Origin of the sequence: Sphaerisporangium sp. NPDC005289, from assembly GCF_040607455.1 — a bacterium.
Taxonomy (GTDB): domain Bacteria; phylum Actinomycetota; class Actinomycetes; order Streptosporangiales; family Streptosporangiaceae; genus Sphaerisporangium; species Sphaerisporangium rhizosphaerae.
The window spans coordinates 1-57,671 of the sequence record NZ_JBEXGS010000030.1; the positions used below are offsets into that span (position 1 = coordinate 1).

The following is a 57,671-nucleotide window of genomic DNA, read 5'->3' on the forward strand; positions in this document are numbered from 1 at the left end:
CAGCGGCCCGGCCAGCACGAGCAGCACCCCGGCCACCGCCTGCACCGGGCCCTGCGCCACCAGCGCCACCCCGGACGCCACCAGGAGCGGCGGCACCAGGACCGCCACGCCGCCGATCAGCGGGTCGCCGAGCAGCCAGGCGAGATCACGCCAGGTGGCGGGGTCTTTGAACATCCACTCGAAGGTGCGGTTGAAGTTCGGGACCAGGGACGTGCGGTACAGGCTGCGGCCCTCGCGGTACCAGCCGTCGCGCTGCGGCACGGGCGGCGGCGGAGCGGCGCGGTAAGGCGGGACGATCTGCACCTCGGCCCAGGCCAGCGCGAGCCGTCGCGCCTGGACGGCGCGGCGGCGGACCAGGCGGATGGTGGCCGGGAACAGGAACACCAGGCCGAGGCCGAAGCACAGCAGGAAGACGAGCAGCGCCACCGCGGCGAGCGCCGCGTTCACCACGGCCAGGGCGAGCAGCACCAAAGCCCGCCCGAAGCCGACCACCGTCCTGAGAACCATGCCGTCAAGTCTGCGGCATCGGGCACTTAGCTCGCAGTGGCCGTGGCGCCCGTTCGAAGGTGTACCTAGGTACACCTCCGTCCGGGCCGCAGCCGCATTCCGCCGCGACGCCGCGCTTCCTACCGTCGGCGGCATGGAAATCATCGAGATCGCCGGCCTGCGCAAGGTGTACGGCGAGCAGGTGGCGGTCGACGAGGTGTCGTTCACCGTGCACGAGGGCGAGCTGTTCGGCGTCGTCGGCCGCAACGGCGCCGGCAAGACCACGACCGTCGAGTGCGTGTGCGGCCTTCGCGTCCCCGACGGCGGCGCCATCACCGTCACCGGCCTGGACCCGCGCCGCGACCGCGCCGTGCTCCGCCAGAGGGTCGGCGTGCAGCTGCAAGACTGCTCGCTCCCCGACAGGCTGCGGGTCGGGGAGGCCCTCGAGCTGTACGCCTCCTTCTACGATCGCCCTGCCGACTGGCGGGCGCTGCTGGAGGAGGTCGGGCTCGGTCCCAAACGCGACACTCCGTTCGCCAAGCTGTCCGGCGGGCAGCGCCAGCGTCTGTCGATCGCCCTCGCGCTCGTCGGCGACCCTCGCGTGGCCGTCCTGGACGAGCTGACCACCGGCCTCGACCCCATGGCCCGCCGTGAGACCTGGGAGCTCATCGAGAAGGTCAAACGACGCGGCGTCACGATCGTCCTGGTCACCCACTTCATGGAGGAGGCCGAGCGGCTCTGCGACCGCGTCGCGGTGATCGACAGGGGGCGCGTGGCCGCGGTGGACACGCCCGCGGGCCTGATCGCCAGGGTGGACGGCGGCCAGCGCGTCCGGTTCCGCAGCGCTCCTGACGCCGACCAGGTGCTCAGGGCGCTCCCTGAGGTCGCGAGCCTGATCCGTGAAGGCGACTCGGTCACGGTGACCGGGTCCGAGGGTTTGCTGCTCGCCGTGACCAAGGCCCTCGCGGCCTGCCAGGTCGTTCCCGCGGGCCTCCAGATGGACCAGGCCACGCTGGAGGACGCCTTCCTTGCCCTGACAGGCCGCCCGGCCGCCGACGCCTCTTAGGAGCCCCCATGACGACGACCCGCTCGCACCCTCCCCACGTGGCTCCGCCCAGGCCCGGTGCGCTGCGCAAGGTGCTGTTCACCGAGACCAGGCTCTATCTGCGCGACCCTCTGACGGCCTTCTTCACGCTCGTGCTCCCACTGGGCCTGCTGCTGATCCTCGGCAGCGCCATTCCGGGCTTTCGGGAACCCGACCCCTCGCTGGGCGGTCAGCGGGTGGTGGACACCCAGCTGCCCGCGATGATGATCATGCTGGCGGTGGCGACCTCGGCCTTCAGCGTCATCCCCACCGTGCTGGCCACCTATCGCGAGCGCGGCGTGCTGCGCCGGTTGTCCATCACGCCCGCCTCGCCGGCGACCCTGCTGGGCGCCCAACTGGTGCTGAACCTGGCCGTGGCGCTGCTGGCCGCGTTCCTCACCATCCTCTTCGGGCACCTCGTGCTGGACACGCACGTGCCTGCCGCCTTGCCGTGGTTCGTGCTGTCCTTCGTCCTTGGAGTGTGCGCTCTTTTCGCGATCGGCCTGTCGGTCGCCGCCGTGGTGCCCAACGGCCGTGCCGCCGGCGGCGTCGGCGCGGTGGTGATGTTCCCCTTGCTGTTCCTCGGCGGCATGTGGCTTCCTCGCGAGCTGATGCCCGAGACCCTGGTGCGGTTCAGCGACTTCACCCCGACGGGAGCGTTCGGCCAGGTGTTACGCGACGCCTGGGCCGGTGCCGCCCCACAGCCTCTCCACCTCGCCGTCCTCGCCGCCTGGACACTGGCCGCCGGAGCGTTCGCGGTGCGGTTCTTCCGCTGGGAGTGACAGAACACGCTGTGCGCCAGGGACGGTTCGTCGGGGAAACCGTCCGTGGGGACAGACGGGGTGGTCTCAGGGTTGTTTTAGACCAATCGTTCTTGATAGGGTCCCATGCCGTGGCACGCACGAAGGAATTCGATCCCGAGAAGGCGCTCCAGGCGGCGCTCGAGCTGTTCTGGGAGCGCGGTTACGAGGCGACGTCGATGGCCGATCTGGTCGAGACGCTCGGCATCGCCCGCGCCAGCCTCTACTCCACCTTCGGCGGCAAGCACGACCTGTACGTGCTCGCCCTGCGCCGCTACATCGAGACCCGCAACCCGCCGCTCGTCGAGATCCTGTCCCAGCCGGGCCCGGCTCTGCCGGCGGTGCGCGCGCTGGTCGAGTCCTACGCCGCCGACGCCCTCGATGACGGGCGGCGCCGGGGATGCATGGTGGTCAACGCGGCGGCCGAGATGCTCCCGGGCGACCCGGAGGTCACCCGCATCCTGGACGCCAACTGGACCGCCATGGAGACCGCGCTGGCGTCGGCGCTGACCCGGGCGCGGGCCCAGGGCGAACTGCCCGCCGGTCGCGACCCGAGGGCGCTGGCCCGCTTCCTGCTGGTCTTCCTGCAAGGGCTGAGGGTGGTCGGCAAGGGCTTCCCCGACCCGGCACGGGTGCGCGACGCCGCGGCCCAGGCCCTGTCGGTGCTCGGCTGACCACCTCCCGGCCGGCGTCGGCGTGACCACCGGCTCCGCAGTGGGCGGTCACTCAAAACGTCAGCTATTTCAAGAACGAACGATCTAATAAGCGTCGCGACACATGCGGCATCACCATCAGGGGGAGCGATGAGATTCCACGGCCGGACGGTTCTGGTCACCGGTGGCGGCTCGGGCATCGGCCGGGCGGTCGCACGCGGCTTCGCTCGCGAGGGCGCGACGGTGTTCGTGGCCGGCCGCCGCGAGGGGCCGCTCCAGGAGACGGTCCGGCTCATCGAGGCCGAGGGGGGCCGGGCGGCCGCCCTGACCGCCGACGTGACCAGCTCGCCGGAGGTCGCCCGGCTCGTCGCCGAAATCGTGCGAAGGCAGGGGCGACTGGACGTCGCGGTCAACAACGCGGGCGTCTTGGCCCTGGGGCAGGTCGCCGACATCGACGAGGACGACTGGGCGCGCACCATGGCCGGCAACGCCACCGGCGTCTTCCTGTCGATGAAGCACGAGATCGCCGCCATGCGCCGACAGGGCGCCGGCGTGATCGTCAACGTGTCGTCCCAGGTGGGCGCGCACAAGCGGGTCCCCGGCCTGGGCGCCTACGCCGCGTCCAAGGCGGCGGTGACCGCGCTGACCCGCACGGCGGCCCTGGAGTGCATCCGCGAGGGCATCCGAATCAACGCGGTCAGCCCGGGGCCGCACGACACCCCCATGTCCATGCGCCCGGGCGAGAGCGAGGCCGACCGCGCCGACCGCATGAAAGAGCAGCTTCCCATCGGCCGGGTCGGCACGCTGGAGGAGATCACCTCGGCCGTGCTCTGGCTCGCCTCGGACGACGCCGCCTTCACCGTCGGCCACGATCTCGTCGTGGACGGCGGCTCCACCGCCTGAGCCACTCCCTCGCGCGTTGGTTACGTGGCAGGTAATCGCGGGGGCGCGGGGGGACGCATAGGGTCGGGCCATGACGACGACGGCGCTCTCCCGGCGGCCGGTCGGCGAGCTGCTCCGCCAGTGGCGTGAGCACCGCCGGCTCAGCCAGCTCGACCTGGCCATCCAGGCGGACATCTCCACCCGGCACCTGAGCTTCCTGGAGACCGGGCGTTCCAACCCCAGCCGCGAGATGGTGCTGCTCCTGGCCGAGCATCTCGACCTGTCGCTGCGCGAGCGCAACCGCCTGCTGCTGGCGGCCGGGTTCGCGCCGGTCTTCACCGAGACCACGCTGGACGCTCCGGGCATGCGGGCGGTGCGCCGGGCGATCAAGCAGGTCCTCGCCGGGCACGAACCCTACCCCGCCGTCGTGGTGGACGGCCGCTGGAACCTCGTGGACGGCAACACCAGCCTCGGGGTGCTCACGAGCCTGGTGTCGCCCACGCTGCTCGCCGCCCCGGCCAACGTGCTGCGGGCCAGCCTGCACCCGGACGGTCTGGCTCCGCACATCGTCAACCTCGGCGAGTGGCGCGCCCACCTGCTCGGCCGGCTACGCCGCCAGATCGCCCTCACCGCCGACCCGCAGCTCGAAACACTGGATCAAGAACTGCGCGCCTACCCGTGCGACCAGCCGGAACCCGAGGTGGAGCTGCCCGGCCCCGGCGAGATCGTCGTGCCGCTGAAGCTGCGCCACGAGGAAGGCGAACTGACCTTCTTCAGTACGATCGCCACCTTTGGCACGCCTCTGGACATCACGGTCGCCGAGCTGGCGATCGAGTCCTTCTACCCCGCCGACGAGTTCACCGCCGACGCCCTCCGGAAAATCGCCTCCCAACCTGGTGGCTCCTCGTCGTGACGGCCGGTCCGGCCCCGTCCCGGTCAGCGGCGCTCACCGGGGCCAGGCCCGATCGCCGCTTCACCTACCGCCCCGGCGACTCCTCGTCCTGACGGCCGGTCCCGCTCGGTCCCGGTCAGCGGCGCTCGCCGGGGCCAGGCCCGATCTCCGCTCTGCCGGCCGCATCACCTACCGCCCCGACGATTCCTCGTCATGACGGCCGGTCCGGCCCCGTCCCGGTCAGCGGCGCTCGCCGGGGCCAGGCCCGATCTCCGCTCTGCCGGCCGCATCACCTACCGCCCCGACGACTCCCCGTCGTGACGGCCGGTCCGGGTCCACCGGCATTCGCCGGGGCAAGCCCGTCGCGGGGGCTGCCCGTGGTGGCGGTCGGACCGCCCGCGTCAGAAATGCCGGCCGGGCCCGCCGCCGTTCGCGGAGGAGGGGACAGGGCGGGCGGCTGCCGCCTACGGAGGCGTGGGCGGGGATGGGTTGAGACCCTACAAGGGGAGGGTCAGTGAGGCGCCATGTCGACGAAGCGGCTGTAGTGGCCCTGGAAGGCGACGGTCACGGTGGCGGTGGGGCCGTTGCGGTGCTTGGCCACGATCAGGTCGGCCTCGCCGGCACGCGGCGACTCGCGCTCGTAGGCGTCCTCGCGATGGAGCAGGATCACCACGTCGGCATCCTGCTCGATCGAGCCGGACTCGCGCAGGTCGGACACCTGGGGACGCTTGTCGGTGCGCTGTTCGGGGCCGCGGTTGAGCTGGGAGATCGCGATCACCGGCACCTCCAGCTCTTTGGCCAGCAGCTTGAGGGCACGGGAGATCTCGGAGACCTCCTGCTGGCGGCTTTCGGTCTTCTTCGGCGAGCTCATCAGCTGGAGATAGTCGACGATGACGAAGCGCAGGTCGTGGCGCTGCTTGAGACGACGGCACTTGGCGCGGATCTCCATCATCGACATGTTGGGCGAGTCGTCGATGAACAGCGGCGCCTCGGCGACCTCGCTCATGCGGCGCGCGAGGCGCGTCCAGTCTTCGTCGTTCATGGTGCCCGAACGCATGGTGTGCAGCGCCACCCGCGCCTCGGCCGACAACAGGCGCATGGTGATCTCATTGCGCGACATTTCCAGCGAGAACACCACAGTGGCCATATGGTGCTTGATCGCAGCGGATCGTGCGAAATCCAGACCAAGCGTCGACTTGCCGATGGCCGGGCGGGCGGCGACGACGATCATCTGGCCGGGGTGGAGGCCGTTCATCAGGGCGTCGAGGTCTTGGAAGCCGGTGGGCACGCCGACCATCTGGCCGCTGCGGCTGCCGATGGCCTCGATCTCGTCCAGCGCGCCGGGCATGATCTCGGACAGGGGGCGGTAGTCCTCGCTGGTGCGGCGCTCGGTGACCGCGTAGATCTCGGCCTGGGCGCGGTCGACCAGCTCGTCGACCTCCTCGTTCTGCCCGCCGTAGCCGTAGGAGACGATGCGGGTGCCCGCCTCGATGAGCCGCCGCAGGATGGCCTGCTCGCGCACGATCTTGGCGTAGTAGCCGGCGTTGGCGGCCGTGGGGACGATGGCGGTGAGCGTGTGCAGGTAGGTGCCGCCGCCCACCCGGGCCATCTCGCCCCGGCGGGACAGCTCGTTGAAGATCGTCACCGCGTCGGCCGGCTCGCCGCGTCCGTACAGGTCGAGGATGGCGTCGTAGATGACCTGGTGCGCCGGACGGTAGAAGTCGTCGGAACGCAGGACCTCCACCACGTCGGCGATGGCGTCCTTGGACAGCAGCATGCCGCCCAGCACGGACTGCTCGGCCTCGATGTTGCTGGGAGGCGTACGCTCGAATGGTGCGTCGAAGGCCTGCACGACTTCACTGCTCAACTGGCGGCCCTCCCTGACTCCCCCGTGCCACCCCCGAAGTAGCCGGGGTGACAGTTTCGCCGGTTCTCGGGCGAGCGGCAACGCGTCCTGTCGACAACGTTGTGGATAACGTGTGCAGTTCTGGCCTGGAGATGTGGGCACGCTGGGGACAAGTCTGTGGATAACCATGGGGGATAACCACAGACCCCCGACTGAGCAGGGGAAACGGTATCCACGGGCTGTGGAGAAAAGAAAGTCCGCGCGACAGGCCGATGAGCGGCGGGACCGGTGCCGAGCATGCTGAGGTAAGGGGCAATATAGACAAGTGACTCTTACCCCCCGGGTCGGCAGCCGGGAGATCCTCAGGCTCGCCGTTCCGGCCTTCGGCGCGCTCGTGGCCGAGCCGCTGTTCATCCTGGTCGACTACGCCATCGTCGGCCGTCTCGGCACGGCCTCGCTCGGCGCCCTCGGCATCGCCGGAGCCGCGCTCACCACCCTGGTGAACATCTGCGTCTTCCTGGCGTACGGCACGACGGCGGCGGTGGCCCGGCAGGTCGGCGCGGGCAACCTCGTCCGGGCGGTCAAGCAGGGCATCGACGGGCTGTGGCTGGCCACGGCGATCGGGCTGGCGCTGATCGTGGTCTGCTGGCCGCTGTCCCCGTGGATCGTCCAGTGGTTCGGCGCGGCCGCCGAGGTGTCGGGGCCCGCGGTCGCCTACCTGCGCATCAGCCTGTTCGGTGTCCCCGCCATGCTCGTCGTCCTGGCCGGCACTGGCATCCTGCGCGGCCTGCAGGACACCGTGACCCCACTGGCCGTCTCGGTCGGGTCCTTCGCGCTGAACGCCGTGCTCAACGCCGTGTTCGTGCTGGGGTTCCACTGGGGCATCGCGGGCTCGGCGTGGGGCACCGTCACGGCCCAGGGACTCGGCGCCCTGGTCTACCTGGTCGTCGTCGCCCGCGCGGCCCGCAGGCACCGGGTCTCCCTCCGCCCTGACCTGGCCGGGGTACGGGCCTCCGGTACGGCCGGCATCGCCCTGATCATCCGGACGGTGTGCCTGAGGGTCGTGCTGATCGCCGCCACCGCCGTGGCCACCCGCATGGGCGTCGCCCAGCTCGCCGCCCACGCGATCGCCACGCAGATCTGGTCGCTGCTCGCCTACGCCCTCGACGCGATCGCCATCGCCGGCCAGGCCATCACCGGCCGCACCCTCGGCGCGGGGCGCAGCGACCACACGCGGGCGGCCACCCGCACCATGGTGGTCTGGGGCGTCGGCTGCGGGGTGGTCCTGGGGGCCGCCACCCTCGCGCTGCGACCGGTCATCCCGCACCTGTTCGGCGCCGACGCCGCCGTGAGCGCCGAGCTGGTCGCGGTCCTGTGGCCGGTGGCGCTGCTCCAGCCCGTGGCCGGCGTGGTGTTCGTGCTCGACGGCGTGCTCATCGGCGCCGGGGACCGCCGCTATCTGGCCTGGGCCTCGGCGATCACGACGGCCGTCTACCTGCCCGCGGCGTACGCCGTCGTCCACCTGGGCGGCGGCCTGGTGGCGTTGTGGGCGGCGCTGGGCGTGTGGATGGCGGCCCGTCTGGTGACCCTGGGCTCGCGCGCGTACGGGCGCGCCTGGCTGGTCACCGGCGGTTGAGCACCCTGCTCAGGAACTCGCGGGTACGCGGCTCGCGGGGGTCGGTGAAGATCTGCTCCGGAGTCCCCTGCTCCAGCAGCACACCACCGTCCAGGAAGCAGACCTTGTCGGCGATGTCCCGGGCCAGCCCCATCTCGTGGGTGGCCAGGACCATCGTCATCCCCGTGTCCTTCAGCTCGCGGATGATCTCCAGCACCTCGCCGACCAGCGCGGGGTCCAGGGCCGAGGTCACCTCGTCCAGCAGCAGCAGGCGCGGCCGGGTGGCGAGCGCGCGGATGATGGCCACCCGCTGCTGCTGGCCGCCGGACAACCGGTCGGGGTAGGCCTCCGCCTTGTCCGCCAGGCCGAACCTGGCCAGCAGCTCGCGTGCCCGCTCCTCGGCCTCGGCCCTGCCGACGCCGTGCGCCTTGCGCGGCGCCAGCGTGATGTTGGAAAGGACGGTCATGGAGGGGAACAGGTTGTAGGCCTGGAACACCATGCCGATGCGCTTGCGCACGTCGTCGGGGTCGGCCCGCACGTCGGTGATCTCCGCCCCGTCCAGGTGGATGGCGCCGTCGTCGACGGTCTCCAGCAGGTTCACGCAGCGCAGCAGGGTCGACTTGCCCGAGCCGGAGGCTCCGATGAGGCAGACCACCTCGTGGGAGTCCACCGACAGGTCGATGCCGCGCAGCACGCTGTGGCGGTGGTAGAACTTCCACACGCCCTCGATCTGCAGCAGGCTCCGCCCCTGCTCGACCGGCACGGTCACACTCCCCTCCTTCTCTGCGAACGGGCCGCCAGGTAGTCGGTGAAGCGGGCCATCGGGATGGTCAGCACGATGAACAGCAGCGCCGCGGCCAGGTAAGGGGTGTAGTTGAAGGTCTCCGCGGTGTGGATCTGCGCCTGGCGCAGCGCCTCCAGCGGGCCGATGGTGGCCACCAGGGCGGTGTCCTTCTGCAGCGAGACGAAGTCGTTGAGCAGCGGCGGCACGACGCGCCGCACGGCTTGGGGCAGCACGACGAAGCGCATGGCCTGGCCGTGGGTCAGGCCCAGCGACCGCGCGGCGGCGCGCTGGCTCGGGTGCACCGAGTCGATGCCCGACCGGAACACCTCGGCGACGTACCCTCCGTACGACAGCACCAGCGCGATGATCCCGAGCGTCGCCAGGTCGGTGGGCATGCCCTGCAGGCGCAGCGCGGGCAGGCCGAACCCGACCAGGTAGATGACCAGGATCGTCGGCACGCCGCGGAAGACGTCGGTGTACAGCACGGCGAGCGCGCGCAGCGGGTAGAACACCGGAGCGTGCAGGTTGCGCACCAGCGCGACGAGCAGGCCGACGAGCAGGATCAGCGGCTCGGCGATCAGGAAGATCTTGATGTTGAGCAGGAAGCCCCACAGGACGTCGGGCAGGGCGCCGGAGAACTCGCCGAGGTCGAAGAAGGTCTCCTTGACCCGCGGCCAGCCGGGCGAGGTGGTGACCAGCCAGATCGCCAGGACGATGAACACCACGGTGGACGCCGTGGCGATCGAGCCGGACCGCAGGTCCGAGCGGCGGCGCAGTCGCTCGCGTTCGCGCTGCCGTTCGCTCCTGCGCCACGAGCCGTCCTCGCCCGGCCCGCCATCCGAGCCCGGCCCCTCCCGCGAAGCGCGGTCCCGGCCAAGCCCGTGCGTGAAGCCGCGGGCCTGACCCGATCCGTCCATGGAGACGCGGGCCTGACCCGATCCGTCCATGGAGACGCGGGCCTGACCCGATCCGTCCATGGAGACGCGGGCCTGACCCGGCCCGTCCGTAGAGACGGGGGCCTGAGCTCGCCCGTCCATGGGGACGGGGGGCTCACCTGGCGTGTCGCCGGGGACGCGGGGGTCGGCCGGGCTCCCTTCCGGGGCCCGGTCGCTCACTTCAGCTCCGGCGCGCCGGCCGCCGAGCCGAGCCACCGAGTCTCGATCTTCGCCAGCTCGCCGGAGGACCTCAGCTCGCCGATGGCCTGGTCGACGCAGCTCACGAGCGGGTTGCCCTTCTGGAAGACCAGACCGAACTCCTCGGGGGTGCCCGAGCCCGCGCCGAACTGGCCGACGATCTTGGAATGCTCCACCTGTGCCGCCGTGACGTAGAAGGCGGTCGGCAGGTCGACCACCAGGGCGTCCACCTGCTTGTTCTTCAGCGCGGTGATCGCGTCGATCTGCTCGTTGTAGACGTTGGGCTCCGCGCTCGGCTGGATGACGTCCTTCACGGCCTGCAGGGAAGTGGTGCCGATCTGCACGCCGATCTTGGCGTCCTTCAGGGCGGCCAGGGAGGTCGCCGAGGCGAACTTCGAGCCCTCCAGGGCGACCGCCGCCTGCTTGACCGTGTAGTACCCGCTGCTGAAGTCGACGGCCTTCGCGCGGGCCGGAGTGATGGACACCTGGTTGACGTCGAAGTCGAACTGCTTGTCGCCGGGCGCGAACGCCGAGTTGAACGGGATGCTCGCCCAGGACACCTCACTGTCGGCGAAGCCGAGCTTGGCGGCCACGGCGTAGGCGACGGCGCTCTCGAAGCCCTGGCCGTTGGCGGGCTTGTCGTCCTTGAACCACGGCTCGTAGGCGGGCTTGTCGGTCGCGATCGTCAGGGTGCCGGACTTGAGCAGCTTGAGCTGGTCCTTGGCGCAGGAGGCCGACGCCTGCGGAGTGCCGTTCGCGCCGGCGGAGGGGGTCGTCGTGTCGGAGGCCGGAGCGCACGCCACCGCCACCAGCGCGAGGGCGCCGAGCGCCGGCAGCATCGAGGGACGGAGCATACGTGCCTCCAGAAGGCGTCTCACCGAGGGAATTCGTCGCCCAGGATAGCGGGAAGCACGCATTCGTACATATAGCGCCATCTAACAGCAAACAGGGATAACCTGCGGCTTCGCTCCGTAGAGATGACGAAGGCCCCTTTCCCGGAAGGAAAGGGGCCTTCACCGGACCTCGGGCCACGGCGCGACCACCCCGCGAAGGCGGGACGGCGAGCCACGACCGGGACCTCAGGCGCCGGAGACCGTCACAACCCGGAGACCGCCGGCGACCGGAGGCCGTCTGTGCACGGAACCGTCAGGAACCGACGACCTCGACGTCGAGGTTGGCCGACACCTCGGGGTGCAGCCGGACCGAGACGCGGTGGGAGCCGACGCTCTTGATCGCGTTGGTGATCTCGATGCGACGACGGTCGAGGAGCGGACCGCCCGCGGCCTTGACGGCGTCGGCGATGTCACCGGTGGTGACCGAGCCGAACAGGCGGCCGGAGTCGCCGGCGCGCGTCTTCAGCGTGACCCGAAGGGCGCCGAGCCGGCCGGCGACCTCCTTGGCGGTGCCGAGGTCGCGGATCTCGCGGGCGTCGCGCGCCTTCTTGATCGAATCGATCTGCTTCTCGCCGCCGCGCGTCCACCGCATGGCGAACCCGCGGGGGATCAGATAGTTGCGGCCGTAGCCGTCCTTGACCTCGACGATGTCGCCGGGAGCGCCGAGGCCGGAGACCTCATTGGTGAGAATGAGCTTCATATCTCGCAAGCCTCCTGTCAGCGCGCGGTGCTCGTGTACGGCAGCAGCGCCATCTCACGGGCATTCTTGATCGCGGTCGCCACGTCACGCTGGTGCTGGGTGCAGTTGCCCGTCACCCGGCGGGCACGGATCTTGCCGCGGTCGGAGATGAACTTCCGCAGCAGCGCCGTGTCCTTGTAGTCGACGTAAGAGATCTTGTCATGGCAGAACAGGCAAACCTTTTTCTTCGGCTTGCGCAGTGCCGGCTTCGCCATCTTGGTGCTCCTCCTAAGAGAGCCCCGCATGACGCGGGAATGGTCGATCGGTTACTGGAATGGATGAGTGGATCAGAAGGGAGGCTCGTCGCTCAGGTCGCCGCCACCGCCACCGCCGCCGTAGCCGCCCTGGTTGTAGCCGCCACCGCCGCCGCCACCGTAGCCACCGCCGCCGCCTCCGCCGAACCCGCCACCGGCGGGCGCCGGAGTGGCCGAGGCCCACGGGTCGTCGGCGCCGCCGCCGAACCCGCCGCCTCCGCCGCCGCCGCCCTGGCGGGCGGTCTTGTTGACCTTGGTGGTGGCGTTGCGCAAGGACGGGCCGACCTCGTCGACCTCGACCTCGTAGACCGTGCGCTTCTCGCCTTCCTTGGTCTCGTACGAGCGCTGCTTCAGCCGCCCCTGCACGATGACCCGCATCCCACGCTGGAGGCTCTCGGCGACGTTCTCCGCCGCCTGACGCCACACGTTGCAGGTCAGGAAGAGGCTTTCGCCGTCCTTCCACTCGTTGGTCTGGCGGTCCATGAACCGCGGAGTGGACGCGATGCGGAACCGGGCCACGGCCTGCCCCGAAGGGGTGAAACGCAGCTCGGGGTCGTCGACAAGATTGCCGACGATGGTGATCGTTGTGTCGCCTGCTGCCATCGGTCGCTTTCGCCTTCCTGCGTGAGTCTGCGCAGCCTGTCGGGCCTCAGAGTACGGCTCCGGCCCGACAAAAGCCGGGCTTCGGCGGACTCGGAGCCGCTCAGTGCATGTCGGGGCGCAGCACCTTGGTGCGCAGAATGCCTTCGTTCAGGTTGAGCTGGCGGTCGAGCTCCTTGACGGTGGCCGGAGCCGCCGTCAGGTCGATGACGGCGTAGATGCCCTCGGACTTCTTGATGATGTCGTAGGCCAGCCGGCGACGACCCCACACGTCGACCTTCTCCACCGTGCCGCCGTCGTTGCGGACGACCGTGAGGAACTGGTCGAGCGAGGGAGTCACCGTGCGCTCATCGAGGGACGGGTCCAGAATGACCATCACTTCGTAATGACGCATGCGGACTTCCAACCTCCTCTGGACTATCGCGGTCACGACACCATGCCGTGACAGGAGGACGCTGACGTCGTCGCCCCCGCCTTCGGTGGCGGGGCGACCGCGTGCTTCGAGATCGGGTACGCCGAACGGCACGCATAACGAACGCAGCCCACGAAGTCTACCAGGGCGCCGCGACTGACCTGCCGCGATTGCCCGCCGCCACAAGGGGAACGTGGGAGAAGAGGAAGGGGGTGGTCATCATGCGATCTGCCACCGGCTCCGGCAGAGAGCACTTCCACCTGTCGCTGAACACCGACGGCAGGAAGCACACCCTGGAGAACGCCCTGACGCTGGTGGCGCTGGCCTGCGGTGGCGTCGCCTTCATCAGCGGCCTGGTGGTGAGCGCGCACATCGTCGCCTCGTGGGCGGGGGTCGTCGGGTTCGTCGTCGGGATGTACTCGCAATATGTGTCGGCCACGACCGCCGAGCGGTCGGTGAACATCGTCGCCATCGTCATGTCGTTCGTCGGCGTCGCGATGGGCGTCTATCACGGAGGGTTCGTCTGACCGGCCCGGACGGCCGGTCCGTCCGACCCGCGAAGGCCGTCACGCCCGTCCGGTGCGGCACGATGGGGCGCCCCCCGAGGCGCCCCCGCCGTTCACTTCCCGCCGGCGTGGAGATCGGCGCGCCATGTCGCCGCATCTCCCCGCGTCCGTGGAGGTCGCCGCGTCACTGTCCGCCGATGTGGAGGTCGATGCCGAGGAGAATGAGGAACCACAGGACGATGGCGAGCAGGGCTTGCGCGATCTTCCTGAGCAGGCTCGGGGTGATGTAGTCGTGAACCCATGCCACGTAAATGCCGATGAGGATGTAGATCAGGCCTAAGAGGCTGATCCCGCGGCGGTAGTAGGCCACAGTCGTCTCCTATTTTGTCACGGTACGCGGGTATCAGGGCGTACCAGCCTGGCGCCCCTACTGCCCCTGGTGGAGACCTTGAAACGGCTAGGCTCGACCCATGGTGCGTATCGGAGCTCACGTCGACCGAGATGATCCCCTGGCCCACGCGACGGCCCGCGGCGCGCAGGTCGCGCAGTTCTTCCTGGGCGATCCGCAAGGGTGGAAAGGCCCCGTGCTGCCGGAGAACGCCGAGGCGCTGGCGGCCTCGGAGATCGACGTCTACGTCCACGCGCCGTACGTGATCAACGTCGCCACCGCGAACAACCGCATCCGCATCCCGAGCCGCAAGCTGCTGGCCGGCCAACTGGAGGCGGCGGCGTCGATCGGCGCCAAGGGCCTCATCGTGCACGGGGGCCACGTGGGCAAGGACGACGACCCGCAGGTCGGGTTCGACAACTGGCGCAAGGTCTTCGAGCGGCTGGAGACGCCGATCCCCGTCCTGATCGAGAACACCGCCGGAGGCGGCAACGCGATGGCGCGCCGGCTCGAGCGCATCGCCCGGCTGTGGGAGGCGCTGGACGGCTTCGACGTGGGGTTCTGCCTGGACACCTGCCACGCGCACGCCGGCGGCGAGGAGCTCGCCGACGTGGTCGACCGGGTCAAGGCCATCACGGGCCGCATCGACCTGATCCACTGCAACGACTCGCGGGACGCCTTCGACTCCGGCGCCGACCGTCACGCCAACCTGGGCAAGGGACAGATCGACCCCGAGCTGATCCTGTCGGTGTGCCGCGCCGCGGGGGCGCCGATCGTGGTCGAGACGCCCGGCGACGGGCAGGCGGCCGACATCGCCTTCCTTCGTGACCACCTTTAGTCCACAGCCTGTGGATAAATCCCCTGGATTACGGAGCCGGGAAAAGGGGTAAGGCGTTCCCTCGCCCCGGCGGGGGATGACCCGCGGACGGACGCGAATCGGCCCGCCCGGGCACGGACCGCGTTCGCAGCGGACGCGGGGCAGGCCATCCAGCGGGGGCCGGTGACACCGGCGCGGGTCAGCCGGCCCAGGCGCCGCGCATGAAGGTCAAGGTGTTCAGCACCATGAGCGGCCCGGCCACCAGCGCGTACAGCAGCAGCACCCAGCGGCGGCGCACCGACACCCGGCCGAGCATCACCCACAGCGGCCACCACAGCAGGGCCGAACGCGGCACCGACAGGTAGTACGCCGAGAACAGCAGGGCGCTCAGCTGCAGTCCGACGTACACCAGTTCGCTCCACCTGCGGGCGACGAGCAGCCAGATCAGCACGGCCACCCCGAGCAGCGCGCCGGCGACCTCCATGCGGAACGCCCACACGAACTGACCGTCGCCGGCCGCCATCTGCCAGGTGGTCAGGAACGACTGCCACGGCCAGACCATGTCCCGTCCCCAGCCGGCCTGCTGGGCGTGCTGCCAGGCCAGCCAGTCTCCCGTGCGCTGGTGCTGGTAGAACGAATAGGCGACCAGAGGCAGGAAGGGGACCGCCAGCCACCATGCCTGGCGGAGGCTCCCTCGGCGCGTGACGTACTCCACGATCAGCGCGAGCGCGAGGAACAGACCCGTGATGCGCACGCACGACGCCCCGGCGGCCAGCAGCGCCGCCGCCGGCCAGTCGCCGCGCCGCGCGTACAGCCAGGCGGGTATCGCGAACGCCAGGAACAGCGACTCGCTGTAGCCGGCGAACAGGAACACCGCCATGGGGAACAGCAAAATCGCAAGGACCGCCCGCCATCCTGCGCCCGCGGGGCCCTCGAACTCGGCCAGCCGCGCGAGGGCCACCATCGCCACCGCTCCGGCGACGAACGAGATCAGCAGGCCGGCGAGCGACCAGTCGGGGATGATCACGTGGACCAGGCGCAGCGCGATGGGCATGCCGGGGAAGAAGGCGGGCAGCCCGGCATCCGGGTTCTCGGCCGGGTCACCGCCGTAGCCGAACTTCGCGATCTTCACCAGGAGCCCGGCGTCCCAGTGCGTCCAGCGTTCCAGGAACGGGGTGTCCTTCTGTTCGCTGCTGAGCACTCCGGCGCCGACCGTCATGGCGACGATGATCCCGATCCGCGACCCCAGCCACGCGAGGAGCGCCTCGCGGTCGGAGAAGCGTGCGGGCGCCGGGGAAACGGTCTCCTGGGGGGAGGTCTGCACGCATAGGAGAATAGAGGGTCAAGCTGGACTTCTCGATCAGAGAGGACCGGAAAAAGCCCGGCTGCCGGGAAGATCTCGGAGCCGGCTCCCGGGCGGGACGGTCGGAAACCCGCGGAGCCGGCCGGCACGATCGCCGCGTCCCGGCCGGAACGGCCGGAACGGCCGGAAGCTCACAGCGGTTACGCCGAGCGCCGCCTCCTGGACGCAAGGGTCAGGAGGCTTCGGGAGCGGCCTCGCGCACCGCCGTCCGGGACGGCATCCGCAGGACGAAACGGTCCTCGGCGCCGTCGAAGACGCCGCCCACCGGGTCGTCCACGCCGCCCTGCCGGATGACGTCGTGCTCGGGGCGCAGGATGTCCCTGACCACGAACGCCGCCAGGATGGCGATGGTGATCGCCCGGGCCCACACGGCGGCGAAGTAGCCGCCGTCGCCGATGCCGAGCGTCTCATTGCCCGGCTGGACGTGGACCAGGTACAGCCAGATCGCGAAGAAGTACCAGCACTCGGCCACCTGCCACAGCGCCAGCGGCTTCCAGTTCGGCCGCGCCAGCACCGCGAACGGCACCAGCCACAGCACGTACTGCGGCGACCACACCTTGTTGGTGACCATGAACGCGGCCAGCACCAGGAAGCAGAGCTGCATGAGACGCGGCCGGGTGGGCGCGATGAGCGCCAGCACGGCCACGGCCAGGCACAGCAGGCCGAACGACACGATGCCGAGCATGTCCACCCGCCCGGCGTCACCGAGGAAGGGCCACTGCCGGTTCTGGAAGAAGAACCACAGCGACCCCCAGTCGGCTCCGCGCTCGCTGCTGAAGACGTAGAACCGCTTCCAGCCGTCGAACGCGAAGAGCATGAACGGCAGGTTGACCACCACCCAGGTGATCACCGTGCCGCCGACCGCCGACAGCAGGGCGGGCAGCTTGCGCGTCCGCAGTGCCAGCAGCAGCAGCGGGCCGAACAACACGATGGGATAGAACTTCGTGGCGATGGCCAGACCCAGCAGCGCCCCTGCCGTGAAGTGGGCCCGCCGCGACCAGGCGAGGAAGGCGCCCAGGCTCAGCGCCCCGCACATCAGGTCCCAGTTGATGTAGGCGGTGAGGATGAGCGCGGGCGCCAGCGCGTACCAGGCGGCGTCCCACGGCCGGCGCTGCAGTCCGGCCAGCGCCACCATGACCACCACCCCGGCGACCAGCGACGCCGCCATGACGATCACCGTGAGATCGAAGAACCGGACGCCCGGATCGCTGGTGCCCGTCACGAGCTTCTGGATGACCCACATCAGCGAGCCGATGCCGACCGGGTACTCGACCGGGTGACCGAAGTAGGGCGTCAACCCCTGGTCGAGCTTCTCGTTCCACCACAGCGGATAGATGTCGGTGTAGCAGAAGTTGAGGAACTGCTGCGTTCCGTCGTTCCACGCCCCGCCGAACCGGCACGGCGCCTTCCACGCGTACGCGAGGATCGCCCCCAGGGCCGCGAGCAGCCCGAGAGGGACGAATGGCAGGGCGGCACGCGCCACGGAGCCGGCGGCACCCGGCGTGGACGTGGAACGGGTCATGTCGTCGTCCGATCAGCGAGAGGGCGCGGGCGTCGATCGGCGCCCGCCCGGCGCGGTCGGAGTGGGCGCGGGGGTGGCGGCGTCGGAGGGGGTGCTGCCCTGGTTGAAGGGGTCGCCTCCGCCGTTGCCGCCGTTGTTGCAGCTGTCGTCCCACGGCAGGCAACCGCCGTTGTCGTCGGGGTTGCCGTTGGGGTCGCCATGGCCGTTGGGGTCGCCGTTGTCGTTCGGGAACCCGTTGTCGTCCGGGAACCCGGGGTCGGCCGAGGGAGTCGGCGTCGGGATCGGCTTGGGCACGATGTTCTCCGGCGACCCGCCGTTGACGGGGTCGGGGAACTGCTCCACGGGCTTGCCGTTCATGGCCGCCGCCATGAACGCCCGCCACACCTGGCTCGGGTAGGTCGCGCCCTGGATGTTGCCCAGGGAGACCTCCTTGCCGGTGCTGCCGTTCGGGCAGATCTCCCGCTCGGACAGCACCTTGCCCTTCTTGGTGACGCACTGCTCGCGGTACATGCCGACGGCGGTCGACATCTGCGGGGTGAAGCCGACGAACCAGGCTTCCTTGTTCTCGCTGTTGGTACCGGTCTTGCCGGCCACCGGGCGGTCGGACAGCGCGGCGCCGCGGCCGGTGCCCTCCTTGACCACCGCGCGCAGCGCCTCGATGGCGTCCGCGGCCGCGGACGGGTCGATCACCTGGGTGAAGGACTTCTCCTCGGGGATGACCACGTTCTTGTTGACGTCCTCGACCTGCCGCACCACGTGGGACTTGTAGTGCCTGCCCTGGTTGGCGAAGATCGAGTACCCGCTCGCCTGCTCCAGCGGCGAGACCAGGGCGGTGCCGATCGCCAGCAGGAACTTGTGCTCCTGCTCGTCCCGGTCGAGCTCGTCCCGCGGGATGCCGGCCCCGGCGGCGATGTCCTTCACCTTGTCCAGCCCGACCTGGAAGGCCATGGACGCGTAGGCCGTGTTGATCGAGTGCGCGGTGGCCGAGGTCACGGTGATGCCCGAGGGCATGCGCTCCTCATTGGTGATCTTGGTGGTGCCGGGCAGCACCTTCGGCACGGTCTCGTTGCCGGGCACGTAGCTGTTCAGGCTGTAGCCCGCCTTGAGCCAGGCCGCCAGGACGTACGGCTTGAACGCCGACGCGGCCTGCTTGCGGGCGTAGAACGCGTCGTTGAACTGGTCGGGATGCTTGCCCAGGTAGTTCCTGCCGCCGTAGAAGGCGATGACCCGGCCGTTGCGCGGATCGACCGCGGCGAGCGAGGTGTGGATCTCGGGCGACAGGGGCCGGGTGTTGTTCTGCACGGCCTGCGCGGCGGCGTCCATGAGCTTCTTGTCGAACGTCGTCCTGATCTTGTAGCCGCCGGTCTCGATCTCGGAGCGGGGCAGCCGGTCCTTGAGCTCGTCCATGACAGCGTTGATCATGTAGCCGCGGAAGCCGCTGTTGTAGTTCCGCGCCTTGTACTTCTGGATCTTCGGGAACTTGGCGGTGGCCGGCAGGTTGCCGTACTTCTGCGGCCAGGTCCTCGCCATCTGGCCGATGACGTAGGTGAAGCGCTCCTGCGTGGCCTTGAAGTTGCCCTGGATCTCCTGCGCGTCGAAGTTGCCCGGCTGCTGGATGCGCCCGGCGAGGTAGGCCGCCTGCGCGGGGGTGAGCTCGCTGGTGTGCTTGCCGAAGAACGACCGGGCCGCGGCCTCGATGCCGTAGGTGTTGCGGCCGAACGGCACGATGTTCAGGTAGTACAGCAGCACCTTGTCCTTGGTCCACTCCTTGTCGAGCTTCACCGCGATGAAGATCTCCTTGATCTTCCGGGTGACCGTCCGCTCGGCGGTGAGGTTGTCGAAGTAGCCGCGGGCCATCTGCTGGGTGATGGTCGAGGCGCCCTGCACCTGCTGGCCGCTCGCGGTGCTCCACAGCGAGCGGGCCATGCCCGAGAGCGAGATGCCGGAGTCCTCGCGGAAGCTGGAGTTCTCCGCGCCGATCACCGCGTCCTGGACGTGCTGCGGGACGTCTTTCAGGCTGTCGAGCTTGACGCGCTCGACCCCGAGCTTGGCCAGCACCTCGCCGCTGCCGTAGTAGATCGTGCTCCCCTGCGCGTTGGCGCTCTCCTTGGCGCTCTCCTCGGTGGGCAGCGGGGTGTTGGCGTAGGCCACGGCGATCATGCCGAAGACGCCGGCCGCGATCACGGCGAAGCCCGCCATGACGATCTTCCAGTTCGGGAGGAACCGGGTCCAGCCGCGGCGGCGGGGCGGCTCCTCGCCCTTCGCCCGGCGGGACCGGCGTCCGCCGGGCGGGCCGTCGCCGGGACCCCGGCCACCAGGACCGCCGGGACCACCCGGGCCTTCGGGACCGCCCGGGCCCGCGGGCGCGCCGAACGCGCCCGTCGCGCCGGCGCGGGCGGGACCGCCCTGCGCCCTGCGGGAGCGCCGGGGCCCCGCGTCGCGGCTCACGACCGTCTCGGCGCCGGACGGCTCGCGCCGCGGCGCCGCCGAACCGGCCGCGGCGACCTCCTGCATCGACTGGGTGTCCTCGAAGGCCGCCTCGGAGCGGCGCGACCGCGGGTCGGCGGGACCCCTGCGCGGATCGCCGGCCCGGGCACGCGGGTCCGCGGCGGCCGGGCGGGGACGGGGCGCCGCGCCGGAGCGTCCCGGCGACGACCGGGTGTCCCACCCGGCGTCGGGACTCCGCTGCGGCACCGCGCGCCGAGCCGAGCCCTGGTCGTACGCGGGCGCCGACCGCGGCGCGGGGTGTCCACCGGCGGGCGCGTCCCCTTGCGGAGAGCGACGGCGCCGCCCGGGACGAGCTGATCCACCGGCGCCCTCGGCTTGCTCGGGGCGACCGGTCGGCTCTGGGCCATAGCTGCTGTAACTCACGCGTCCTCGTTGGGTCATCTGGCGATCTGGAGGTCTTCGACGTCTGTCTGCGGCAGGCGGAGAACGTGCCTCCCGGGGGGAACTCGACTGCGCATGGCTACGTCTCCGCGGGGTCCCCGCCTGAGTCGGAGTCGATCTGTCGCATGGTGTCCGAGCTGCCCGGTGGCCCGCCATTGCCCAGGACGAAGGAAACCGTCAGGTGATTCCATGAGCAACCTTGGCAGACCTCGACAACGTAGACCCGGAATTCCTCGTATTCGCGGGCCATCTGAACAAGGTCTGACGTGGCCTTTACGCGCCCTGCGCTGCGACCCAGCGCGTCACCGTACACGTATGTGACATGGGTCACGTTCCGGTGCTCACAGATGGGGCAGACGCGCTCCGTCGGCTCACCGTGGTACCGAGCGGCACGCAAGAGGTAGGGATGCGCATCGCACACATCACGCCTGGCCGTGCGACCGGAGCGAAGCGACAGGATCGTCGCTCGCTTCGCGAGGCCGTAGTCCACGACCCCTCGCTGTGACCACATGAGCGTCAGACTACGACTTTTTTATCTATTCCGCCCAACCGCTTGACGGATTTCTTGATTGCGCAGTATGCCGACGCGACGTATCCTCGGGATGTATCGGCTCGATACATCGACGGGACACATCGCTGCGAGAGGGGGCGGTTCCAGTGGCGGTCGGCAAAGGCGGAGTGCTGGAACTGGCCGTGCTCGGCTCGCTCCACGAGACGCCCTTGCACGGCTACGAGCTGCGCAAACGGCTCAACGCCCTGCTCGGCATGTTCCGTGCGTTCTCCTACGGTTCGCTCTATCCCTGCCTGCGGCAGCTGCTCGCGAACGGGCTGATCGCCGAGGAGACGCCGGAGGAGACCGCCGCCGGCACCGGGTCGCAGACCGCGCTCGACAGCGGCCTGCCGCTCACCGGGCGCCGGTCGAAGATCGTGTACAAGCTGACGGCCGAAGGCAAGGAGCGGCTCCACGAGCTGCTCACCCAGGCGGGCCCGTCCTCCTGGGAGGACGAGAGCTTCGGCGTCCACTTCGCCTTCTTCCGCCACACCGAGGCCGAGGTCCGGCTGCGCATCCTCGAAGGCCGCAGAAGCCGCCTCGAAGAGCGGCTCGACGGGGTGCGCACCGCTCTCGCCCGCACGCGCGAGCGGCTCGACAGCTACACCTTGGAATTACAGCGCCACGGCTTGGAATCGGTCGAGCGCGAGGTGCGCTGGCTGAACGAGTTGATCGATACCGAACGAGCGCAAGCCGTCCGGGCAAGAGCGGACAGGGCACAGGCGCAGGACGCCGAGCCCGTTCCTGATGAGACGAACGAGTAAAGGAGCGAGTGCCATGGGTTCCGTGCGCGTAGCCATCGTCGGTGTCGGCAACTGTGCCGCAGCGCTGGTCCAGGGCGTGCATTACTACCGGGACGCCGATCCCGGCGTCCGGGTGCCCGGTCTGATGCATGTCCAGTTCGGTGACTACCACGTCGGTGACGTCCAGTTCGTGGCCGCCTTCGACGTCGACGCCAAGAAGGTCGGGCGCGACCTGTCCGAGGCGATCGTCGCCTCGGAGAACAACACCATCAAGATCTGCGACGTGCCGCCGACCGGCGTCACCGTGCAGCGTGGCCCCACATATGACGGCCTTGGGGAGTACTACCGCGAGATGATCGAGGAGTCGGACGAGCAGCCGGTCGACGTGGTCGCCGCGCTCAAGGCCGCCAAGGTGGACGTCTTGGTCTCCTATCTCCCCGTGGGCTCGGAGGATGCCGACCGCTACTACGCGCAGTGCGCCATCGACGCGGGCGTCGGCTTCGTCAACGCGCTGCCGGTCTTCATCGCCTCCGACCCGGTCTGGGCGCAGAAGTTCACCGACGCCGGCCTCCCCATCGTCGGCGACGACATCAAGTCCCAGGTCGGCGCCACCATCACCCACCGCGTCATGGCCAAGCTCTTCGAAGACCGCGGGGTCGAGCTGCTGCGCACCTACCAGCTCAACTTCGGCGGCAACATGGACTTCATGAACATGCTGGAGCGCAAGCGCCTCCAGTCCAAGAAGATCTCCAAGACGCAGTCGGTCACCTCGCAGATCCCGCACGAGATGGCGAAGGCCGACGTCCACATCGGCCCCTCCGACCACGTGCCGTGGCTGGACGACCGCAAGTGGGCCTACGTCCGCCTGGAGGGCCGCTCCTTCGGCGACACCCCGCTGAACCTGGAGTACAAGCTCGAGGTGTGGGACTCCCCGAACTCCGCCGGCGTCATCATCGACGCCGTCCGTGCCGCCAAGATCGCCATGGATCGCGGCATCGGCGGCCCCATTCTGTCGGCGTCGTCCTACTTCATGAAGTCGCCGCCGGAGCAGTACTCCGACGACGACGCGCGCGACGCCGTTGAAAAGTTCATCCGCGGCGAAGTCGAGCGCTGACCACGAAGCCGGAACAGAAGACGCCCATGGTTCCACGTGAAACCATGGGCGTTTTCCGCGTCTCGTACGCCTTGGGTGAGCAGGTGCGTCAGGTCCCCGAGGACGGGACGCGGGCGGCGGGCGGCAGGTCGGCGGGGTCGGCGGTGGGCCAGGTATAAGGGTCGGAGCCGAGGGCCGCCAGCAGCGGCACCTGTTCCCCGCACCACGGTGAGATCGCCAGCAGACCGCACATGACGTCGTCGGTGAACTCCTTCCACGGCATCCAGCGGGCGTCGCCGACCTCCTCGGGGTTCGGAGACGGCTCGGCGGACACCACGGCCCGGTAGACCGGGCACATCTCGTTCTCCACCGTTCCGTCCCGCATCACCGCGCGGTAGGCGAAACCGGGGAGCATCAGCTCGACGTCGTCGGCCTTCAGGCCGAGCTCGTGGGACAGCCTGCGCCCGACCGCCTCGGCCAGCGGCTCCCCGGGCAGCGGGTGTCCGCAACAGCTGTTGGTCCACACTCCGGGCCAGGTGCGTTTGTGCGAAGCGCGCCGGGTGAGCAGGACCCGTCCCTCGCCGTCGAACACATAGCACGAGAACGCCAGATGCAGCGGGGTGTCGGCCCCGTGCACGACCGTCTTGGCGGCGGTGCCGACCGCTTCACCCCGCGCGTTCACAAGCACGACATGTTCGTCATGGGTCACGTGACCGAGGGTACGTGATCATGTCGGGTAGACGGACTGCGCTGAAGTGCTCTCACGGCGGCCGGGCCGGAAAACGGTCACACCCAGGTGATGATTCGTCATTCCCGGTGGGCCAAGCATCTACCTGACGCCAAGCGGATCCGCCTGAAAACCGCCCTCCACCTCGCAGGTGGTACCGGAAGCCCGGGCACGGTGGGGCCGCCGGCCGAGGACGCGACGGCACCGGCTCCTGCGGCCGGATCGACCGGGATGGTTCATCACCTGTTGGGGGCGAATCAGGGTTGTTCCCGATGTGTTCCACGACACGTGCCCAGTAGGCTGGCCCGCGTGTCATTCGTCTCCGACCTCCGTGCCGTCCTTCGAGGCCGGGACTTCAGACGTCTCTACGCCACCCGCCTGGTCTCGCAGTTCTCGGACGGCGTCTTCCAGTTCGCCGTGGCCGGCTATGCCTTCTTCACCCCGGAGAAGCAGACGAGCGCCGCCGAGGCCGCCATCGCGTTCGCGGTGCTGCTGCTGCCCTACTCCGTGCTCGGGCCCTTCGCCGGGGTCTTCATCGACCGCTGGTCACGGCGGCAGATCCTGGTCATCGCCCCGATCGTCCGCGGCGTGCTCCTCCTGGGGGCCGCGCTGCTCGTGGCGCTGGGCACCCCCGACTGGTGCTTCTACGCGGCGGCCCTCGCGGTGCTCGGCGTCAACCGCTTCTTCCTGTCCGCGCTGAGCGCGTCGCTTCCGCACGTGGTCGAGGAGGAGCGCCTGCTGCTGGCCAACGCCGTCACTCCGACGTCGGGCACGGTCGCCACGTTCGTCGGCGCGGGCGCGGGCTATCTGCTCCGGCTGGCCTTCGGCCCCGAGCACAGCGGCACCGCCGGACTGCTGATCGTCTCGGGCGTGGTGTTCGGAATGAGCGCCCTCATCGCCTCCACCATGCACAGGAATCTGCTCGGCCCCTCGTTCGACCCGAACCTGCCGCAGACCCGCCAGGCGGTGCGTCACGTCATGAGCGGCCTGATCGACGGTGCGCGCCACGTGGTGCATCTGCGGGCTCCGGCGGCCGCGCTGGGCAGCATGGCCGCCCACCGGTTCCTGTACGGCCTGACGATCGTGATGACCGTGATGCTCTACCGGTACTACTTCACCTCCGACGTCGAGGCCGGCCTGAACGAGGTCACCGGCGTGCTGGCGAGCTCCGGCGCCGGCTTCTTCATGGCCGCGCTCATCACGCCGTGGGCCACCGAGCGCTTCCGCCCCGAGGCATGGATTCCGATCATGCTGGCCACCGGAGGAGTGCTGATGCTGGCGCTCTGCCTGCCGTTCCAGGAGATCGGCTTCGTGGCCATGGGCTTCGTCCTCGGCGTGACGGGGCAGAGCGTGAAGATCTGCACCGACACGATCGTGCAGCGCGACGTCGAGGACGCCTATCTCGGGCGGGTCTTCTCCATCTACGACATGCTCTTCAACGGCATGCTGGTCGCCGCCGCCGCGGCCGCCGCGCTCTTCCTGCCGGCCAACGGCAAGTCGTACACGGTCCTGCTGATCGCCTCCGTCGGGTACGTCGCCAGCGCCGTGGTCTACCGGCTGGTCGTCGGCGTCACCACCCGCCCCGCCCAGCCGCAGCAGGCCGCCCGCTGAACCTCCGTCGCACGCCGGTGCCACCCGGCCCCGTTCGGCCGAGCGTGGATCAGGGGCTCAGCGTGGCCACGGCGGCCGTCATCGCCCCTGTGATCGCGGCGAGGTCGACGGGGCCGGTGCAGTAGGGCGGCATGGTGTAGAGGAGGCGGCCGAAGGGGCGCAGCCAGACGCCGTGCGCCATCACGACATTCTGCATCTTCTCCACGTCCACCGGCTCGGCCGTCTCGACCACGCCGATCGCCCCCAGGACGCGGACGTCCCGGACGCCGGGTGCGCCCACGGCGGGGGCCAGGCCCTCGGCGAGCGCGGCCTCGATGCGCTTGACCTCCTCCTGCCAGGGCCGTTCGCCCAGCAGGGTGAGGGAGGCGTCGGCGACCGCCGCGGCCAGCGGGTTGGCCATGAAGGTGGGACCGTGCATGAGCACCCCGATGAGCTCGGCCACCTCCTCGGTGCACAGGGCGGCGGCCATGGTCAGGTAGCCGCCGGTCAGGGCCTTGCCCACGCACATGATGTCCGGCCGGACGCCCGCGTGGTCGCAGCCGAACATCTCGCCCGTGCGCCCGAAGGCGGTCGCGATCTCGTCGGCGATGAGCAGGATGCCGTGCTCGTCGGCCAGTTCCCGCAGCCTGCGCAGGTAGGCGGGATGGTAGAACCGCATGCCGCCCGCGCCCTGCACCACCGGCTCGACGATGATCGCCGCCAGCTCACCGGCGTGCCGTGCGACCATCACGTCGAGATGGCGCAGATAGGCCTCGTCGGGGGTCGCCGGTTCGGCCGAGACGCCGGGGATCGCCGGCTCCGACGATCCGCCGGAGATCTCCGGTCCGGCCGGCCGGCGGCCAGGCGCCGAGGGCGAGGAGGCTCCGGGGCGCAGACCATAGTCGGCGGGGGGACGATCGGCGAAGACGTGGGCGGGAAGGACACCGCCGAACAGGTGGTGCATGCCGTTCACCGGATCGCAGACCGACATCGCCCCGAAGGTGTCGCCGTGGTACCCGCCCTTCACGGTGAACAGGCGGCTTTTACCGGTGGCCTGCACGGCCATCTTGATCGCGACCTCGACGGCCACCGACCCGGAGTCGGCGAGGAAGACCTTGGGGAGGCCGGTCATCTCGGCCAGGCGCCGCGCCAGGCGGACGGCCGGCTCGTGGGTGAGGCCGCCGAACATCACATGCGCCATATCACCGAGCTGGTCGCGTACCGCCGCGTCCAGCCGAGGGTGCCCGTACCCGTGGATCGCCGACCACCAGGACGACATCCCGTCGATGAGCTCACGGCCGTCGGCGAGCGTCAGCCGGACGCCCTCGGCCCTGGTCACCGGGTGCGCCGCCACCGCCGCGGCCGCGGCGGTGTACGGGTGCCACAGGTGCCTGCGGTCGAGCTCGCGCAGCTTCTCGGCGTCCATCCCGCCACCCTAATCGGGGCCCGCCTCCGCCTCGGCAACCCGTCCACCGAGATCAGCGAGCAGGCCCTCCCAGGACGGTCAGGCGGAGCCGGGGAGGAGGTCCTGGTCGCGGGCCCAGGTCAGGAGGGCTTCGCGGGCGGCGTCCTTGCCGACGATCCCCTGGTCGAGGCGCATGTCCAGCAGGAACTTGTACGCCTTGCCGACCACGGGGCCCGGGCCGACGCCGAGGACCTGCTGGATCTCGTTGCCGTCCAGCTCGGGCCGCATCTTGGCCAGCTCCTCCTCGTCGGCGAGGCGGGCTATGCGCACTTCCAGGTCGTCGTAGGTGCGCGACAGGGCTTGCGCCTTGCGCTTGTTGCGGGTGGTGCAGTCGGCGCGGGTGAGCTTGTGCAGCCGCTCCAGCAGGTGGCCGGCGTCGCGGACGTACCGGCGCACGGCGGAGTCGGTCCACTCGCCGGTGCCGTAGCCGTGGAAGCGCAGGTGCAGTTCGACCAGCTGGGAGACGTCGGCGACGACGTCCTTGGGGAAGCGCAGCTCGCCGAGGCGCTTCTTGACCATCTGCGCGCCCACGACCTCGTGGTGGTGGAAGGAGACCCGTCCGGCCTCCTCGTACCGCCGCGTTTTGGGCTTGCCGATGTCGTGCAGCAGGGCCGCCCACCGCAGGACGCGGTCGGGCCCGGCGGTCTCCAGGGCGATGGCCTGCTCGAGGACGATGAGGGTGTGCTCGTAGACGTCCTTGTGGCGGTGGTGCTCGTCGATCTCGAGCCGCAGCTTGGGCAGCTCGGGCAGGACGTGGGCGGCCAGGCCGGTGTCGACCAGGAGCCCGAGGCCGGATCGCGGGTCGTCGCCGCAGAGCAGCTTGTCGAGCTCGTCGCGGATGCGCTCGGCGGACACGATTTCGATGCGGTCGGCCATCGAGGTCATGGCGGCGACCACGGCGGGGTCGACGGTGAAGCCGAGCTGGGAGGCGAAGCGGGCGGCCCTGAGCATCCTCAGCGGATCGTCGTCGAAGGACTGCTCGGGCGTGCCCGGGGTGCGCATCACCTTGGCGGACAGGTCGGACAGGCCGCCGTACGGGTCGACGAACTCGTGCCCGGGGAGCCGCACGGCCATGGCGTTGACCGCGAAGTCACGGCGCTCCAGGTCGGCTTCGAGGGTGTCGCCGTAGACGACCTCGGGCTTGCGCGACTTGGGGTCGTAGGACTCGCTGCGGTAGGTCGTGATCTCCAGGACCCAGTTGCCCTTGCGGACGCCGACCGTGCCGAAGTCGATGCCGATGGTCCAGATGGAGTCGGCCCAGTCTTTGACGATTTCCAGCACCCGCTCTGGGCGCGCGTCGGTGGTCAGGTCGAGGTCGTTGCCGATGCGGCCGAGGAAGACGTCGCGAACCGAGCCGCCGACGACGGCGAGCTCGTGCCGGTGCGCGGCGAACAGGTCGCCGAGCTCATCGGCGATCGGGGCGATCCGCCGAAATAGGTCGATCACGGCCCTCTGCTGACTAACGCTCAGATTTGAGACGGACAAGCTGGGTAGGTCCTTCGGTTACGGAAGCAGATCTCCGAGCTAGCCCTGGTGTAACCCACCCGGGGATACACCCCGAGCGATCACCAGGTTACGGTCGGTCGTAGGTCTGTCGGGGGCACCCGGACAAGACAAGGAGCACGAGAGATGAAAGACGCCCTCGCGATCCACCGCCGGCTCCTGTCCCACCAGATCCACCATGAGATCGTACGGCTTCCCCGCGCCTTGACATGCGCCGACGACCTCCCCGCCATTCTCCACGTCGACCCCGCTTCGTGCATTCGGGTGACGGTCTACGAGGTCACCACCCGCAACCAGCGCGAGCCCGTGGCCGTGGTCACCACGGTCGCCTCGCCTCCGCGGCCGGGAGCCGTCGGGGCCCTGCTCGGCGCCCGCCGGGTGCGTCCCGCGCCCGCCTTCCTGGTGAACTCCGCCACCGACTACGCCGCCACAAGCGTGTCACCCCTTCTGCTCCCGGACGACCTCACCGTGCTGATCGACGAGCGCCTGGCCGAGCACGGCGACCCCGACGCCCTGGTCTACACCCCGACCGGCGAACGGCGCACGGCACTGCGTCTGAGGGCCCTCGACCTGCTGTCTCTCACCCGCGGCAAGCACGTCGACCTGGAGTCCCCCCGGCACAGGACGGTGCGCATGCCGGGCACGCGCGAGGTGCGGCCGGTGAGGGGCGCCCCCCGCTGCGAATCGCCGCCCGCTCTGCTTTAGGCCATACCATTCTGGGCGTGCGCCCAACTCCACCCCTGGCCGGCACGTGACCCGCGGAGCCGCCCTGATCGTCGCGCTGACCGCCGCGTTCCTCACGCCGGCGGCCGTCGCCGGTGCCTCGGCCGGTCCGGCCGGGGCGGGAGCCGCACAGGTCGCCGCCGCGCCCCAGGCACGCCCCGCTCACGCCGCGACCGCGCCCCGGGGCCTTGCGGCCGACGCGCAGACCACGGCCCGGGTCCGCCAGGCTGACGCCTCGACGTCGGGCCGGCAGGAGACCCAGATCGTGGTCAACTCGATCACGCCCCAGGCGCCCCGCGATCCCACCACCGAACTGAAGATCTCCGGGGCCGTCGCCAACACCGGCGGCACCACCCTCAACTCCCTCACGCTCCAACTGCGCTTCTCCCGCCAGCCGTTCGCCACCCGCGCCGAGATGCAGGCGTTCGCCGACGGCGGCCCCATGCTGGACTCCACCCGCGAGTCCCTGGTGGTCGGCCAGCTGGTGGCCTCGCAGAAGGTCCCCTTCGAGTTCGCCACCACCCCGGCGAAGCTCGGCATATTCCGCTTCGGCGTCTATCCCCTCACCATCCAGATCATCGACGCGGCCGGGCGGCCGCTCGCCGCGCAGCGCACGTTCCTGCCCTACGCCCCCGCCGGCCAGCAGGTCGCCCGCACGAAGATCTCCTGGGCGCTCCCCCTCGCCGACCAGCCCCACCGCGGCGACGACGCCACCTTCGTGGACGACGCCCTGCACGACGCCGTGGCCGACGCCGGCCGCCTCGGCAAGATCCTCAAGCTGGCCGAGACCTCCGCCAAGGGCGTGACCTGGTTCGTCGACCCGGCGGTGCTCGACGACGCCCAGGCCATGGCCAAGGGGTACACCCTCAAGTCCGGCGACAAGGCCGAGAGCCGGCCGGGCGACCAGACCACATCGCAATGGCTCCAGCGGCTGCGCACCGCCTTGCAGGACGTCCCCGTGTCCGCCCTTCCCTACGCCGATCCGGACATCACCGCGGTCAACCACCACGGAATGGACACCGTCACCGGCACCGCGCTCAAGCAGGGCGCCGCCGTCGCCACCGAGGCGCTCGGCAAGGACGTCACCACCGCCGTGAACTGGCCGGCCGCCGGGGTGATCGACCGCGACGCGCTGGACGTCCTGGCCGTCGGCGACGTGCGCACGGTGCTGCTGAACGCCTCGGCGCTCCCCCCGAGCACCCCCGTCACCTACACCCCCGACTCCGCCGCCACGGTGGACACCGTCAAGCGGCCGGTGCGCGTGCTGCTGGCCGACCCCGTGCTGAGCGAGCTGGTCGCGACGACCGGCACCTCCGGGCCGGGCGTGACGGCCCTCACCACCCAGCGCTTCCTCGCCGAGACCGCGATGATCAGCGCCGAGCGCCCCACCGAGTCGCGCGCGGTCGTCGCGGCGCCGCCGCGCCGGTGGAACCCCGACCCGGCTTTCGTCACCGCGCTGCTCAAGACGGCGGCCTCGGCGCCCTGGCTCAAGCCCGTCTCCCTGGGCTCGGTGAAGCCCTCGGCCGACACCGCGATCCCCCGCACCGACCTCGTCTACACCGACAAGGACCGCCAGGCCGAGCTGAGCCGGGCCTACATCGGCGGCGTCAGGAAGCTCAGCAGGCGGGCCGAGCTGACCGCCACGGTCAGCGCCGACCACCGCAGGGTCTTCGACACCGCTGTGCTCCGCGCCGCCTCGACGGCCTGGCGCGGCCGCGCCGGCGCGGCCGGGCCGTTGCTCAAGCAGCTCGACGCGGCCGTGACCACCCGCACCGACGCCGTCTCGATCACCGGCCGCGAAGGGCGCACGCTCGCCGGCAAGAACGGCACCGTGCCGATCAGCATCCGCAACGACCTCGGCGACCAGGAGGTCACCGTCGGCGTGCGGATCACCTCCGGCGACCGCAAGCTGCTCACCATCGGCGCCTACGAGTCGCCGGTGACGATCAGTCCCGGCAAGACGCGCCCGATCGACATCCCGATGACCGTCAACGGCAACGGCGGCGACACGACGGTGAAGGTGCAGCTCACCACCGCCGACGGCATCCGCTACGGCGCTCCGGTCGAGGTCTCGGTGCGCACCACGGGGTACGCCGCCATCGCGCTGGTGATCGTGGGCGCGGCCGTGGCCGTGATGCTCGCCGCGGTGCTGCTGCGCGTCCTGCGGCGCCGCTCACGCAAGGCGGCCAGGACGCGGGGCGCCATACGCGGCCGGCCCCAGTCCGTACCCGAACCGGCACAGCAGCGAGAGGGGCCTTCATGAGCCGGATGTTGCGCGCCAGCGCGATCATGGCCGCGGGCACCATGGTGTCCCGCCTGACCGGCTTCGTGCGCACGGCGGTGCTCGCCTCGGCCATCGGCGTCGCCGCCCTGGGCGACGCCTACAACATCGCGTACACGATCCCGTTCATCCTGTTCGACCTGCTCATCGGCGGCGTGCTCAGCAGCGTCATCGTCCCCATGATCGTCAAGGCGCAGAAGCACGACGCCGACGGCGGGCGCGCCTACGAGCAGCGGCTGATGACCGTGGCCACGCTCGCCCTGGTGGTGATCGCGGTGGTGGGCGTGCTGTGCGCGCCGCTGCTGATCGGGCTGCTGACCACCGACCTGCCGGCGCTCGACGCCGAGGTCGCCACCACGCTGGCGCGCTACATCCTGCCGCAGATCGCCTTCTTCGGCATCGGCGCGATCGCCGGCGCCATCCTGAACACCCGCGACCGGTTCGCGGCGCCCATGTGGGCGCCCGTGCTGAACAACGTCGTGGTCATCGGGGTCGGCCTGCTCTACCACTTCGTGAGCCGAGCGGGCGGGAACCTCCACGCGGTGACCGGCTCCGACCTGGCCCTTCTCGGGCTCGGCACCACGGCGGGCATCGTCATCCAGTCGATCGTCCTGGTGATCTCGGTGCACCGCGCCGGGTTCAGGTTCGTGCCCCGGTTCGACCTGCGCAACGCCAGGCTGGGCGAGATGGGCCGGGCCGGCGTGTGGACGCTCGCGTTCGTCCTGCTCAACCAGGTCTCCTACATCGTCACGACCAACCTGGCGACCGGCGCCACGGCCAAGGCCGGGGCCGAGCACGTCGCCGGCATCGCCTCCTACAGCTACGCCTTCCAGCTCTTCCAGCTGCCCTACGGCATCATCGCGGTCTCGGTGATCACCGCGATGCTCCCGCGCATGAGCCGGTACGTGCACGAGGGCGAGTACGGCGCCATCCGCGAGGAGTTCGCCTCGGGCGTGCGCCTGGTGTCGTGCGTGATCGTGCCGTGCGGGCTGCTGCTGATGGTCCTCGGCCCGGCGGTGACGGTGCTGATCTTCGGGCACGGCAGCACCTCGGTCGACGACGCGGTGAACATGGGCAACGTCCTGCAGGTCTTCGGGCTCGCGCTGGTGCCGTTCTCGATCTACCAGCTGCTGCTGCGGGTGTTCTACAGCTTCGGCGACACCCGCACCCCGGCGCTCGTCGCCGCCGGCAACCTCGCGGTCAACGCGACGGTGAGCTACATCCTGTACCTCACGCTGCCGCCGCGGCTGATCGTCATGGGGCTCGCCGCCTCCTTCACCGCGGCGTACGTGGTCGGCGGGACGGTCGCCTGGACGCTCGCGAGCCGGAAGGTCGGCGGCGGGCTGGGCGGGCGCCTCGTCGCCTCCGGGCTCTCGCGGATGTACACCGCCGCCATCCCCGCGGCGGTCGTCGCGCTGGCCGCGTTGTGGGCGATCACGGAGTTCGCCGGCGTCACGCCGCTCAGCTCGGCCATCATGCTGGTGGCGGGGGGTGGGCTCGGCGGGGCGCTCTACCTGGTGACGTCGCACCGCATGCGCATCGCCGAGATCAGCTCGATCATTGGACTTGTGGCGGGGCGGGTAGGCCGCTAGTCATAGGTAACCCGGAAGTCCGGTTCGCCCGTGTTCAAAGGGCAACACGGACGAGACCCGCGCCGGACTACGATGGTGCCCGGCGCACGGTGACGATCGTGCGCCGCCGGCTGACGAGGAGCAGGAGGGGCGTGGGGGCATTCGCACGGACATCGCCCGCGACCAGGGAGAGGATCACCTCATGAGCGCCCCGGCCGTGGAGCCCGGCGGCCGACTGGCCGACCGGTTCCGCCTGGAAGACCGCGTCAGCGAGTCGGGTGGCGCCACGTTGTGGAAGGCCATCGACGAGGTGCTCGCGCGGCCCGTCTGCGTCCTCACGCTGGACCCCGACTTCGACCGCGTGTCCGAGGTCGTCACCGCCGCCCGCAGGGCCAGCCGCCTGACCGACCCCCGGCTGACGCAGGTCTTCGACGCCGCCGAGGAGAACGGCCAGGCGTACGTGGTGAGCGAGTGGGTCACCGGCGAGTCCCTGACCGACATGGTCTCCTCCGGGCCCATGGCGCCCGAGCGGGCCGCCGCGCTGGTGGCCGAGGCCGCCGAGGCGGTGGCGCACGCCCACGAGGCGGGCCTGGCCCACCTGTGCCTGACCCCCGACCGTCTCATCTGGACGGCCGGCAGCACGGTCAAGCTGCTCGGACTGGCCGTCGACGCCTCCCTCAGCGACATCGAGAGCGACAGCGCCGCCCGTGAGGACGCCCAGGGGCTCGGCCGCCTGCTGTACACCGCGCTGACGGGAACCTGGCCGGGTGACGGCGACGTCGACCTGCCGCCCGCGCCGATGGACGACGGCAAGGTCTGCACGCCGCGCCAGGTCACGGCCGGCGTCCCCGGCTTCCTCGACGCGATCACCTGCCGCGCCCTGATGCAGGAGCCGCGGCGGGGGCTGCCCGCGCTGGCGACCCCGGCCCAGGTGGCCGAGGCGCTCGCCGAGGTGCCGCGGCCCGCGCCCGTGCCGGTCTCGGCGACGCCTCCCGCGGTGACCCTGCGCTCGGAGGCCCCGCCCGACACCGAGCCGCCCCGCCAGTCGCACACCACCGCGCACCAGCGCCCGCCCATGGCGCCCATGCCGCGCCGTTCCGGCGGGGTCGCGGGGCGCGTCGTGATCACGGTCGTGGTCCTGCTGGTCATCGTGGCCGTCGGCGTCGGCGCGTGGACCTTGGGGCAGAGCCTCGGCAAGCGCCCTACAGCGCCCTCCGCGTCCGCCTCTCCTTCGCAGGCGTCCCAGCCCAAGATCACAACAGTGCGGCCGGCGAGCGCCAACGGGTTCGACCCGCTGGGCAGCGACCGTTCCGAGCATCCCGAGTGGGCCCCCCTGGCCATCGACGGCAAACCGTCGACCGAGTGGCACACCGACAAGTACAACAGCGCCGACCTCGGCGGGCTGAAGAAGGGCGTCGGCCTGCTCGTCGAGCTGGGCAAGCCGACGCCGATCGCCGATGTGGTGGTCTCACTGGGCGACACGCCCGGGTCCAGCATCGAGCTGCGGGTCGGCGACTCGGCCGATCTCGGGGCGCTGAAAACAGCCGCCAAGCAGGAGAACGTCTCCGGCACGGTGACCCTCACACCGGAGAAGGCGGCGACCGGCCGGTACGTTTTGATCTGGTTTACGCGCCTTCCGGCCTTTGAGGGGAAGTTTCGTGGCACCATCTATGACGTAGTGGTGCACTCTCCCGGATCGGCATAACAGGACACGCGTTGTGAACCCTCCTCCCGATAGCCCGCCGGCGGCTACTCAGCACGCCGCACGGTCCGCGTTGTCCGACGCCGACCTGCTGACGAGCCATATCGGCGGCGATCCACACGCCTTCAGCGAAATCGTCCGGCGCCATCGCGACCGCATGTGGGCGGTGGCCCTGCGTACGCTCGGTGACCCCGACGAGGCCGCCGACGCCGTGCAGGACGCCTTCGTCTCCGCCTACCGCAAGGCCGACAGCTTCCGCGGCGAAGCGGCCGTGACCACCTGGCTCCACCGCATCGTCGTGAACGCCTGCCTCGACCGCATGCGCCGCAAGTCCATCCGGCCGGTCGCCGACGACGAGCTCGTCGAGGCGGCCGAGCGGGACACTCCGATGCCCGACCAGACAGGGGACCGCGACGTCTCCATGGAGGTCACGGCCGCGCTCAAGCTCCTGCCGGCCGACCAGCGCGCGGCGCTGGTGCTGGTCGACATGATGGGATATTCGGTCGAGGACGCAGCCCAGGTGCTGGGCGTGCCGACCGGCACCGTCAAGAGCCGCTGCGCGCGGGGCCGCGCCAAACTTGCCCCGATTCTTTCCCATCTGCGGAACCGATCGGACCTAACCCGCGTCTCATCCGCGAAGGGAGCACAACTTCGTGACGGGTGATACGCACTACGATATGGAGATCCTCGCCGAGCTGGCAGAAGGTCTTCTCGACGGCGCCACGGCCGTGCAGGTCCGCGAGCATCTCGCGGTGTGCGATCCCTGCGGGGAAAGCCTTGCCGACCTGGCGGCGGTCCGCGAAATGCTCGCGGGAGTGCCGGTGCCCGCGATGCCCATGGGCGTCGCGCTCCGCATCGACAAGGCACTAGGCGCCGAGGCCGAGACCAGGCGGTCCGGTGGCGGGCTCAAGCTCGACGAGGCGCCCGACTGGGATCGCATCATGGCCGACTCCCCCTGGGAGGCCATGCCGGATTCCCCATGGGAGACCGCGCCGGAGCCGCCCTCGACGGTCGGTGAGCCGCCGTTGCGGGCCGTGCCCGTGGTGGCCGCCGTGGAGGAGCCGCCAAGGCCCTCGGCGCCGCAGGTCCCAGAGCCGCAGGAGGTCGTGCGCCTCGGCGTCGTGGCCGATGACGGCACGGTCGTCCCCGCCAGGCGCCGCAGGGCGTCCCGGCGGCGTTCCTGGCAACTGCCCGCGATGGCGAGCGCGGCGGCCGCGGTGGTCATCGGCGTCGCCGGGGTGTCGGCGGGCCTGCTGTCGGCCACGGGCACCGACGGAGGGGCCGGCAACGGTTCCATCGCCCTGCCGGTTCCCACGACCGCCGCGCCCAGCGCGGAGCCGTCGAAGAACGTCTCGACCACGGGCCCGACCCATCCCGGCCGGAAGTACGTGATCGCCAGCAGCGACTTCAACTACTCCGACACGGTGCTCAGGGGGCCGCTGAACACCTACGTCGGCGCCTACGGCCCCGGCTCGACCGGCGACGAGTCGAGCGATCCCGCGGTGATGCGGTGCATCACCCGCATCTCCGAGCAGGTGGGCGACCAGCTCGGCCTGCGCAAGAATCCCAACCCGATCGGCGTCGACCAGGCCTTCTACGAGGGCAGCGAGGCCACGGTGATGGCTTTCTGGAAGAACCGCCTGCACAACGCCGTCTGGGTGTACGTCGTGGACGACAACTGCCGCAACATGCGGCCGCCGTCGGTGAGCCGCTGGCAGTAGGGCCGCTCGCGAGCGGGCGCCCGCCTGTTCGCGATCCGGAGTCGTGAGAAGTCCTCCGCGGGTTCCGCGGAGGACTTCTTCTTGTGGAAGGCGCGGCTTTCCTGGGACGGGAATCCCGGACGCCTAGGATCTGTTGACGCCACTGCATCCACCAACGGGTAACCAGAGCCGGGCAGCGTGCGGCGACGCACACCGGCGACGCGCCGGGACCACCATGCGCAGAAAGGCGAGAGGCGTGAGCGACGTCCGTAACGTCATCATCATCGGGTCGGGCCCGGCCGGCTACACGGCCGCGGTCTACGCGGCACGCGCGGATCTCAACCCCCTCGTGTTCGAGGGCTCGGTCACCGCTGGTGGCGCGCTCATGAACACCACCGACGTGGAGAACTTCCCCGGCTTCCCGGACGGCATCCTCGGCCCGGACCTGATGGACAACTTCCGCAAGCAGGCCGAGCGCTTCGGCGCCGAGTTGGTCGCGGACGACGTCGTCGAGGTCGATCTGACCCAGACGCCCAAGGTGGTCAAGACGCCCACCGAGACCTATCTGGCCAAGACCGTCATCGTCGCCACCGGTTCGGGGTACCGCGAGCTGGGCCTGCCCAACGAGAAGCGGCTGTCCGGGCGCGGCGTCTCCTGGTGTGCCACCTGTGACGGCTTCTTCTTCCGCGACCAGGACATCGTGGTCGTGGGCGGCGGCGACACCGCCATGGAGGAGGCCACCTTCCTCAGCCGGTTCGCCCGGACGGTCACGGTGATCCACCGCCGTTCCGAGCTGCGCGCCAGCAAGATCATGCAGGACCGCGCCTTCGCGAACGAGAAGATCCGCTTCCTCTGGGACAGCCAGGTCGTCGACATCATCGGCGAGAACCGGGTCAGCGGCGTCGTCGTCCGCAACGTGAACACCGGCGAGCAGACCGAGCTGGCCGTCGGCGGCCTGTTCGTCGCCATCGGGCACGACCCGCGCAGCGCCCTGTTCAAGGGCCAGCTCAAACTGGACGACGAGGGCTACATCAAGGTCGAGGGGCAGAGCACCAGGACCAACCTGGACGGCGTCTTCGCCTGCGGCGACGTCGTCGACCACACCTACCGCCAGGCCATCACCGCCGCGGGCACCGGCTGTTCGGCGGCGATCGACGCCGAACGCTGGCTCGCGGACAACGCAACCGCCACCGCCACCGCCACCGCCACCAGTTAAGGGGAGAACACCGTGGGCGACATCAAGTCCGTAACCGACGCCACCTTCGAGGCCGAGGTGCTCAAGAGCGACAAGCCGGTGCTCGTGGACTTCTGGGCCGAATGGTGTGCCCCGTGCCGCCAGGTCGCGCCCGTCCTTCAGGAGATCGCCGCCGAGCACGCCGACAAGCTGACCATCGTCAAGATCAACATTGACGAGAACCCGGCGACTCCCCGCGACTACGGCGTACTCCAGATCCCGACGCTGAACGTCTACAAGGGTGGAGAGGTCGTGAAGCAGATCATCGGCGCCAAGCCGAAGGCCATGCTGCTCCGCGAGCTCGACGGCGTCATCTAGGCGCTCCTGCGGCTCGTGCCGTCCGCAACCGTGCGAGCCGTACCACCCCGCCGCCTCCTTCCGGGCGGCACCCCACCCAGCAGAGCCCTCCTCGCCCATCGGCGCGGGGGGCTCTGTTCGTACCGGAAGCTCCGTATGGTTTTGGGGTCCGTCCATGCGGGTGGCTCTTGTTGTGCGCAGGGGCCGGGGTGCGGTCGGGCCGGTGGTGCGCAGGGAGCTGTGGTGCGCAGGGAGCTGTGGTGCACAGGGAGCTGCTGTGCACAGGGAGCTGCTGTGCACAGGGAGCTGTGATGCATGGGGCGGTGGTGCGTTGGAGCCGTGGTGCGTGGGAGGCATGGGAGCCGTGGGAGGCGTGGTGCGTAGGGCAGCGCGGGGCTCAGATCGCCTCAGACGGGGCGTAGCGCCCGTTCAGGAGTCATGGACCCCAGGAGACGCTCCAGTGCCACCTCGACGTCCTCACGCCACGACGCCGCGGTCTTGAGCTCCAGCCGCAGCCGCGGGAAGCGCAGATGCGGCCGGACGGTCTTGAACCCGACCGCGAGCAGGTAATCGGCGGGCATGACGCAGCCGGGCTGCTCCCATTTGAGGTCGCCGAAGGCTTCGATCGCCCGGACGCCGCGCCGCGTCAGGTCCTTGGCCACGCCCTGGATCAGCATGCGGCCGAGCCCACCCCCGGAGAACTCGGGGATGATGTGCGCGGTCATCAGCAGGACGGCGTCCGCGCTGACCGGCGAGGTGGGGAAGGCCACCGAGCGAGGGACGTAGAGCGGGGGCGCGTAGAGCACGAAACCGGCCGGCACACCGTCGACATAGCAGATCTTGCCGCAGCTGCCCCACTCGAGCAGGGTCGCGGAGATCCACGCCTCCTTCTCCAGCCCCGGATCGCCGGTTAGCTGGGCCCGCTCGCCGCTGACCGGGTCGAGCTCCCAGAAGACGCACCGTCGGCAGCGGCGCGGCAGATCATCAAGGTTGTCCAGCGTGACGTTCACCAGCCGACGCGACACCTCGAGGCCCCCAATCGTTGCGAGACGACGCGAGTGTGGGCGGAAATGCGCACGAATTTACGGCGTCTCCAAAGTGGCATGGTAGCCGAGTGAAAGCGGGATACGCCGGTCCTGCGAGCCGGGCCCGCGCGGCCTGTCGCCGCCGCGGGCGCCGAGCAGGGCGGACGCCGTCCCCGGGCGCCGCGAAAGCTCCGCGGACCGCCGCGCGCGTTTCCTCCGGCCCCTCGGCGGAGGACTCCAGGGGTGTGCGGGGCGACGACGAGGCGACCTACTCCGCGGCCTCAATGTCCACCCCAGAAATCGGCGGAGAAATGTCCCTAGTGCCGGTGAAGTGAAGAAATACGGAAGGGTTTCGAGGATGCCTGCCGTAGGCTGGTCACTCCGCAATGAACCTAGCTCGGCTATGCCCTAGGAGGTGGACCGTGACGGAAGAGCAGGATCACGGTCGGAGGACCGCGGCCCACGGGTCGCGCATCGACGCCTACATCGATCGGTACGCCGCACGGGCTACCGGCATGGTGGCCTCCGAGATCCGAGCTCTTTTCGCCGTCGCATCGAGGCCCGAGGTGGTCTCGCTGGCCGGCGGCATGCCGTACGTCACGGCCCTCCCCCTCGACACCGTCGGCGAGATCGTCGCCGACCTGGTGGCCCACCGCGGCACCGTGGCCCTGCAGTACGGCTCCGCCCAGGGCGACCCGCACCTGCGTGAGCAGATCTGCGAGGTCATGCGCCTGGAGGGCATCGAGGCCGGCCCGGACGACGTCGTCGTCACCGTCGGCTCCCAGCAGGCCCTCGACCTGATCACCCGTATCTTCATCGACCCCGGCGACGTGGTCCTCGCCGAGGGCCCCTCCTACGTAGGCGCCCTGGGCACGTTCGCGGCCTACCAGGCGTCGGTGGTCCACGTGACCATGGACGACGAGGGCCTCGACCCCGCCGCGCTCGCCGAGACGATCGACGCACTGTCTCGGCAGGGCCGTCGCATCAAGTTCCTCTACACCGTGCCGACCTTCCAGAACCCGGCCGGTGTCACGCTCAGCGCGTCGCGCCGCCGCCAGGTGCTGGAGATCTGCCGGCGGGCCGGTGTGCTGGTCGTCGAGGACAACCCGTACGGCCTGCTGGGCTTCGACGGCGAGCCGATGCGCGCATTGCGCGCGGACGATCCCGAAGGCGTGGTCTATCTCGGGTCGTTCTCCAAGACGCTCGCCCCCGGCTTCCGCGTCGGCTGGGCCCTGGCCCCGCACGCCGTGCGCGACAAGCTGGTGCTCGCCCTGGAGTCGGCCGTGCTGTCGCACTCCACCTTCACCCAGCTCACCGTGGGGCAGTACCTCGCGACCCAGCCATGGCGCGAGCAGATCAAAGCATTCCGCGAGCTCTACCGCGAGCGGCGCGACGCCCTGCTCGGCGCGATGGACGCCCTGATGCCCCCCGGCTGCGTGTGGACGCGGCCCGCCGGCGGGTTCTTCGTCTGGATGACCCTTCCCGAAGGGCTCGACTCCAAGGCCATCCTGCCCCGCGCCGTCGCCGAGCGCGTGGCGTTCGTGCCCGGCACGGGGTTCTACTCCGACGGCTCAGGCGCGCGGCACATGCGCCTGTCGTACTGCTACCCCGAGCCCGACCGCATCCGCGAGGGCGTCCGCAGGCTCACAGGGGTGATCCAGCAGGAACTGCTCATGCGCGACACGTTCGGCACCGGCTCCGCTCCCGTCCACGGTGGGGTCGACACCCCCGGGCCGGACCTAGCCTGAAGATGACGTGCGGCAGGCGCCCGCTCCCCCGGCGGCGCCTGCCCCTGGAAAGTGCGAGCGGTAAGAAAGGTCCTTGATGAGCGATCTCGGCCATGTGCTGGTGCTGGCAGGCGGACTGTCCTACGAGCGCGAGGTCTCGCTGCGCTCGGGCCGCCGCGTGAGCGAGGTGCTTCGTGCGGCCGGGGTCGACGTCGAGACACGGGACACCGACGCGAGCCTGGTGCCCTCCGTCCTGGCCGATCCGCCCGACGTGGTCTTCGTGACGCTCCACGGCGGGAGCGGTGAGGACGGCGCCATCCGGTCGGTGCTCGAACTGCTCGACCTGCCCTACGTCGGCGCCGGGCCGCAGGCCTGTCGCATCGCCTTCGACAAGCCCACGGCCAAGACGATGGTCCGCTCGGTCGGTGTCCGCACACCCGACGCGGTCGTGCTCCCCAAGGAGACCTTCCACGACCTGGGCGCCTCGGCCGTGCTCGGGCGCATCATCGAACGGCTCGGGCTGCCGCTGTTCGTCAAGCCGTCGCACGGCGGGTCGGCGCTGGGCGGCTCCATCGTCCGCAAGGCCGACGAGCTGCCCGCGGCCATGGTCGGCTGCTTCGCCTACGGCGACACCGCGCTCATCGAGCAGTACATCGAGGGGGTCGAGGTCGCGGTCTCGGTGGTCGACCTCGGCGACGGGCCCACCGCCCTGCCGCCGGTGGAGATCGTCGCCGACGAGGGCGTGTACGACTACTCGGCGCGTTACACGGCCGGCCGCACCGAGTTCTTCGCCCCCGCGCGGCTCCGGCCGGAGGTCGCCGAAGCGTGCGCCCAACTGGCCGTCACCGCGCACACCGCCCTCGGGCTGCGCGACCTGTCCCGCACCGACCTCATCGTCGACGCCACCGGGCAGCCGCACTTCCTCGAGGTCAACGTCGCCCCCGGGATGACCGAGACGTCCCTGCTGCCGATGGCCGTGGAAGCCGCCGGCCAGGACCTCAGCGCCATCTGCCACGGTCTCCTCCAGGCAGCCATCCGACGATCCCGCTGAGCGGGTCCCGATGGGCTCTACCGGTCCGCAGACGAGCGGAGCGGGAGCGTACAGGCGGCGATGACGACCCCGCCGAGCTTGTCCTGGTGGCGTACCCGCCGCAGGTGATCGGAGCGGTGGCGTTCAGACAGCCATGACGAACCCGCCGAGCGCGTTCTGGTGGCGTACCGGTCCGCAGGTCAGCGGGGCGCGGGCGTACAGGCGGCCATGACGAAGCCGCCGAGCGCGTTTCGGTGGCGTACCTGCCACAGGTGATCGGAGCGGTGGCGCACAGGCGGCCATGACGAGCCCGTCGAGTTCGTTCTGGTGGCGTACCGGTCCGCAGGTCAGCGGGGCGCGGGCGTAGCCTTGCGGTCGTGATCGAACAGCTTCACTCCAAGAGCTTCGCGAGCGACAACCACGCCGGGGCGCACCCGGCCGTCCTCGCGGCCGTGGCCGCCGCCAACACCGGCGACGCCCCCGCGTACGGCGACGACGACTGGACCGCCTCCCTGGCCGGGCAGGTGCGCTCCGAATTCGGCGAGCAGGCCACCAGCCTCGTCGTGCTGAACGGCACCGGGGCCAACATGCTGTCGCTGAGCATGATGCTGGGACGCCGGTACGAGGCGATCGTCTGCCCCGAGACCGCGCACATCGCCACCCACGAGACGGGGGCGAGCGAGCGGGTGCTCGGGGTGAAGCTCGTCACCGTCCCGACACGCGACGGGAAGCTGACTCCGGGGGACATCACCGCCCGGCTCGGCGGCCGGGGCAACATCAGCGAGGTCCAGCCGAGCGTGGTGTCCATCTCCCAGGTGACCGAGCTCGGCACCTGCTACACCACCGACGAGGTCGCGGCGATCGCCGCGACGGCTCACGACAACGGCATGCTGCTCCACATGGACGGCGCCCGCCTGGCCAACGCCGCCGCCCACCTCGGCTGTTCACTGCGGGCGCTCACCACCGACGCCGGGGTGGACGTCGTCAGCTTCGGCGCCAGCAAGAACGGCGCCCTCGTGGGCGAAGCCGTGATCGTCCTGCGTCCCGACCTCGCGGAGGCAGGGCCGTACCTGCGGCGGCAGACGCTCCAGCTCGCCTCCAAGATGCGCTTCGTCTCCGCCCAGGTCTCCGCGCTGCTGACCGAGGAGCTGTGGCGGCGCAACGCCGAGCACGCCAACGCGATGGCGCGCCGGTTGGCCGATGGTGTCGCCGGCCTCCCCGGCCTGGACATCACGTGGCCGGTCGAGTCCAACGCCGTCTTCGCCGCCCTGCCGACCGAGGCCATCGCCGAACTCCAGGCGCGATACCTGTTCCACGTGTGGGACGCCTCGCTCGGAATCGTGCGCTGGATGACGGCCTTCGACACCTCCGCCGAAGATGTCGACACCTTCGTGGCCGACATCCGGCAGACCCTCAAGTCCATGACCTCCTGATCCCTGTCCTCCTGACCCCCTTCCTCCCGTTCCACTCCCCTGCCGCCGCCCGCGCCGTTTCACGTGAAACATGGCCCAGCGGAGCGTGTGACGAGCCGACCCGCCACCGCAAATTTCCAGCTCTTCCCTCTCTCGCGTATCGGTGACTGATGAGTCCAGCGGGCGGGCGTGCTGGACGCCTGCCCGCTTCCCCTGGGGACTCCGTTATGGCCGGGTGCCGTGAGAGGGCGGGCGAAGTGGGGGACCGCAGGAAGATCCGCGCCGAGACGTACGTCGCCACCCCACGGGGCCGTTGACACCGAAGGGCCGACGGAGACGAAGCCACCGCAAACCGACTGAGCCGTCACCTGAGCATTTGATGGGTCCACCTCACCAGCCGGTGGGCGAGCCGGACATCGCTGCCCTGTCGTACGTCACCGGCACACCGGGTGGTGGTGGGCGATCGTGCGAAGGGCCATGGCGTGGTCCATCTCGGCATGCGTGCGGGTTGGTGGACCGGCACGGCTGCCCACCAGGTCGACCCACCGACAATGGGTGACGACTGGGCGTGTGGAGCGCGGGCCGGCCGTCCACCACCGACATGGGGTGGCGACGGGGAGGTTGCACCGAAGTCCGCGCCTGACGTGAGTGCTGCAAGGACGGCTGCGGGGGCAGCCAGGCCCGAACGGAACGAACCCCACGCGGCGATCACTCGATTCGGCTGAGCCGCGCCCGCAGAGTCGCTAGACCCACCCCGCAAGCTGGCAGGTGGACCGACATGGGTACCCACCCGGTCTACGTCACCAACTTGGGGCGGTGGAGGACCGTACGGAGAACCGTGGGTGGCACATCCCGGCAAGCGGCTTGATGAGAAGCCAGCAGGCTGCGCCGGCCCACCCACCCGCATGCCGAGTGAGTGGGGCCGGTCGCTCCTGCGGTCGCGGGGCGGTTCCTGACTTGATAAGCCCTCAGCAGGAACAAGTGGGATGGAAGCAGGGGACGTCGGCTAGGTAGAGGTCCTGGTCGGCCGCAGGGCGGACACCATCGGCGCCGAGCCGACCAGAGTCACGCCGCATCGGCGCCAACAGGCGAGTTCGCGCAGCCATATCACCGCGAACGTTCCGCGTCAGAGGAGTCCGGCACCCATCGTCCCCACGGCCGACGAGGATGGGAATCCCGCCCGGACGATACGCGGTTTCACGTGAAACACCGGTCGGACACGGATAGGCACTGAACGAGGAACGCGCGAGCCAGGCGAAGAGATCCCGCCGTTTCACGTGAAACCACGCCCACCGAAATAGACTGCGCCTCCTGGCGGCATCCAGGAGGGCAGGCAGGATCACTCGAGCCGGTTCGGGATGCATGGTCATGGGTGGGAGCCAAGCGCGGGACGGGTTACCCCAGAAGGGTCAGTCTTCGGCGGCGTGGATGGCGGTGGCGGCTTCCGGGACCATGGCGCCGATGATGCGTTCGAGGTCGTCCATGGTGGCGAACTCGACGACGATGCGCCCCTTGTGCCGGCCGAGGTCGACCTTGACGCGGGTCTCGAAGTGGTCGGAGAGCCGGTGGGCGAGGTTGGTGAGGACGGGCTCGGGGGCGTCCTTGACACGGCGGGCACGGGGAGCGGGAGCGGCGGTCGCCTCCCCCATCGAGACGATCTCCTCCACGGTGCGCACGGAGAGCCCTTCGGCGACGATGCGGCCGGCCAGGTGCTCCTGCGCCGCCGGATCGCTGAGGGTGAGCAGCGCCCGCGCGTGCCCCGCGCTGATCGTCCCGGCGGCCACCCGCTTCTGGACGTTGGCGGGCAGGTTCATCAGACGCAGGGTGTTGGTGATGTGCGATCGAGAGCGCCCGACCCGCTGTGCGAGCTGCTCGTGGGTGGCGCCGAAGTCGTCCAGCAACTGGCGGTACGCGGCGGCCTCCTCCAGCGCGTTGAGCTGCTCCCGCTGGAGGTTCTCGATGAGCGCCTCGCGGAGCATCTCGTCGTCCTGGGTGCTTCGGACGATCGCCGGGATCTCCGTCATCCCCAGCAGCTTGGAGGCGCGCCACCGTCGCTCGCCCATGATGAGCTCGTAACGATCGTCATCCGCCGCGCGCACCACGATGGGCTGGAGCAGCCCGACCTCGCCGATGGAGTCGGCCAGCTCGCGCAGAGCATCGTCGTCGAAGATGTCCCTCGGCTGCCGGGCGTTCGGGATGATCGACTTGACCGGGATCTCTAGGAAGTACGCGCCCGCGACCGGCTTCGGCCCGTCATCGGCCGGCCGGGGCTCCGCGGGCGCCACCGTCGGCCGGCTCGGCGCCTCGACGATCGGCCCGGTGGGGATCAGGGCCCCGAGTCCCTTCCCCAGTCCACCACGCTTCTGCTGAGCCACGAATCCTCCTCGCCCAACGCCACGCCCGCGCGGAGACGGTCACCACCGGCACCGCCTCTGTCGCCGCGTATTCCACTCGATCTCGGCCGAACCACCGGAACCCGGCGCAGGACACTCCACAGGAGGGTACCGCTGCCGGACGGGGTCAGCTTCCCGCTAGCGCCGCGGCGCGGAAGGCGATCTCCCGTGCCGCTTCCATATACGCCATGGCACCGCTGGAGCCGGCGTCGTAGGTGAGCACGGACTGGCCGTAGCTGGGCGCCTCGGACACCCGGACGCTCCGGGGGATGACCGTGCTGAGCACCGTGTCCCCGAAATGGGAACGCACCTCGTCGGCCACCTGGGACGCCAGCCGCGTACGGCCGTCGTACATCGTGAGCAGGATGGTGGAGACCTTGAGCTTCTGGTTCAGGTGCACCCGGACGAGTTCGACGTTCTGCAGCAGCTGGCTGACGCCTTCCAGCGCGTAGTACTCACACTGGATGGGGATCATGACCTCCTCTGCGGCCACCATGGCGTTCACGGTGAGCAGGCCGAGGGACGGCGGGCAGTCGATGAAGATGTAGTCCAGGTCGACGGCGTCGAACGCCTCCAGCGCGCGCTTGAGCCGCGCCTCCCGGGCGACCAGCGAGACCAGCTCGATCTCGGCGCCGGCCAAGCCGATGGTGGCCGGCGCGCAGTACAGGTTGGGCATGTCGGGCACCGGGCTGACGATCTCGGCCAGCGGCAGATCCTCGACCAGCACCTGGTAGACCGACGGAATGTCGCCGCGGTGCTCGACGGACAGCGCGGTGGAGGCGTTGCCCTGGGGGTCGAGGTCGACGACGAGCACGCGCTGGCCGTGCATCGACAGCCCGGCCGCCAGGTTGACGGCGGTCGTGGTCTTACCGACGCCGCCCTTCTGGTTGGCGATGGTGATGATCCGCGGCTTCGGGGGTCGGGGCCAGTCGCCCTCCTGCAAGGAGGACGAGTAGCCGATCGAAGCGGCGGCCACCGGAGCGGATGGTGCTGTTTCACGTGAAACCACTGAGCTGAGCGCCTCTCGGACCAGCGGCGAATCGCCGGGGTTAAGGGGGGGCTGAGACACGGTCGTCGTCCTTTCAACCGGCATGGCGGCATCAGGGGAAGTCGGCCAGCCGAGCCCCGTGGGCCTTCCGCCCGTGGCGGAGACATGACCAGCGGGCCATCCAAGGCCGCCTGCCGTATCCGGCATAACCGTCACCTCTTCCGTCGGCGCCGCGCACCCTGTGCACTTCGTGCTGGCGAGCGTCCGGCGACCACCCGGACAAGAGTCGCGGGCGGATCGACCTTACCGCGCCCGACTGTGACAAGCTCGGCGGAATGCACGCCATAGGCCTGCAATTGCTGTGCCGCGGCGTCGAGTTCCTCGGCGGCCCGCTCCCCCTTCATCGCCAGGAGCTGTCCGCCCTCGCGCAGCAGGGGCAGCGACCAGGCGAGCAGGCGGTCGAGCGGCGCGACGGCGCGGGCGGAGGCCACGTCGAAGTCCCGCTTGCCCGCGAGTTCCTCGGCACGCCCGCGCACTACTTCCACATTGTCCAGGGTCAGCCCCTCCACGCACTCCTCCAGGAACGTCGTCCTGCGCAGGAGCGGTTCCAGGAGCGTCACCGTCACGTCGGGACGCACGATCGCCAGCACGATGCCGGGCAGCCCGGCGCCGGAGCCGATGTCGACCAGGCGGGCGTCCTCGGGCACGGCCTCGGCCACCACGGCGCAGTTGAGCAGGTGCCGGTCCCAGATGCGCGGGACCTCTCTGGGGCCGAGCAGCCCTCGCACGACGCCGGGGCCGGCCAGCATCTCCGCGAACGCCCGGGCCCGGGGCCACGCTTCACCGGTGAAGACCGCGCGCGCAGCATCGGGCGCGTCGGGCAGTTCTTCGCTTTCCGCCATCACTCACTCAACTAGAACGGTCACCATATCTTCGCGTAAGGGTAGCCGTCCCCGACGTCCCCGACGGCTCGACGCGTCCGATCGGCGGGTTCGCGGGCCCGATCGGCGGAGCCGGACAGGACGGGGAAAAGCTCCGGGCGGCCGCGGTACAAGTTCGCGTATGGATTCGGCAGGCGGGCCGGGCGGGGGAGCGGCGCGACCGCCGCCGGCGATACAACTTGAGCGACGCATCGGGTTGCCCGGCTCCCGCGGGCAAGCGGGGTCCGGACAACCCAAGGGCCGCCGATCCGCAAGATCGGCGGCCCTCTTCCGGGATGCCCCGGTCGGTCCGCTGCGCCCGCTCAGGCGCGGGCGCCCTCCGCCGTCAGGCGGGCAGGACGACGACGTAGCGCTCGGGCTCCTCGCCCTCGGACTCGCTCCGCAGGCCGGCCGCGGCGACGGCGTCGTGCACGATCTTGCGCTCGAAGGGCGTCATCGGCTGCAGGGACTTGGCCTCGCCGGAGCGCTTGACGTCCTCGGCGGCCTTGGCGCCCAGCTTGGTCAGCTCGGCGCGCTTGCCCTGCCGATAGCCGGCGACATCGAGCATCAGGCGCGAGCGCTCGCCCGTGCGGCGGTGCACCGCGAGACGGGTGAGCTCCTGCAGCGCTTCCAGCACCTCGCCGTTGGCGCCGACGAGGTCGTTGCCCTTGATGTCAACGATCGACACGAGGGCACGGTCGCCTTCGACGTCCATGTCGATGTCGCCGTCGAGGTCGGCGATGTCCAGCAGACCTTCGAGGTAGTCGGCCGCGATCTCGCCCTCCTGCTCGAGGGCGGCGATGTCGGGCGCGGCCTTCGGGGCCTGCTCCTCGTTGACTTCGGTCACGTCCGGACTCTCCTTCAACACAACCGGCTACGGCTTCTTGCTACCTGTGCGCTTGCTGCGCGGCTGCCGCGTGGGCTGCTGGCGAATGACCTTCTGTTCGGGAGCGGGCGGCGGCGCGTCGGCGGGCTCCTTGGCGTCGGCCTTCCCCGGAAGGATCTTACTCAGCAGGCCCGGCTTGGGCTCGGGTGTCACCATGTTGCCCTTGGCGTCCACCACCGGCATCGGGTGCCGGCTGTAGAACCAGTGTTGCTGACCGAGCGTCCACAGGTTGGTGGTGACCCAGTAAAGGATAAGGCCGAGAGCGAAGTTGAGGCTGAAGATCGCGAACAGCGGCGAGATGTACATCAGGATCTTCTGCTGCTGCGCCATGGGGTTGTCGGGCATCTGCGCCATGGACCGCGTGACGCTCTGCCGCACCGTGAGGAAGGTCGTGGTGGAGCTGATCGCGACGAAGATACCCAGAATGATCTTCGTGATGATCGGGTCGGCGCCCAGGGCGTGGATCTCCGCGCCGCTGGTGAAGAAGGTCGCCGGGATGGGCGCGCCGAAGATGTGGGCCGATCGGGCGGAGTCGACCATCTGCTGCGACATGCCGTGGGCGGCCTTGTCCTCCGCGATCGACCGCAGCACGGTGAACACCGAGATGAAGATCGGGAACTGGGCCACCACGGGCAGGCAGCCGCCCAGCGGGTTGGCGCCGCCCTCCTGGTAGACCTTCATGACCTCCTGGTTCATGCGCTGCTTGTCGTTCTTGTACCGCTTGCGCAGCTCTTGCACCTTGGGGGCAAGTTCCTGCATCTTCTTCGACGAGCGCATCTGCTTGAGGAAGAGCGGGAAGATCAGCAGACGCATCAGCACGGTGAGCGTGATGATGGTCAGTGCCCAGTTCAGCCCGTTGTCGGGGGGAATGATGACGCTGTACGCCGCGTGAATCCACGCGATCACCGTCGCTACGGCGGTGTACAGCGGTTCCAGGAATGTCAGCTCCACCGAGCTAGCTCCCTTGCGTTTCGTCGTGGGACCGGACCGGGCGCGGGGGCACCGGGTCGTAACCTCCCGGGTGGAAGGGGTGGCAACGCCCGATTCGCCTGGCGGTCAGCCACAGCCCGCGCAACGCGCCGTGTACGGCGATCGCCTCGAGGCCATAGGCACTGCAGGACGGTTCGAAGCGGCATCGCGGCCCAAGGAGGGGGCTTATGAAGGCTCGATAGAACCGGATCGGGGCGATGAGGACACGGGCGCCCGCCGAGATCGCGGGAGGACGTCCCGCGTCCACGGTCGCGGTCGGCGCGGGGATCGCCTGCACGCCCGCGTCCCGCTCTCTCGCCTCTGGATCTCCGTTGGTCATGCCTGTCCATCCGTCGCGGCCGGGCGATCGGACCGTCGCCCCGACGCCCGCCGTCCGATCAACCTGTCCAGCGCGACGTCGAGCTCGGCGGCGAGGTGCTCACTTCGCGCGGACGCCGCCTGTGGATTGGCGCGTACAACAAGCAGGCTACCTCGCGGCAGCGTGTGCAGGCGGTCGCGCATCAGGTGCCTCAGCCGGCGCTTGACCTGGTTGCGGACCACCGCGCCACCGACGGCCTTGCTGACCACGAAGCCGACCAGGGGAGGATCGCGGGGATCGCCCCGGTCGCTGAAGTGGGCGACCAGGGTGGGGCGCCCGGCGCGCCTGCCCTTCCGGATGGCGCTCGCGAACTCCTCGCCCCGGCGCATTCGGGAAGCGGACGGCAACACGGATGGACCTGCTCTCAGACCGACAAGTGCCCGGGCACGGCTATCGCCCGCCGGTCAGTTCCGACGGGCGAGACGAGCACGCACCGGGCGCTCCGCGCTGTCAGGCGGACAGCTCCGCGCGGCCCTTGCGACGGCGGGCGGCGAGGATGGCGCGACCGGCCCGCGTGCGCATGCGCAGCCGGAAGCCGTGGGTCTTCGCGCGGCGACGGTTGTTCGGCTGGAAAGTACGCTTGCTCACGAGTGGGCTCCAGGCTTGAGTTCACCCGCACACGGTGCGAGCGATTGACACACAGGGCTTGGGCTTGCCGAATGCGTGGGCACGCCAAAGTGCCGTCGCGCGACAAGCCGACCGTCGTACGTTACGGGCCCGGGAGCCCGGAGGTCAAACCGGAACGGCGCGCGCGTGTCTCACGAAGCGGACGGCCGGCCCGGCCGGAGGACCCCGCGCCGGAGGACCCGTCCCAGGTTATCCACTATTCCACAGGGCGGTTTTCCACCGCCGCCGCGTCATCCACAGTATGTGCACCATCTCGCCCCCAGCCTGCCACTAGGCTGTGGACAACGTCTTGAACAGGGATGTGCACAACGCTACTGTCGGCCCTCCGGACCTTCCCTCCAACTCACCGATGTGCGCGGAAGCGCACCTGGAAGGTTGTGGACCACGAGTGACCCCTGTGGACACTCTGTGGACTGCATGTGGACCCGTTGTGGACCACCGGAGGCAGCCTGCGGACAACGCTGTGGGGACAGCCGCGAGGCCCGGCGCCGACGGAGCGTGCTCCGGCAGGCGTCCATGTGGAAAACAGATCGCGGCGAGCGTGCGGGGGCCGCGTTAGGGAGGAGGGGCCGGACAATGGATGGCGTCGACCTCGGCCCATTGTGGGCCCGGGCGCTGGAGAGCTTCGCCGAGGGCAGCGTTCCGCCCCAGCAGCGCGCGTGGCTGAACATGACCCGGCCGTTCGGGCTGGTGAACGACACGATCATCCTCGCCGCCCCCAACGACTTCGCCAAGGACGTCCTTGAGACCAAGCTGCGGCCGCTGATCGCGCAGGCGCTCTCACAGGAGTTCGGCCGGCCGATGCGGGTGGCCGTCATGGTCGACCCCGTGGCCGTCGCCGGCGACCCGCAGGGCCCCGGGCCCGAGGGATATCCCCAGGCTCCCTCGCAGGGTTATCCCCATGGTGGACAACCTCAGCAGGGGTACGGACAGCCTGGCAGGCCGGGTTCCATGGGCCAGCAGTCCTTCCCCGACCAGGGCTCGTCCACCGACTATCCACAGGGCCGGCCACAGGCGCAGCCGTACTCCTATCCCTATGGGGGAAACTCCGACGAGCCTTACGGAGGCGGCCCGTTGGGGTCGTCCCAGGCTTACCGCCAGGACGGCTACCAGGGTCCGGCCGAGGGCTTCCCCGGCCGGCCGGCCAAGCCCGGGCAGCCGGGCCAGGAGAAGGGGCATCCCTCCCAGCAGGAGGCCCCCGCCTCCCAGCCGTATCCTCGCGGCGACGGGGCGCAGCCCTTCCAGCACGGCGAGCCCGGGCAGTCCTACCCCGGCGCCGACGGCCAGCAGGCGTTCCCGCGCGGCGAGTCGCCCCAGCCCTACACCTCGCACAACGACGGCCAGCAGCCTTACACGCAGGGCGAGGCCGCACAGCCCTACCCGCGCGGCGACGGCGCGCAGCCGTTCCCCCGGGGCGAGGGCAACCAGCCGTTCCCGCGCGCGGAGGGCGCGCAGCCGTACTCCCGCGGCGAGTCGCCGCAGGCGTATCCCCAGCAGGGCGACGGCGCCCAGCCGTACGCGCAGGGCGACGCGTCGCGTCCTTATCCTCCGCATTCTCCACAGGCGGGCGGCTACGGTGGACAACCTCCGTTCGCGGGCGGCTCCGACAGCCGGCCGCCCCGCCCGCGCCAGGAGCCCGAGACCTATGACCGCCCTGTGCAGAACCGCTGGGACGGCCGGGGCGGCAAGCCGGGGGAGCCGGGCCGGCTGAACCCGAAGTACACCTTCGAGACCTTCGTCATCGGCGCGTCCAACCGCTTCGCGCACGCGGCCGCCGTCGCGGTCGCCGAGGCCCCGGCCAAGGCGTACAACCCGCTGTTCATCTACGGCGACTCCGGCCTCGGCAAGACCCACCTGCTGCACGCCATCGGCCACTACGCGCAGCGGCTGTACGACGGCGCCCGGGTGCGGTACGTGAGCTCGGAGGAGTTCACCAACGACTTCATCAACTCCATCCGCGACCACAAGGCCGACGGATTCCGGGCGCGCTACCGGGCTGTGGACATCCTGCTCGTGGACGACATCCAGTTCCTGGAGGGCAAGGAGCAGACGCAGGAGGAGTTCTTCCACACCTTCAACACCCTGCACAACGCCAACAAGCAGATCGTCATCTCCAGCGACCGGGCGCCCAAGCAGCTGGTGACGCTGGAGGACCGGCTCCGCAACCGCTTCGAGTGGGGCCTGATCACCGACGTCCAGCCTCCGGAGCTGGAGACGCGCATCGCCATCCTCCGCAAGAAGGCGATACAGGAGGGGCTCGCGGCCCCCGGCGACGTGCTCGAGTACATCGCCAGCAAGATCTCCACCAACATCCGCGAGCTGGAAGGCGCGCTCATCCGGGTGACGGCGTTCGCCAGCCTCAACCGGCAGTCCGTCGACCTGCAGCTCGCCGAGGTCGTGCTCAAGGACCTCATCACCGAGGACTCCAGCACCGAGATCACCATAGCGACGATCATGGCGCAGACGGCGGCCTACTTCGGGCTGTCGATCGACGACCTGTGCGGGAGCTCGCGCTCGCGCGTGCTGGTGACCGCCCGGCAGATCGCCATGTACCTCGCACGCGAGCTCACCGACCTGTCGCTGCCCAAGATCGGCCAGCAGTTCGGCGGCCGTGACCACACGACGGTCATGCACGCCGAACGCAAGATCCGGTCGCTGATGGCCGAGCGGCGGTCGATGTACAACCAGGTCACAGAGCTCACAAACCGCATCAAGCAGAATTCACGCAACGCGTGATGATCCACAGCCTGTGGATATCTCTGTGGATCAGCGCAAGGTGTCATTGAATGGCCGGAATGCCCGCTCTCGACGGCGAACAAGCAAGCGTCCGGTCGGGAAACTCGAATTCAGAGCCTGGGGACAACTCTGGGGACAACCTGGGGAAGACCTGGGGACTACTCGTGGACGAGCTGGGGACGCCCTGTGGGCGGAGCTCGAAGGCAGGTCCGAGAAGGTCTCTTACCCCGTGGATAACCGGTGGAAACCTCGTGGATGACCGGTGGATGAAGACCCCGAAAACTGGGGACGGCCTGTGTGCAACCTGCGGTCATCCCCAGGCCGGGCGTGACAATGCACCGCCCACCCACAGGCGCGGTGGACAAAAAAGCGGCCCTGAGCTGGGAGGACACCCATCTTCCACAGTATCCACGGCCCCTAAGGTGATTACCTGTATCTCTCTCTACTAAGAACTCAAGACCCATAGAAGGGTTCTCGCGGTCCTCCCGTGCGGGAGGGTGAACACTTGCATCAACGGCGCGGAGCGCTCGAGCCGGGATCAAGACCGCGATCAAGACACAGCCGAGAACGACAGGAGGCGGTTCGACGTGATGTTCCGTGTCGACCGAGACGTACTCGCAGAGGCGGTCGCGTGGACCGCCCGAAGCCTTCCCGCCCGGCCCTCGGTGCCGGTGCTGGCGGGCATGAGGCTGGAGGTCACCGAGGAGCAGCAGCTCAAGCTCTCCGGCTTCGATTACGAAGTCTCCGCCGAGGTGACCCTCGAGCTGCAGACCGGCGACCCCGGCCTGGTGCTCGTCTCCGGCCGCCTGCTCGCCGAGATCACCCGCGCGCTTCCCTCACAGCCTGTGGACTTCGTGGTGGAGGGCGCCAAGGCGGTCGTCACCTGTGGAAGCGCCCGCTTCACCCTGCTGACGATGCCCGCCGAGGACTACCCCTCGCTCCCGGCGATGCCGCCGGCGGCCGGGCGGGTCGGCAGCGACATCTTCTCCTCGGCCGTCGCCCAGGTCGCCGTGGCGGCCGGCAAGGACGACACGCTGCCCATGCTCACCGGCGTGCGCATGGAGATCGAGGGCGATATCGTGACCCTCGCGGCGACCGACCGCTACCGCCTGGCCGTCCGCGAGCTGAAGTGGCAGCCCGACCAGCCCGACTTCTCGGCCATCGCGATGATCCCGGGCAGGACGCTCGCCGACACCGCCAAGTCGCTGACCACGGGCGCCGAGGTCGAGATCGCCCTCAGCTCCTCCGGCGGCACCGGCGAGGGCATGATCGGCTTCTCCAGCGCCGGCCGGCGCACCACGACCCGGCTCCTGGACCCGGAGTTCCCGAAGTACCGCTCGCTGCTGCCGACGGAGTTCTCCGCCCACGCCGACCTCGCCACCTCCGCGTTCGTCGAGGCGGTCAAGCGCGTCGCGCTGGTCGCCGAGCGCAACACCCCGGTGCGTCTGGCCTTCCACAGCGGCGAGGTCGTGCTGGAGGCCGGCAGCGGCGACGAGGCCCAGGCGGTCGAGGTGCTCCCGGTCGACTTCGACGGCGACGAGATCAACATCGCGTTCAACCACCAGTTCCTGCTCGAGGGCCTGGGCGCGATCGACTCCGACGTGGCGCGGCTGCAGTTCACCACCTCCACCAAGCCCGCCATCCTCACTGGTGGCAAGCCTGTGGACGACGGTGCCACCCCCGACTACAGGTACCTCATCATGCCCATCAGACTGTCCAGTTAGGATCCCCCTGGTCCACATCGAATGGACGGGGCGGGGCAGGGTACGGCGCGTGGGACACGTCGTCGATGACGGAGATCTTGGCAAGGGGTGGCTGCGATGCAGATCGGCATGATCGGGCTGGGCAAGATGGGCGGCAACATGGCCGAGCGGCTGCGCCGTGCCGGGCATGACGTGGTCGGCTACGACCGCAACCCCGAGTCCAGCGACGTCGCAAGCCTCGACGAGCTCGTCCAGCGGCTGCAGGCGCCCCGCGTGGTGTGGGTCATGGTCCCGGCCGGCGCGCCCACCAGGGCCACGATCGACCAGCTCTGCGAGGCGCTGTCGCCGGGCGACATCGTGGTGGACGGGGGCAACTCCCACTACCTCGACGACAAGAAGCACGCCGACCAGCTCGGCGGCCGCGACATCGGCTTCGTCGACGTGGGCGTCAGCGGCGGGGTGTGGGGCCTGCAGAACGGCTACGCCCTGATGGTCGGCGGCGACGCCGACGCCGTCGGCCGCCTCATGCCGATCTTCGAGTCGCTCAAGCCCGAGGGCGAGGACGGCTTCGTCCACGCCGGCACGGTGGGCGCCGGCCACTTCGCCAAGATGGTCCACAACGGCATCGAATACGGCATCATGCAGGCGTTCGCCGAGGGCTGGGAGCTGCTGGAGGCCACCGACATCGTCACCGACGTGCCGGGCGCCTTCAAGAGCTGGCGCACCGGCACGGTGATCCGCTCCTGGCTGCTCGACCTGCTGGTGCGCGCCCTGGACCAGGATCCCGACCTGTCGGAGCTCAAGGGCTACGCCGAGGACTCCGGGGAGGGCCGCTGGACGGTCCAGGCCGCCGTCGACCACGCCGTGCCGCTCCCGGCCATCACGGCGGCCCTGTACGCGCGCTTCTCCTCGCGCCAGGAGGACTCCCCGGCCATGAAGATGGTCGCGGCCCTGCGCAACCAGTTCGGTGGCCACGCGGTGGCCTCCGTCGAAGGCCAGCACACCAAGGGCGCCGACGCCCCCGGCGCGGACGTCACCCCCCCGATCGACTGAGTCGTTCGGCCTCGCTCCGCTCGGCTGCTCGGTGCGCCTTTGAGGCGGCGCTCTTCGTCGTCGTTCACGAGCGCTCGTTCCTCGCACTCGCTCTCTCCTCCTCAGAACACCGCCGCGCCCCGAGCGGGTCCTTGTGGCCGATCCGCTGGGATGGCTTGGCGGCTCAGGGCGCCCTTGAGGGGGCGTGCGGTGCCGTCGTGGTGGTGGCGGTGTGAACGGTGTCGGAGGTTGTACTGATGTTGTCGTAGGGGCCCAGTAACCTTCGTGGGGTGCATGTCGCCCACCTGTCGCTGACCGACTTCCGGTCCTACTCCTCCGTGGAGCTGGCCCTGGAGCCGGGGGTGACGGCGTTCGTCGGCCCGAACGGCCAGGGCAAGACCAACCTCGTCGAGGCCCTGGGGTACGTCGCGACACTCGGCAGCTTCCGGGTGGCGACCGACGCGCCGCTGGTCCGTCAGGGCGCCACCCGGGCGATCGTCCGTGCCGTGGTGGTCCGCGACGACCGCCGCGCCCTGGTCGAGCTGGAGATCAACCCAGGCCGGGCCAACCGTGCCCGCCTCAACCGCGCCCCGGTCGCGCGGCCGCGCGAGATCCTCGGCCTGCTGCGCACGGTCCTGTTCGCCCCCGAAGACCTCGCGCTGGTGAAGGGCGACCCGGCCGACCGGCGCAGGTTCCTGGACGACCTGCTGGTCTCCCGGGCGCCCCGCTTCGCCGGGGTGCGGGCCGACTACGAGCGGGTGCTGAAGCAGCGGGGCGCCCTGCTCCGCAGCGCCATGCAGGCGCGTCCGGGCCGCAGGCAGAGCTCGCGCCGGCAGGAGGCCGAGGCGGGGTTCGCGGCGGCCGGCGCCGGGGACGCGCTCGGCACGCTGGAGGTCTGGGACGCCCACCTCGCCCGCCACGGCGCCGAGCTGCTCGCCGCCCGCCTCCAGCTCGTGGCGGCGCTGCGCCCGCTGGTGGCCAAGGCCTACGCGCTGCTCGCCCCGTCGTCCGCCCCCGCCGGCATGGAGTACCGCCACACGTTGTCCACAGCGGTGGACGGCCTGCCGCCGTCTCCGCCCGGCGAGGGCCACATGGCCCCAGGGCCGTCTACAACGCCCGAAGCGGCACTCCCAGACACCCCGGGCACCCTGGGCCCGGAGGAGGCCCTGCCGGACCGTTCCGCCCTGGAAGAGGCGCTGCGGGCGAGTCTGCTCGCCGTCAGGCAGGCCGAGCTCGAACGCGGCGTCACCCTCGTCGGCCCGCACCGCGACGACCTGCTGCTGCGGCTGGGCGACCTGCCTGCGCGCGGCTACGCCAGCCACGGCGAGTCCTGGTCGTTCGCGCTGGCGCTGCGCCTGGCCGCCTACGACCTGCTCAGGGCCGAGGGCGGCGACCCTGTGCTGATCCTCGATGACGTCTTCGCCGAGCTGGACGCGCGCAGGCGGCGCAGCCTGGCCGAGATCGTCGCCTCCGCCGAGCAGGTCCTGATCACCGCGGCGGTGCCCGAGGACGTCCCCGCGCAGCTGTCCGGTGCCCGGTTCGACGTCGCGGAAGGGAGCGTCGCCCGTGTCAGGTGAGACCTCCGGAGTCCAGTCGCCCGACATCGTCGCGGCGCGCGGCGCGGCGCTCGCGCGCGAGAAGCTCGCCCAGGCCAAGGCCGACGCCGCCAAGCGCGGGCAGCTTCCCCGGCGCGAGCCCCGCCGCCGCTCGGCCGCCCGCCGGGACGCCGGCGATCCGCAGCTCTTCGGCCGGGCCATCCGCGATCTGCTGGCCGACCGGGGGTGGGAGGAGCCGCTCGCGGTCGGCGGGGTGTTCGGGCGCTGGCACGAGATCGTCGGGCCCGATCTCGCCGCGCACACCAAGCCGGAGACCTTCTCCGAGGGCGAGGTGCTGGTCGTCGCCGACTCCACCGCCTGGGCCACGCAGGTGCGGCTGCTCGCTTCCACCCTGGTCAGACGGCTGAACGAGGAGCTCGGCGACGGCACCGTCCAGCGGGTGAAGGTCCGCGGGCCGCAGAACGGACCGAAGCCCTCGGGCGGGCTGCGCGTTACCGGCAGCAGGGGCCCCCGTGACACGTATGGTTGACAAAGGGCTCACAGCGTCGCCC

Annotated in this window: 52 protein-coding genes and 1 pseudogene; 27 read left to right on the plus strand and 26 right to left on the minus strand. The window is 70.3% G+C overall.

What is annotated here, in order from left to right; all coding sequences use genetic code 11:
* Positions 1–507, minus strand: a pseudogene (locus ABZT47_RS35275) (sensor histidine kinase); the annotation flags it as partial.
* Between the two features lie 133 nt (positions 508–640).
* Here ABZT47_RS35275 and ABZT47_RS35280 point away from each other — a divergent pair.
* The 5 genes from ABZT47_RS35280 (at position 641) to ABZT47_RS35300 (ending at position 4,818) form a co-directional block, all read left to right on the plus strand.
* Positions 641–1,552 (plus strand): ABC transporter ATP-binding protein, encoded by a 912-nt coding sequence (locus ABZT47_RS35280; protein ID WP_354852066.1) that lies wholly within the window; start codon positions 641–643, stop codon positions 1,550–1,552.
* Between the two features lie 8 nt (positions 1,553–1,560).
* Positions 1,561–2,352 carry an ABC transporter permease gene (locus ABZT47_RS35285; RefSeq protein WP_354852067.1) on the plus strand — a complete coding sequence of 264 codons (792 nt, stop codon included), beginning with the start codon at positions 1,561–1,563 and terminating at the stop codon, positions 2,350–2,352.
* Between the two features lie 110 nt (positions 2,353–2,462).
* The gene (locus tag ABZT47_RS35290; protein ID WP_354852068.1) at positions 2,463–3,044 is read left to right on the plus strand and encodes a TetR/AcrR family transcriptional regulator; all 582 of its coding nucleotides are present in this window, start codon (positions 2,463–2,465) and stop codon (positions 3,042–3,044) included.
* A gap of 129 nt (positions 3,045–3,173) precedes the next feature.
* Positions 3,174–3,926: a glucose 1-dehydrogenase gene (locus ABZT47_RS35295; RefSeq protein ID WP_354852070.1), complete on the plus strand. Its 753-nt coding sequence runs from the start codon at positions 3,174–3,176 to the stop codon at positions 3,924–3,926.
* 70 nt (positions 3,927–3,996) lie between these two features.
* Positions 3,997–4,818: a helix-turn-helix transcriptional regulator gene (locus ABZT47_RS35300; RefSeq protein WP_354852072.1), complete on the plus strand. Its 822-nt coding sequence runs from the start codon at positions 3,997–3,999 to the stop codon at positions 4,816–4,818.
* Positions 4,819–5,308: 490 nt separating this feature from the next.
* Here the strand turns inward: ABZT47_RS35300 and dnaB are convergent, their stop codons facing one another.
* Positions 5,309–6,664, minus strand: coding sequence for a replicative DNA helicase (gene dnaB / locus ABZT47_RS35305; protein ID WP_354852073.1), 1,356 nt, complete (start codon positions 6,662–6,664; stop codon positions 5,309–5,311).
* Between the two features lie 304 nt (positions 6,665–6,968).
* Here dnaB and ABZT47_RS35310 point away from each other — a divergent pair, with 304 nt between their 5' ends.
* Positions 6,969–8,279 (plus strand): MATE family efflux transporter, encoded by a 1,311-nt coding sequence (locus tag ABZT47_RS35310; protein WP_354852074.1) that lies wholly within the window; start codon positions 6,969–6,971, stop codon positions 8,277–8,279.
* Here the strand turns inward: ABZT47_RS35310 and ABZT47_RS35315 are convergent.
* The 7 genes from ABZT47_RS35315 to rpsF form a co-directional block, all read right to left on the minus strand.
* A complete protein-coding gene (locus ABZT47_RS35315) occupies positions 8,266–9,027 on the minus strand; it encodes an amino acid ABC transporter ATP-binding protein (protein ID WP_354852076.1) in 762 nt (253 codons plus the stop codon). The two genes, ABZT47_RS35310 and ABZT47_RS35315, sit on opposite strands and share 14 nt — an antisense overlap.
* On the minus strand, positions 9,024–10,079 hold the full coding sequence (locus ABZT47_RS35320) for an amino acid ABC transporter permease (protein ID WP_354852078.1): 1,056 nt from the start codon (positions 10,077–10,079) through the stop codon (positions 9,024–9,026). Before ABZT47_RS35320 ends, ABZT47_RS35315 begins: the two co-directional genes overlap by 4 nt.
* A 74-nt stretch (positions 10,080–10,153) precedes the next feature.
* Complete coding sequence (locus ABZT47_RS35325; RefSeq protein ID WP_354852080.1) at positions 10,154–11,029, minus strand: ABC transporter substrate-binding protein; 876 nt, start codon at positions 11,027–11,029, stop codon at positions 10,154–10,156.
* 292 nt (positions 11,030–11,321) lie between these two features.
* Positions 11,322–11,768 carry a 50S ribosomal protein L9 gene (gene rplI / locus ABZT47_RS35330; protein ID WP_354852081.1) on the minus strand — a complete coding sequence of 149 codons (447 nt, stop codon included), beginning with the start codon at positions 11,766–11,768 and terminating at the stop codon, positions 11,322–11,324.
* Positions 11,769–11,785: 17 nt separating this feature from the next.
* Positions 11,786–12,022 carry a 30S ribosomal protein S18 gene (gene rpsR / locus ABZT47_RS35335; RefSeq protein WP_061256131.1) on the minus strand — a complete coding sequence of 79 codons (237 nt, stop codon included), beginning with the start codon at positions 12,020–12,022 and terminating at the stop codon, positions 11,786–11,788.
* Positions 12,023–12,094: 72 nt separating this feature from the next.
* Positions 12,095–12,664: a single-stranded DNA-binding protein gene (locus ABZT47_RS35340; RefSeq protein ID WP_354852084.1), complete on the minus strand. Its 570-nt coding sequence runs from the start codon at positions 12,662–12,664 to the stop codon at positions 12,095–12,097.
* 100 nt (positions 12,665–12,764) lie between these two features.
* Positions 12,765–13,055: a 30S ribosomal protein S6 gene (rpsF, locus tag ABZT47_RS35345; protein ID WP_354852086.1), complete on the minus strand. Its 291-nt coding sequence runs from the start codon at positions 13,053–13,055 to the stop codon at positions 12,765–12,767.
* Positions 13,056–13,294: 239 nt separating this feature from the next.
* Here rpsF and ABZT47_RS35350 point away from each other — a divergent pair, with 239 nt between their 5' ends.
* Positions 13,295–13,600, plus strand: a complete 306-nt coding sequence (locus tag ABZT47_RS35350) for a hypothetical protein (protein WP_354852088.1) — start codon at positions 13,295–13,297, stop codon at positions 13,598–13,600.
* A gap of 163 nt (positions 13,601–13,763) precedes the next feature.
* Here ABZT47_RS35350 and ABZT47_RS35355 read toward each other — a convergent pair whose 3' ends face one another.
* The gene (locus tag ABZT47_RS35355; protein WP_354852089.1) at positions 13,764–13,949 is read right to left on the minus strand and encodes a hypothetical protein; all 186 of its coding nucleotides are present in this window, start codon (positions 13,947–13,949) and stop codon (positions 13,764–13,766) included.
* Between the two features lie 100 nt (positions 13,950–14,049).
* Between ABZT47_RS35355 and ABZT47_RS35360 the strand changes: the two genes are divergently transcribed.
* Positions 14,050–14,805 (plus strand): deoxyribonuclease IV, encoded by a 756-nt coding sequence (locus tag ABZT47_RS35360; protein WP_354852091.1) that lies wholly within the window; start codon positions 14,050–14,052, stop codon positions 14,803–14,805.
* A 178-nt stretch (positions 14,806–14,983) separates the two neighbouring features.
* Here the strand turns inward: ABZT47_RS35360 and ABZT47_RS35365 are convergent, their stop codons facing one another.
* The 4 genes from ABZT47_RS35365 to ABZT47_RS35380 all read right to left on the minus strand — a co-directional run bounded on the left by ABZT47_RS35365 (position 14,984) and on the right by ABZT47_RS35380 (position 21,069).
* Positions 14,984–16,108, minus strand: coding sequence for a mannosyltransferase family protein (locus ABZT47_RS35365; protein WP_354852093.1), 1,125 nt, complete (start codon positions 16,106–16,108; stop codon positions 14,984–14,986).
* A 211-nt stretch (positions 16,109–16,319) separates the two neighbouring features.
* Complete coding sequence (locus ABZT47_RS35370) at positions 16,320–17,669, minus strand: glycosyltransferase 87 family protein (protein ID WP_354852095.1); 1,350 nt, start codon at positions 17,667–17,669, stop codon at positions 16,320–16,322.
* A 12-nt stretch (positions 17,670–17,681) separates the two neighbouring features.
* The gene (locus tag ABZT47_RS35375; protein ID WP_354852096.1) at positions 17,682–20,363 is read right to left on the minus strand and encodes a transglycosylase domain-containing protein; all 2,682 of its coding nucleotides are present in this window, start codon (positions 20,361–20,363) and stop codon (positions 17,682–17,684) included.
* 274 nt (positions 20,364–20,637) lie between these two features.
* Positions 20,638–21,069 carry a DUF5318 family protein gene (locus ABZT47_RS35380; RefSeq protein WP_354852098.1) on the minus strand — a complete coding sequence of 144 codons (432 nt, stop codon included), beginning with the start codon at positions 21,067–21,069 and terminating at the stop codon, positions 20,638–20,640.
* Between the two features lie 146 nt (positions 21,070–21,215).
* On the opposite strand from ABZT47_RS35380, the gene ABZT47_RS35385 reads away from it, so the two are divergent.
* Together ABZT47_RS35385 and ABZT47_RS35390 are read left to right on the plus strand one after the other, a co-directional pair.
* On the plus strand, positions 21,216–21,872 hold the full coding sequence (locus ABZT47_RS35385; RefSeq protein WP_354852100.1) for a PadR family transcriptional regulator: 657 nt from the start codon (positions 21,216–21,218) through the stop codon (positions 21,870–21,872).
* Between the two features lie 13 nt (positions 21,873–21,885).
* Positions 21,886–22,965, plus strand: coding sequence for an inositol-3-phosphate synthase (locus ABZT47_RS35390; protein WP_354852102.1), 1,080 nt, complete (start codon positions 21,886–21,888; stop codon positions 22,963–22,965).
* Between the two features lie 88 nt (positions 22,966–23,053).
* Here the strand turns inward: ABZT47_RS35390 and idi are convergent, their stop codons facing one another.
* A complete protein-coding gene (gene idi, locus ABZT47_RS35395; protein ID WP_354852104.1) occupies positions 23,054–23,653 on the minus strand; it encodes an isopentenyl-diphosphate Delta-isomerase in 600 nt (199 codons plus the stop codon).
* Between the two features lie 327 nt (positions 23,654–23,980).
* Here idi and ABZT47_RS35400 point away from each other — a divergent pair, with 327 nt between their 5' ends.
* Positions 23,981–25,282 carry an MFS transporter gene (locus ABZT47_RS35400; protein ID WP_354852106.1) on the plus strand — a complete coding sequence of 434 codons (1,302 nt, stop codon included), beginning with the start codon at positions 23,981–23,983 and terminating at the stop codon, positions 25,280–25,282.
* Between the two features lie 49 nt (positions 25,283–25,331).
* Here ABZT47_RS35400 and ABZT47_RS35405 read toward each other — a convergent pair whose 3' ends face one another.
* Positions 25,332–26,687 (minus strand): aspartate aminotransferase family protein, encoded by a 1,356-nt coding sequence (locus tag ABZT47_RS35405; protein ID WP_354852108.1) that lies wholly within the window; start codon positions 26,685–26,687, stop codon positions 25,332–25,334.
* A gap of 78 nt (positions 26,688–26,765) precedes the next feature.
* A complete protein-coding gene (locus ABZT47_RS35410) occupies positions 26,766–28,172 on the minus strand; it encodes a CCA tRNA nucleotidyltransferase (RefSeq protein ID WP_354852110.1) in 1,407 nt (468 codons plus the stop codon).
* Positions 28,173–28,355: 183 nt separating this feature from the next.
* On the opposite strand from ABZT47_RS35410, the gene ABZT47_RS35415 reads away from it, so the two are divergent.
* From ABZT47_RS35415 to trxA, 8 genes are all read left to right on the plus strand, one after another.
* A complete protein-coding gene (locus tag ABZT47_RS35415) occupies positions 28,356–28,934 on the plus strand; it encodes a YbaK/EbsC family protein (RefSeq protein WP_354852112.1) in 579 nt (192 codons plus the stop codon).
* A 46-nt stretch (positions 28,935–28,980) separates the two neighbouring features.
* Positions 28,981–31,215: a DUF6049 family protein gene (locus tag ABZT47_RS35420; RefSeq protein WP_354852114.1), complete on the plus strand. Its 2,235-nt coding sequence runs from the start codon at positions 28,981–28,983 to the stop codon at positions 31,213–31,215.
* A complete protein-coding gene (murJ, locus tag ABZT47_RS35425; protein WP_354852116.1) occupies positions 31,212–32,825 on the plus strand; it encodes a murein biosynthesis integral membrane protein MurJ in 1,614 nt (537 codons plus the stop codon). The genes ABZT47_RS35420 and murJ overlap by 4 nt, the downstream gene beginning before the upstream one ends.
* Before the next feature lie 181 nt (positions 32,826–33,006).
* The gene (locus tag ABZT47_RS35430; RefSeq protein WP_354852118.1) at positions 33,007–34,509 is read left to right on the plus strand and encodes a protein kinase family protein; all 1,503 of its coding nucleotides are present in this window, start codon (positions 33,007–33,009) and stop codon (positions 34,507–34,509) included.
* Positions 34,510–34,522: 13 nt separating this feature from the next.
* Positions 34,523–35,170 carry an RNA polymerase sigma factor SigM gene (gene sigM / locus ABZT47_RS35435; protein WP_354852120.1) on the plus strand — a complete coding sequence of 216 codons (648 nt, stop codon included), beginning with the start codon at positions 34,523–34,525 and terminating at the stop codon, positions 35,168–35,170.
* Positions 35,160–36,227: a zf-HC2 domain-containing protein gene (locus ABZT47_RS35440; RefSeq protein ID WP_354852121.1), complete on the plus strand. Its 1,068-nt coding sequence runs from the start codon at positions 35,160–35,162 to the stop codon at positions 36,225–36,227. The genes sigM and ABZT47_RS35440 overlap by 11 nt, the downstream gene beginning before the upstream one ends.
* A gap of 235 nt (positions 36,228–36,462) precedes the next feature.
* Complete coding sequence (gene trxB / locus ABZT47_RS35445; RefSeq protein WP_354852122.1) at positions 36,463–37,422, plus strand: thioredoxin-disulfide reductase; 960 nt, start codon at positions 36,463–36,465, stop codon at positions 37,420–37,422.
* Positions 37,423–37,434: 12 nt separating this feature from the next.
* The gene (gene trxA, locus ABZT47_RS35450) at positions 37,435–37,758 is read left to right on the plus strand and encodes a thioredoxin (protein WP_354852124.1); all 324 of its coding nucleotides are present in this window, start codon (positions 37,435–37,437) and stop codon (positions 37,756–37,758) included.
* Between the two features lie 386 nt (positions 37,759–38,144).
* On the opposite strand, the gene ABZT47_RS35455 is transcribed toward trxA, so the two are convergent.
* Positions 38,145–38,762, minus strand: a complete 618-nt coding sequence (locus ABZT47_RS35455) for a GNAT family N-acetyltransferase (protein WP_354852126.1) — start codon at positions 38,760–38,762, stop codon at positions 38,145–38,147.
* 515 nt (positions 38,763–39,277) lie between these two features.
* Here ABZT47_RS35455 and ABZT47_RS35460 point away from each other — a divergent pair.
* The 3 genes from ABZT47_RS35460 to ABZT47_RS35470 all read left to right on the plus strand — a co-directional run bounded on the left by ABZT47_RS35460 (position 39,278) and on the right by ABZT47_RS35470 (position 42,952).
* On the plus strand, positions 39,278–40,510 hold the full coding sequence (locus ABZT47_RS35460) for a PLP-dependent aminotransferase family protein (RefSeq protein ID WP_354852241.1): 1,233 nt from the start codon (positions 39,278–39,280) through the stop codon (positions 40,508–40,510).
* Positions 40,511–40,586: 76 nt separating this feature from the next.
* Complete coding sequence (locus ABZT47_RS35465; RefSeq protein ID WP_354852128.1) at positions 40,587–41,540, plus strand: D-alanine--D-alanine ligase; 954 nt, start codon at positions 40,587–40,589, stop codon at positions 41,538–41,540.
* A gap of 356 nt (positions 41,541–41,896) precedes the next feature.
* Complete coding sequence (locus ABZT47_RS35470) at positions 41,897–42,952, plus strand: aminotransferase class V-fold PLP-dependent enzyme (protein ID WP_354852130.1); 1,056 nt, start codon at positions 41,897–41,899, stop codon at positions 42,950–42,952.
* Between the two features lie 1,388 nt (positions 42,953–44,340).
* On the opposite strand, the gene ABZT47_RS35475 is transcribed toward ABZT47_RS35470, so the two are convergent.
* The 8 genes from ABZT47_RS35475 to rpmH all read right to left on the minus strand — a co-directional run bounded on the left by ABZT47_RS35475 (position 44,341) and on the right by rpmH (position 50,054).
* The gene (locus tag ABZT47_RS35475; protein ID WP_354852132.1) at positions 44,341–45,306 is read right to left on the minus strand and encodes a ParB/RepB/Spo0J family partition protein; all 966 of its coding nucleotides are present in this window, start codon (positions 45,304–45,306) and stop codon (positions 44,341–44,343) included.
* 145 nt (positions 45,307–45,451) lie between these two features.
* Positions 45,452–46,300: a ParA family protein gene (locus ABZT47_RS35480; RefSeq protein ID WP_354852134.1), complete on the minus strand. Its 849-nt coding sequence runs from the start codon at positions 46,298–46,300 to the stop codon at positions 45,452–45,454.
* Positions 46,301–46,524: 224 nt separating this feature from the next.
* The gene (gene rsmG / locus ABZT47_RS35485; RefSeq protein WP_354852136.1) at positions 46,525–47,214 is read right to left on the minus strand and encodes a 16S rRNA (guanine(527)-N(7))-methyltransferase RsmG; all 690 of its coding nucleotides are present in this window, start codon (positions 47,212–47,214) and stop codon (positions 46,525–46,527) included.
* A gap of 364 nt (positions 47,215–47,578) precedes the next feature.
* Positions 47,579–48,079, minus strand: a complete 501-nt coding sequence (locus ABZT47_RS35490; RefSeq protein WP_354852138.1) for a R3H domain-containing nucleic acid-binding protein — start codon at positions 48,077–48,079, stop codon at positions 47,579–47,581.
* Between the two features lie 27 nt (positions 48,080–48,106).
* Positions 48,107–49,069, minus strand: coding sequence for a membrane protein insertase YidC (gene yidC / locus ABZT47_RS35495; RefSeq protein WP_354852140.1), 963 nt, complete (start codon positions 49,067–49,069; stop codon positions 48,107–48,109).
* A 4-nt stretch (positions 49,070–49,073) separates the two neighbouring features.
* A complete protein-coding gene (yidD, locus tag ABZT47_RS35500; RefSeq protein WP_354852243.1) occupies positions 49,074–49,331 on the minus strand; it encodes a membrane protein insertion efficiency factor YidD in 258 nt (85 codons plus the stop codon).
* A 92-nt stretch (positions 49,332–49,423) separates the two neighbouring features.
* Positions 49,424–49,816: a ribonuclease P protein component gene (gene rnpA, locus ABZT47_RS35505; protein ID WP_354852142.1), complete on the minus strand. Its 393-nt coding sequence runs from the start codon at positions 49,814–49,816 to the stop codon at positions 49,424–49,426.
* Positions 49,817–49,916: 100 nt separating this feature from the next.
* Positions 49,917–50,054, minus strand: a complete 138-nt coding sequence (rpmH, locus tag ABZT47_RS35510) for a 50S ribosomal protein L34 (RefSeq protein WP_010849920.1) — start codon at positions 50,052–50,054, stop codon at positions 49,917–49,919.
* Positions 50,055–50,669: 615 nt separating this feature from the next.
* On the opposite strand from rpmH, the gene dnaA reads away from it, so the two are divergent.
* From dnaA to ABZT47_RS35535, 5 genes are all read left to right on the plus strand, one after another.
* The gene (dnaA, locus tag ABZT47_RS35515) at positions 50,670–52,829 is read left to right on the plus strand and encodes a chromosomal replication initiator protein DnaA (protein ID WP_354852146.1); all 2,160 of its coding nucleotides are present in this window, start codon (positions 50,670–50,672) and stop codon (positions 52,827–52,829) included.
* A 587-nt stretch (positions 52,830–53,416) separates the two neighbouring features.
* Positions 53,417–54,553, plus strand: coding sequence for a DNA polymerase III subunit beta (dnaN, locus tag ABZT47_RS35520; RefSeq protein ID WP_354852148.1), 1,137 nt, complete (start codon positions 53,417–53,419; stop codon positions 54,551–54,553).
* Between the two features lie 87 nt (positions 54,554–54,640).
* Positions 54,641–55,585, plus strand: coding sequence for a phosphogluconate dehydrogenase (NAD(+)-dependent, decarboxylating) (gnd, locus tag ABZT47_RS35525; RefSeq protein WP_354852149.1), 945 nt, complete (start codon positions 54,641–54,643; stop codon positions 55,583–55,585).
* A gap of 269 nt (positions 55,586–55,854) precedes the next feature.
* Complete coding sequence (gene recF / locus ABZT47_RS35530) at positions 55,855–57,141, plus strand: DNA replication/repair protein RecF (RefSeq protein ID WP_354852150.1); 1,287 nt, start codon at positions 55,855–55,857, stop codon at positions 57,139–57,141.
* A complete protein-coding gene (locus ABZT47_RS35535) occupies positions 57,131–57,649 on the plus strand; it encodes a DciA family protein (RefSeq protein ID WP_354852152.1) in 519 nt (172 codons plus the stop codon). The genes recF and ABZT47_RS35535 overlap by 11 nt, the downstream gene beginning before the upstream one ends.
* Positions 57,650–57,671: the final 22 nt, after the last annotated feature.

What these genes read in the sequence shown, in the direction of transcription:
- ABZT47_RS35280 (WP_354852066.1), top strand. Translation starts at nt 641, where the DNA reads ATGGAAATCATCGAGATCGCCGGCCTGCGCAAGGTGTACGGCGAGCAG.
- ABZT47_RS35285 (WP_354852067.1), top strand. Translation starts at nt 1,561, where the DNA reads ATGACGACGACCCGCTCGCACCCTCCCCACGTGGCTCCGCCCAGGCCC.
- ABZT47_RS35295 (WP_354852070.1), top strand. Translation starts at nt 3,174, where the DNA reads ATGAGATTCCACGGCCGGACGGTTCTGGTCACCGGTGGCGGCTCGGGC.
- ABZT47_RS35300 (WP_354852072.1), top strand. Translation starts at nt 3,997, where the DNA reads ATGACGACGACGGCGCTCTCCCGGCGGCCGGTCGGCGAGCTGCTCCGC.
- ABZT47_RS35320 (WP_354852078.1), bottom strand. Translation starts at nt 10,079, where the DNA reads ATGGACGGGCGAGCTCAGGCCCCCGTCTCTACGGACGGGCCGGGTCAG.
- ABZT47_RS35325 (WP_354852080.1), bottom strand. Translation starts at nt 11,029, where the DNA reads ATGCTCCGTCCCTCGATGCTGCCGGCGCTCGGCGCCCTCGCGCTGGTG.
- rplI (WP_354852081.1), bottom strand. Translation starts at nt 11,768, where the DNA reads ATGAAGCTCATTCTCACCAATGAGGTCTCCGGCCTCGGCGCTCCCGGC.
- rpsR (WP_061256131.1), bottom strand. Translation starts at nt 12,022, where the DNA reads ATGGCGAAGCCGGCACTGCGCAAGCCGAAGAAAAAGGTTTGCCTGTTC.
- ABZT47_RS35340 (WP_354852084.1), bottom strand. Translation starts at nt 12,664, where the DNA reads ATGGCAGCAGGCGACACAACGATCACCATCGTCGGCAATCTTGTCGAC.
- rpsF (WP_354852086.1), bottom strand. Translation starts at nt 13,055, where the DNA reads ATGCGTCATTACGAAGTGATGGTCATTCTGGACCCGTCCCTCGATGAG.
- ABZT47_RS35350 (WP_354852088.1), top strand. Translation starts at nt 13,295, where the DNA reads ATGCGATCTGCCACCGGCTCCGGCAGAGAGCACTTCCACCTGTCGCTG.
- ABZT47_RS35360 (WP_354852091.1), top strand. Translation starts at nt 14,050, where the DNA reads ATGGTGCGTATCGGAGCTCACGTCGACCGAGATGATCCCCTGGCCCAC.
- ABZT47_RS35370 (WP_354852095.1), bottom strand. Translation starts at nt 17,669, where the DNA reads ATGACCCGTTCCACGTCCACGCCGGGTGCCGCCGGCTCCGTGGCGCGT.
- ABZT47_RS35380 (WP_354852098.1), bottom strand. Translation starts at nt 21,069, where the DNA reads ATGTGGTCACAGCGAGGGGTCGTGGACTACGGCCTCGCGAAGCGAGCG.
- ABZT47_RS35390 (WP_354852102.1), top strand. Translation starts at nt 21,886, where the DNA reads ATGGGTTCCGTGCGCGTAGCCATCGTCGGTGTCGGCAACTGTGCCGCA.
- ABZT47_RS35405 (WP_354852108.1), bottom strand. Translation starts at nt 26,687, where the DNA reads ATGGACGCCGAGAAGCTGCGCGAGCTCGACCGCAGGCACCTGTGGCAC.
- ABZT47_RS35415 (WP_354852112.1), top strand. Translation starts at nt 28,356, where the DNA reads ATGAAAGACGCCCTCGCGATCCACCGCCGGCTCCTGTCCCACCAGATC.
- murJ (WP_354852116.1), top strand. Translation starts at nt 31,212, where the DNA reads ATGAGCCGGATGTTGCGCGCCAGCGCGATCATGGCCGCGGGCACCATG.
- ABZT47_RS35430 (WP_354852118.1), top strand. Translation starts at nt 33,007, where the DNA reads ATGAGCGCCCCGGCCGTGGAGCCCGGCGGCCGACTGGCCGACCGGTTC.
- ABZT47_RS35460 (WP_354852241.1), top strand. Translation starts at nt 39,278, where the DNA reads ATGGTGGCCTCCGAGATCCGAGCTCTTTTCGCCGTCGCATCGAGGCCC.
- ABZT47_RS35465 (WP_354852128.1), top strand. Translation starts at nt 40,587, where the DNA reads ATGAGCGATCTCGGCCATGTGCTGGTGCTGGCAGGCGGACTGTCCTAC.
- rsmG (WP_354852136.1), bottom strand. Translation starts at nt 47,214, where the DNA reads ATGGCGGAAAGCGAAGAACTGCCCGACGCGCCCGATGCTGCGCGCGCG.
- dnaA (WP_354852146.1), top strand. Translation starts at nt 50,670, where the DNA reads ATGGATGGCGTCGACCTCGGCCCATTGTGGGCCCGGGCGCTGGAGAGC.